At 66.2% G+C, this 57671-nt stretch carries 54 protein-coding genes (1 of these 54 running past the window's edge); 12 read left to right on the plus strand and 42 right to left on the minus strand.

The window, feature by feature from the left end; all coding sequences use genetic code 11:
• Nucleotides 1-125: 125 nt before the first annotated feature.
• From ACWDOP_RS30620 to glf, 10 genes are all read right to left on the minus strand, one after another.
• The gene (locus ACWDOP_RS30620) at nt 126-1130 is read right to left on the minus strand and encodes an alpha/beta hydrolase (RefSeq protein ID WP_454201012.1); all 1005 of its coding nucleotides are present in this window, start codon (nt 1128-1130) and stop codon (nt 126-128) included.
• A 288-nt stretch (nt 1131-1418) separates the two neighbouring features.
• A complete protein-coding gene (locus ACWDOP_RS30625) occupies nt 1419-2390 on the minus strand; it encodes an alpha/beta hydrolase (protein ID WP_454200669.1) in 972 nt (323 codons plus the stop codon).
• Nucleotides 2391-2585: 195 nt separating this feature from the next.
• Complete coding sequence (locus ACWDOP_RS30630) at nt 2586-3632, minus strand: alpha/beta hydrolase (protein ID WP_454200670.1); 1047 nt, start codon at nt 3630-3632, stop codon at nt 2586-2588.
• Between the two features lie 239 nt (nt 3633-3871).
• Nucleotides 3872-5002, minus strand: coding sequence for an alpha/beta hydrolase (locus ACWDOP_RS30635; RefSeq protein ID WP_454200671.1), 1131 nt, complete (start codon nt 5000-5002; stop codon nt 3872-3874).
• A gap of 317 nt (nt 5003-5319) precedes the next feature.
• Entirely contained in the window at nt 5320-6405 is a 1086-nt protein-coding gene (locus ACWDOP_RS30640; protein ID WP_456347829.1) for an alpha/beta hydrolase, read from the minus strand.
• 245 nt (nt 6406-6650) lie between these two features.
• The gene (gene zomB / locus ACWDOP_RS30645; protein ID WP_456347878.1) at nt 6651-8582 is read right to left on the minus strand and encodes a flagellar motor control protein ZomB; all 1932 of its coding nucleotides are present in this window, start codon (nt 8580-8582) and stop codon (nt 6651-6653) included.
• A 46-nt stretch (nt 8583-8628) separates the two neighbouring features.
• Entirely contained in the window at nt 8629-9576 is a 948-nt protein-coding gene (locus ACWDOP_RS30650; protein WP_454200673.1) for a decaprenyl-phosphate phosphoribosyltransferase, read from the minus strand.
• 26 nt (nt 9577-9602) lie between these two features.
• On the minus strand, nt 9603-10187 hold the full coding sequence (locus ACWDOP_RS30655; protein ID WP_454200674.1) for a phosphatase PAP2 family protein: 585 nt from the start codon (nt 10185-10187) through the stop codon (nt 9603-9605).
• A complete protein-coding gene (locus ACWDOP_RS30660; protein WP_456347830.1) occupies nt 10184-12130 on the minus strand; it encodes a glycosyltransferase in 1947 nt (648 codons plus the stop codon). The genes ACWDOP_RS30655 and ACWDOP_RS30660 overlap by 4 nt, the downstream gene beginning before the upstream one ends.
• Nucleotides 12127-13323 (minus strand): UDP-galactopyranose mutase, encoded by a 1197-nt coding sequence (gene glf, locus ACWDOP_RS30665; RefSeq protein ID WP_454200676.1) that lies wholly within the window; start codon nt 13321-13323, stop codon nt 12127-12129. The genes ACWDOP_RS30660 and glf overlap by 4 nt, the downstream gene beginning before the upstream one ends.
• 270 nt (nt 13324-13593) lie before the next feature.
• On the opposite strand from glf, the gene ACWDOP_RS30670 reads away from it, so the two are divergent.
• A complete protein-coding gene (locus ACWDOP_RS30670; RefSeq protein ID WP_456347831.1) occupies nt 13594-14853 on the plus strand; it encodes a hypothetical protein in 1260 nt (419 codons plus the stop codon).
• A gap of 70 nt (nt 14854-14923) precedes the next feature.
• On the opposite strand, the gene ACWDOP_RS30675 is transcribed toward ACWDOP_RS30670, so the two are convergent.
• Both ACWDOP_RS30675 and ACWDOP_RS30680 read right to left on the minus strand, forming a co-directional pair.
• A complete protein-coding gene (locus ACWDOP_RS30675) occupies nt 14924-15496 on the minus strand; it encodes a hypothetical protein (RefSeq protein WP_456347832.1) in 573 nt (190 codons plus the stop codon).
• 146 nt (nt 15497-15642) lie between these two features.
• Entirely contained in the window at nt 15643-16395 is a 753-nt protein-coding gene (locus ACWDOP_RS30680) for a MerR family transcriptional regulator (RefSeq protein ID WP_454200679.1), read from the minus strand.
• Nucleotides 16396-16632: 237 nt separating this feature from the next.
• Here ACWDOP_RS30680 and ACWDOP_RS30685 point away from each other — a divergent pair, with 237 nt between their 5' ends.
• Nucleotides 16633-17364 (plus strand): S1 family peptidase, encoded by a 732-nt coding sequence (locus ACWDOP_RS30685; protein WP_454200680.1) that lies wholly within the window; start codon nt 16633-16635, stop codon nt 17362-17364.
• A 66-nt stretch (nt 17365-17430) separates the two neighbouring features.
• On the opposite strand, the gene ACWDOP_RS30690 is transcribed toward ACWDOP_RS30685, so the two are convergent.
• Nucleotides 17431-18069: an NAD(P)-dependent oxidoreductase gene (locus ACWDOP_RS30690; protein ID WP_456347833.1), complete on the minus strand. Its 639-nt coding sequence runs from the start codon at nt 18067-18069 to the stop codon at nt 17431-17433.
• A 79-nt stretch (nt 18070-18148) separates the two neighbouring features.
• Nucleotides 18149-19078: an EamA family transporter gene (locus ACWDOP_RS30695; RefSeq protein WP_456347834.1), complete on the minus strand. Its 930-nt coding sequence runs from the start codon at nt 19076-19078 to the stop codon at nt 18149-18151.
• A gap of 102 nt (nt 19079-19180) precedes the next feature.
• On the opposite strand from ACWDOP_RS30695, the gene ACWDOP_RS30700 reads away from it, so the two are divergent.
• Nucleotides 19181-19681 (plus strand): MarR family winged helix-turn-helix transcriptional regulator, encoded by a 501-nt coding sequence (locus ACWDOP_RS30700; protein ID WP_456347835.1) that lies wholly within the window; start codon nt 19181-19183, stop codon nt 19679-19681.
• 292 nt (nt 19682-19973) lie between these two features.
• Here ACWDOP_RS30700 and ACWDOP_RS30705 read toward each other — a convergent pair whose 3' ends face one another.
• Nucleotides 19974-20381, minus strand: coding sequence for a hypothetical protein (locus ACWDOP_RS30705; protein ID WP_379007949.1), 408 nt, complete (start codon nt 20379-20381; stop codon nt 19974-19976).
• A 933-nt stretch (nt 20382-21314) separates the two neighbouring features.
• Here ACWDOP_RS30705 and ACWDOP_RS30710 point away from each other — a divergent pair.
• On the plus strand, nt 21315-22058 hold the full coding sequence (locus ACWDOP_RS30710; RefSeq protein WP_456347836.1) for a helix-turn-helix domain-containing protein: 744 nt from the start codon (nt 21315-21317) through the stop codon (nt 22056-22058).
• A gap of 149 nt (nt 22059-22207) precedes the next feature.
• Here ACWDOP_RS30710 and ACWDOP_RS30715 read toward each other — a convergent pair whose 3' ends face one another.
• From ACWDOP_RS30715 to ACWDOP_RS30820, 22 genes are all read right to left on the minus strand, one after another.
• Nucleotides 22208-22393, minus strand: a complete 186-nt coding sequence (locus tag ACWDOP_RS30715) for a hypothetical protein (RefSeq protein WP_456347837.1) — start codon at nt 22391-22393, stop codon at nt 22208-22210.
• Between the two features lie 8 nt (nt 22394-22401).
• Nucleotides 22402-23160 (minus strand): peptidoglycan recognition protein family protein, encoded by a 759-nt coding sequence (locus tag ACWDOP_RS30720; RefSeq protein WP_456347838.1) that lies wholly within the window; start codon nt 23158-23160, stop codon nt 22402-22404.
• 11 nt (nt 23161-23171) lie between these two features.
• Complete coding sequence (locus ACWDOP_RS30725) at nt 23172-23612, minus strand: hypothetical protein (RefSeq protein ID WP_456347839.1); 441 nt, start codon at nt 23610-23612, stop codon at nt 23172-23174.
• The gene (locus ACWDOP_RS30730) at nt 23612-24904 is read right to left on the minus strand and encodes a hypothetical protein (RefSeq protein WP_456347840.1); all 1293 of its coding nucleotides are present in this window, start codon (nt 24902-24904) and stop codon (nt 23612-23614) included. The genes ACWDOP_RS30725 and ACWDOP_RS30730 overlap by 1 nt, the downstream gene beginning before the upstream one ends.
• A 157-nt stretch (nt 24905-25061) precedes the next feature.
• A complete protein-coding gene (locus tag ACWDOP_RS30735; RefSeq protein WP_456347841.1) occupies nt 25062-26105 on the minus strand; it encodes a hypothetical protein in 1044 nt (347 codons plus the stop codon).
• A 13-nt stretch (nt 26106-26118) separates the two neighbouring features.
• On the minus strand, nt 26119-27195 hold the full coding sequence (locus ACWDOP_RS30740) for a hypothetical protein (RefSeq protein WP_456347842.1): 1077 nt from the start codon (nt 27193-27195) through the stop codon (nt 26119-26121).
• Between the two features lie 10 nt (nt 27196-27205).
• Nucleotides 27206-28231 carry a hypothetical protein gene (locus ACWDOP_RS30745; protein ID WP_456347843.1) on the minus strand — a complete coding sequence of 342 codons (1026 nt, stop codon included), beginning with the start codon at nt 28229-28231 and terminating at the stop codon, nt 27206-27208.
• Between the two features lie 20 nt (nt 28232-28251).
• Nucleotides 28252-29871, minus strand: coding sequence for a Gp37-like protein (locus ACWDOP_RS30750; protein ID WP_454200693.1), 1620 nt, complete (start codon nt 29869-29871; stop codon nt 28252-28254).
• Nucleotides 29871-30764 (minus strand): phage tail protein, encoded by an 894-nt coding sequence (locus tag ACWDOP_RS30755; RefSeq protein WP_456347844.1) that lies wholly within the window; start codon nt 30762-30764, stop codon nt 29871-29873. The genes ACWDOP_RS30750 and ACWDOP_RS30755 overlap by 1 nt, the downstream gene beginning before the upstream one ends.
• On the minus strand, nt 30761-33172 hold the full coding sequence (locus ACWDOP_RS30760) for a hypothetical protein (RefSeq protein ID WP_456347845.1): 2412 nt from the start codon (nt 33170-33172) through the stop codon (nt 30761-30763). The genes ACWDOP_RS30755 and ACWDOP_RS30760 overlap by 4 nt, the downstream gene beginning before the upstream one ends.
• Nucleotides 33173-33288: 116 nt before the next feature.
• Nucleotides 33289-33477 (minus strand): DUF5361 domain-containing protein, encoded by a 189-nt coding sequence (locus ACWDOP_RS30765; protein WP_354986452.1) that lies wholly within the window; start codon nt 33475-33477, stop codon nt 33289-33291.
• 185 nt (nt 33478-33662) lie between these two features.
• Complete coding sequence (locus tag ACWDOP_RS30770) at nt 33663-33953, minus strand: hypothetical protein (protein WP_456347846.1); 291 nt, start codon at nt 33951-33953, stop codon at nt 33663-33665.
• Between the two features lie 233 nt (nt 33954-34186).
• Nucleotides 34187-34774, minus strand: a complete 588-nt coding sequence (locus ACWDOP_RS30775; RefSeq protein ID WP_456347847.1) for a phage tail tube protein — start codon at nt 34772-34774, stop codon at nt 34187-34189.
• A gap of 77 nt (nt 34775-34851) precedes the next feature.
• Nucleotides 34852-35289 (minus strand): hypothetical protein, encoded by a 438-nt coding sequence (locus tag ACWDOP_RS30780; RefSeq protein ID WP_456347848.1) that lies wholly within the window; start codon nt 35287-35289, stop codon nt 34852-34854.
• 52 nt (nt 35290-35341) lie between these two features.
• Nucleotides 35342-35650, minus strand: a complete 309-nt coding sequence (locus tag ACWDOP_RS30785; protein ID WP_456347849.1) for a hypothetical protein — start codon at nt 35648-35650, stop codon at nt 35342-35344.
• 10 nt (nt 35651-35660) lie between these two features.
• Entirely contained in the window at nt 35661-38387 is a 2727-nt protein-coding gene (locus ACWDOP_RS30790) for a hypothetical protein (protein ID WP_456347850.1), read from the minus strand.
• 2 nt (nt 38388-38389) lie between these two features.
• Entirely contained in the window at nt 38390-39007 is a 618-nt protein-coding gene (locus ACWDOP_RS30795; protein WP_456347851.1) for a hypothetical protein, read from the minus strand.
• Nucleotides 39008-39277: 270 nt separating this feature from the next.
• On the minus strand, nt 39278-39574 hold the full coding sequence (locus ACWDOP_RS30800) for a hypothetical protein (RefSeq protein ID WP_456347852.1): 297 nt from the start codon (nt 39572-39574) through the stop codon (nt 39278-39280).
• A complete protein-coding gene (locus tag ACWDOP_RS30805; protein WP_354986444.1) occupies nt 39575-39784 on the minus strand; it encodes a hypothetical protein in 210 nt (69 codons plus the stop codon).
• A 551-nt stretch (nt 39785-40335) separates the two neighbouring features.
• Nucleotides 40336-41067 carry a hypothetical protein gene (locus ACWDOP_RS30810; RefSeq protein ID WP_456347853.1) on the minus strand — a complete coding sequence of 244 codons (732 nt, stop codon included), beginning with the start codon at nt 41065-41067 and terminating at the stop codon, nt 40336-40338.
• Nucleotides 41067-41786, minus strand: a complete 720-nt coding sequence (locus ACWDOP_RS30815; protein ID WP_456347854.1) for a PE-PPE domain-containing protein — start codon at nt 41784-41786, stop codon at nt 41067-41069. Before ACWDOP_RS30815 ends, ACWDOP_RS30810 begins: the two co-directional genes overlap by 1 nt.
• The gene (locus ACWDOP_RS30820) at nt 41783-42028 is read right to left on the minus strand and encodes a hypothetical protein (RefSeq protein ID WP_454200705.1); all 246 of its coding nucleotides are present in this window, start codon (nt 42026-42028) and stop codon (nt 41783-41785) included. The genes ACWDOP_RS30815 and ACWDOP_RS30820 overlap by 4 nt, the downstream gene beginning before the upstream one ends.
• A 140-nt stretch (nt 42029-42168) precedes the next feature.
• On the opposite strand from ACWDOP_RS30820, the gene ACWDOP_RS30825 reads away from it, so the two are divergent.
• Entirely contained in the window at nt 42169-42423 is a 255-nt protein-coding gene (locus ACWDOP_RS30825) for a helix-turn-helix domain-containing protein (RefSeq protein WP_454200706.1), read from the plus strand.
• A gap of 1047 nt (nt 42424-43470) precedes the next feature.
• Here the strand turns inward: ACWDOP_RS30825 and ACWDOP_RS30830 are convergent.
• From ACWDOP_RS30830 to ACWDOP_RS30840, 3 genes are all read right to left on the minus strand, one after another.
• Entirely contained in the window at nt 43471-43821 is a 351-nt protein-coding gene (locus ACWDOP_RS30830) for a hypothetical protein (RefSeq protein WP_456347855.1), read from the minus strand.
• A gap of 20 nt (nt 43822-43841) precedes the next feature.
• The gene (locus tag ACWDOP_RS30835; RefSeq protein ID WP_456347856.1) at nt 43842-43982 is read right to left on the minus strand and encodes a hypothetical protein; all 141 of its coding nucleotides are present in this window, start codon (nt 43980-43982) and stop codon (nt 43842-43844) included.
• Nucleotides 43983-44298: 316 nt separating this feature from the next.
• Nucleotides 44299-45480 carry a SpoIID/LytB domain-containing protein gene (locus ACWDOP_RS30840; protein ID WP_456347857.1) on the minus strand — a complete coding sequence of 394 codons (1182 nt, stop codon included), beginning with the start codon at nt 45478-45480 and terminating at the stop codon, nt 44299-44301.
• 216 nt (nt 45481-45696) lie between these two features.
• On the opposite strand from ACWDOP_RS30840, the gene ACWDOP_RS30845 reads away from it, so the two are divergent.
• On the plus strand, nt 45697-48099 hold the full coding sequence (locus ACWDOP_RS30845) for an N-acetylmuramoyl-L-alanine amidase (protein WP_456347858.1): 2403 nt from the start codon (nt 45697-45699) through the stop codon (nt 48097-48099).
• A gap of 923 nt (nt 48100-49022) precedes the next feature.
• Here the strand turns inward: ACWDOP_RS30845 and ACWDOP_RS30850 are convergent.
• Both ACWDOP_RS30850 and ACWDOP_RS30855 read right to left on the minus strand, forming a co-directional pair.
• Nucleotides 49023-50519 (minus strand): DUF222 domain-containing protein, encoded by a 1497-nt coding sequence (locus ACWDOP_RS30850; protein WP_456347859.1) that lies wholly within the window; start codon nt 50517-50519, stop codon nt 49023-49025.
• A 283-nt stretch (nt 50520-50802) separates the two neighbouring features.
• Nucleotides 50803-51843 carry a hypothetical protein gene (locus ACWDOP_RS30855; protein ID WP_456347860.1) on the minus strand — a complete coding sequence of 347 codons (1041 nt, stop codon included), beginning with the start codon at nt 51841-51843 and terminating at the stop codon, nt 50803-50805.
• A 77-nt stretch (nt 51844-51920) separates the two neighbouring features.
• Here ACWDOP_RS30855 and ACWDOP_RS30860 point away from each other — a divergent pair, with 77 nt between their 5' ends.
• From ACWDOP_RS30860 to ACWDOP_RS30885, 6 genes are all read left to right on the plus strand, one after another.
• A complete protein-coding gene (locus ACWDOP_RS30860; RefSeq protein WP_456347861.1) occupies nt 51921-52919 on the plus strand; it encodes a YdcF family protein in 999 nt (332 codons plus the stop codon).
• A gap of 438 nt (nt 52920-53357) precedes the next feature.
• Nucleotides 53358-54518, plus strand: a complete 1161-nt coding sequence (locus ACWDOP_RS30865; protein ID WP_456347862.1) for a helix-turn-helix domain-containing protein — start codon at nt 53358-53360, stop codon at nt 54516-54518.
• Nucleotides 54519-54725: 207 nt separating this feature from the next.
• On the plus strand, nt 54726-54884 hold the full coding sequence (locus tag ACWDOP_RS30870; RefSeq protein ID WP_454200714.1) for a hypothetical protein: 159 nt from the start codon (nt 54726-54728) through the stop codon (nt 54882-54884).
• A gap of 80 nt (nt 54885-54964) precedes the next feature.
• Nucleotides 54965-55222 (plus strand): hypothetical protein, encoded by a 258-nt coding sequence (locus ACWDOP_RS30875; RefSeq protein ID WP_456347863.1) that lies wholly within the window; start codon nt 54965-54967, stop codon nt 55220-55222.
• A 312-nt stretch (nt 55223-55534) separates the two neighbouring features.
• Nucleotides 55535-57076: an arylsulfatase gene (locus tag ACWDOP_RS30880; protein ID WP_456347864.1), complete on the plus strand. Its 1542-nt coding sequence runs from the start codon at nt 55535-55537 to the stop codon at nt 57074-57076.
• Nucleotides 57077-57078: 2 nt separating this feature from the next.
• On the plus strand, nt 57079-57671 hold the 5' portion of the coding sequence (locus tag ACWDOP_RS30885) for an HAD family hydrolase (protein WP_456347865.1). Its footprint extends 331 nt past the window's final position; only the first 593 of its 924 coding nucleotides appear in the window; it begins with the start codon at nt 57079-57081; its stop codon lies off the right edge, out of view.

Genomic DNA, 57671 nt, shown 5'->3' on the forward strand with positions numbered 1-57671 from the left:
GCGGCGATCACGATCGAACTCGGCGACTTCCTGCGTCAAGCGCTGCGCCCCGCGCCTACCAGGCGACAAAAGAACCGGCCGCCCTCTCCGGGGAGAGGACGGCCGGTTCTCGGTGGTGCGAGGGCTCAGGAGTTCAGCGACTGCAGGATCAGCGGACGCGCCTTCCAGAGCTCGGCTTCCCAGTTCTTCCAGGTGTGCGTACCCGCCGCCGGGAAGTCGTAGGTCGCCTGGATACCCAGCGAGTTCAGCCGCTGCTGGAACAGGCGGGTGGTGACCATCGAGATCGCCTCGATGCCCATGGCGTTGGCGGTGTTGAACGCGCCGATCGCCGAGTTCGGCGCCTCGGTCGGGAGACCACTGGCGGCCGAGATGTACATCGGCAGACCCTTGAGCTGCGGCGCGAACACCGCGGGGTCCATGCGCAGCCACGCGGGGCTCCACGGGGCGGCGAGCGAGTCCACGTTGAAGCGGCCCGCGTCCAGCATCATGATGCGAATCGCTTCGCGCATGCCGGGAGCGTTCCAGTTCAGCGGACCGGAGAACGAGGACGCGTGCTTGAACTGACCGCGGTTGAACGCGGCCAGGCGCAGCGCGGCCGGGCCGGACATCGACAGACCGACAACCGCGTTGTTGGTCTTCGAAACGCCGTATCCGGCAAGGAAGTTCGGGAGCTCCTTGGTGAGGAAGGTCTCCCACTTGTAGGTGTACTTCTGGCCGTTCGTGTTGCTCGCCGACGTCCAGTCCGCGTACCAGCTGGACTGACCGCCGACCGGCATCACCAGGGTCACATCGTCGTTCTCGAACTGCTGCATGGCGTTCGTCTCGAACGACCAGGCGTTCTTGTCGTCACGCGCGCGCAGACCGTCCAGAAGGTAGATGGCCGAGGAACCACCGTTGCGAGCCCACTGCACCTGAACCTTGACCGGCCCCATGCTGGAGGGAACCATCAGTTCTTCGAAGCCGCCCGCGGGGGTGCGGTGCATGGGACCGAAAGCGGGGGCGGCCAGGGCGACAGCCGGAGTCGCCACTGCCGCGGCGGTCGGGATTGCCAGTGCCGCGGCGCCCGCAGCCAGAAGTCGTGCGCCCCAACCACGATGAGCACCCCGTCCTGACCGGACTCCACCCGGCATGGCGGACCTGCCGAAACGCATGGATACTGCTCCTTCTCTACTGCTGTAGTTCAGTTGTTTCGCACACGCGCATGGCGAAGCCAAGTAGATGTGTACGATCAGCGCCCACTACGAATCCCGACGCTTCGAGTGGGCCCAGCGCTACCACGGTCCGGTAACTTGCGCTCGCTGGAGGGTATTCGACATTCCGAGCCCTTGGCAAGGTGATGCTAATTCCGGCCGTAATCGTGCGGTGACCTTATCGCGAATCGGACGTGATGTCGCGGCAACCGGGAAATCCCCTATGCCTCAGCCGATGTTCGCGCTCATGTCGGGCAGCATCTTGAAGACCTGGTCCTGCCAGTAGTGCCAGGAGTGCACGCCGTCCGGGGTGTAGTCGAACACCGCGTTGGTCGGGCCGAGGGACTCCATACGGGCTTGGAATGCACGGGTATTCGCCAGTGCGATGCTCTCCAGGCCGGCGGCATTGGTGACATTGAAGGCGTCCAGCGGCGAGCGCACCGCGTCGCGCGGGCCGGGCACGCCGTTGCCGCTGGAGATCCAGAGCCGGGTGCCATTGTCGCGCAGGCGCGAGGCGAAGACGAAAGGATCATGGCGCAGCCACAATTCGCTCCACGGCGGTCCCCACATGGAATCGATGTTGTAGCCGCCCGCGTCCAGCAGGGCCAGGCGCAGGGCTTCTCGCATACCGGGCGCGGAAATGTTCAGGTAGCCGGAATACGATGCGGCGTACCGGAATTGCTCGGGATGGTAGGCGGCCAGCACGAGGGCGGCGCTGCCTCCCATGGAGAGGCCGAAGACCCCGTTGCCGCTCGGGTTGAAGCCCAGGCGGGCCGCGAGCGCGTTGCGCAGATCGCGGGTCAGGAAGGTCTCCCAGGCGTAGGGAGCGGACTGGCCGTTCGTATTGCTGGCCGAGATCCAGTCGGAGTAGAAACTGGACTGGCCGCCGATCGGCATCACCACGTTGATGTTCCAGGCGGGCAGCACCTTCGAGATGTCGGTGTCGATCTCCCAGCCGGAGAGGTCGTTTCTGGCTCTCAACCCGTCCAGCGCGTAGACCACGCGCTGGGTGTTGCCATCGTGCGCTCGGAAGATACGGGATTTGATCGGCCCCATGCTGGAGTCGACCCAGAAATCCTGCCCGGCGGGGTCGAAGGCGGCGGCCGCGGGTGCGGCTCCCCCGCTCAGCGCTGTCGCCCACGGTAGGACCAGGGCCACAGCGAGACCCGCCACCACATTGCGTATCCGAACAGACCGCATCCACTCGCCTTTCAGGCATCGATGACCATGACGAATTGCAGAAGCTCTGTGCCGCTCCGGCTTCTCTATAGGCGCATATTCGGAGCCGAGGACCGGGGAAACGCACCCGGATGCGGAATCGTGATCCGCCCGGGATCGAGTACGGCGAAGGCCCTCACCCTCCAGGGGGCGGGGGCCTTCGCACACGTGCGATCGCTAACCGATATTCGCCGAGAGATCCGGAATCATCCGGTATGCCTCTTCCTGCCAATTCGTCCAGGCGTGCAGACCCTGGGGCGGGAAGGAATAGACGACATTTCGGGCGCCGAGGAAGTTCATCTGCGCCTGGAATGCCCGAGTATTGGCCAGCGCCAGCACTTCCAGGGGCGACCCCCGCACCAGCCGATCGGCGGCGGCCCCGAGTGGGATGGCCAGATCCGCGTCCATCGGCGTGCCACTGCCCGCTGCGATCCACAACCGGGTGTTGTTGGCGATGAGGGTGGGGGCGAAGACGAACGGGTCCATATGGAGCCACTGGGGGCCCCAGGGCGGGGCCATCGAGTCGACGTTGTACCCGCCGGCATCGATCATGGCGACGCGGATGAGTTCACGCATGGCCGGGGCCGAGATGTTGAGATAGCCGGAGAACGCGCCGGCGAAGCTGAATTGATCGGGGTGATAGGCCGCGAGCGTCAGGGCCGCGGAGCCACCCATGGAGAGTCCGAAAACACCGTTTCTATTGGGATTGAACCCGAGCCGATCCCGCAGCGCCCATCTCAGCTGATTGGTCAGGAAGGTTTCCCAGTCGTATCTGTAGCTCTTGCCCGGTCCCGCGCCCAGTGCCTCGGTCGCGCCCGATCCGGTATTCGCGGCCGAGGAGCCCGCGCCCGCCGGCACTCCGAAGAAGGAACTCGGGGCGGCCCAGTCCGCGTAGAAACTCGACTGCCCACCCACCGGCATCACGACATTGATGTTCCAACTGGTCAGCACCTGGGCGACATTGGTGTCGTTCTCCCAGCCGCTGATGGTCTCCGGGGCTCTCTGGCCGTCGAGCGCGTAGACCACCCTGTTGGTATTGCCGTCCGCCGCTCTGAAAATGCGCGACTTGATCGGTCCCATGACCGGCGAATCGACCCAGAAGTCGAATCCGGCGGGGTCGAAAGCCGCGGTGGCGGGCGCGGTTCCGATCACCGTCACCCCCAGTGGCAGGAGCAGCGCTGTCGCTATCCCCAGCACCAACCTTCTTACGCCCGTACTTCGCATCGACCTAGCCCTCTCGTTGGAGCAGAACCGTGCTTTCTACGACTGATCTTCTTCGATACACGGCACTTATCGGGCGATCGACTCGGCGTGTTAGATCGGAGTCGTGCGCTGGAATCGAACCGAGACCGGCGACCTGGGACAAATCCGAAACGGCGGGCGCGAAAAGACGGCGGGCACGAGAACGGCGGAGGCCCCCGCCGGAAAAGGGCGGGGGCCTCGAATGGCCGAGCGGGAACGAATCAGCCGATGTTGTTCGACAGGTCCGGAATCATCCGGTAGACCTCGGCCGACCAGTTGTTCCAGTTGTGCACACCGGTGGCCGGGAAGTCGTAGGTGACGTTGCCCGCGCCGATGGACGCCATCCGGACCTGGAACGCGCGGGTGTTGGCCAGCGCGAGGGCCTCGAGGGGCATGCCCTGGATGACCGACATGACGCCGGAGACGTCACCCGGGCCCGGGATGGCGCTCGCCGCGGAGATCCACAGGCGGGTGTTGTTGTCCTTGAGGCGCGGCGCGAAGACGAAGGGGTCCATGCGCAGCCAGGCCGGGCTCCACGGCAGCGCCATGGAGTCGATGTTGTAGCCGCCCGCGTCGATCATGGCCAGGCGCAGGGCCTCGCGCATGCCGGGCGCGGAGACGTTCAGGTAGCCGGAGAACGAGCCGGCGTAGCTGAACTGGTCCGGGTTGTAGGCGGCCAGGGTCAGCGCGGCCGAACCGCCCATGGACAGGCCGAAGACGCCGTTGCGGGTGGTGCTGAACCCGAGGCGATCACGCAGCGCGTTGCGCAGATCGCGGGTCAGGAAGGTCTCCCAGGTGTAGCGGTAGCTCTTGCCGGGGCCGCCGGCCATGAGCTGGAACGCGCCCGAACCCGAGGAGGAGCCGGCGCCCGAGCCGGTGCCCGAACCCGAGGAGGACAGCGAGCCGGAGCCGGTGCCGGCCTCGACACCAAGGAAGGTGCTCGGCGCGACCCAGTCGGCGTAGAAGCTGGATTCGCCGCCGACCGGCATGACCACGTTGATGTTCGCGGCGGTCAGCGCCCGCGCCACATCGGTGTCGATCTCCCAGCCGTTGAGGTCGGTGCGGGCCCGCATGCCGTCCAGCGCGTAGACCACGCGGGAGGTGTTGCCGTCGGCCGCACGGAAGATGCGGGACTTGATCGGACCCATTCCGGTGGAGGAGTCCACCCAGAAGTCGAAGGCGGAGGGGTCGAAGGCCGCGTTGGCCGCGCCCGCTCCCACACCTGCCACCGACACCCCGAACGGCAGCAGCAGTGCCATCGACACCCCGAGTACCGACTTCTTCACCCAACCGCCGCTCGATCTCCGACGTCTATCCTGCTCGCCTCGCATATTCCGTACGGCCTTTCGCATCTGTTCGTGTCCACGGCGTGCTTGTGACCGCGGTGGGCGTCTCGGGCACCCTATCGTGCTGCGGCTAACTGAGCGTTATCAGAATGAGACAACTGTGATGGGGGCCACGAATTAGCGCGGGTGTGGCCCGAAGCTGCTGGTCAATACAACGAAGAGAACAAAACCGTGATCTCGGAAACATGTTCACCACCGGCCACCGCCGCCACCGCACGCCCCGCGCACATCATCGGCTATCAGCCGGTTATGTGTGATGAGCATGGTGAAACCCCACGACCCGGAGGCCGTGGGCCGGTGTCGGTTTCGGCCGGGCAACCGACTCACCCGATATTCGCCGACAGGTCGGGAATCATGCGGGCGAGTTCGTTCTCCCAGTTCTTCCAGTTGTGCACGCCCACGGCCGGGTAGTCGTAGGTCGCGTTCTTGCCGCCCACACTGGCGAAACGGCTCTGGAATGCCTTGGTGCCCATCAGCGCGACGGCCTCGATGCCCATGCCCTGGATGGTGGACATGTTGATCACGTCGGTCGAGGTGGGCAGCCCGCTGCCCGCCGAGATCCACAGGCGGGTGTTGTTGGCCTTGAGTTTCGAGGCGTTGGTGTACGGATCGAGCCGGGTCCAGGACGAGTCCTTGGCGCCGCCCAGCGCGTCGATGTTGTACCCGCCGCAATCGAGCATGGCCAGGCGCACCGCGTTGCGCATGATCGGCGTGGACAGGTTCAGCGCGCCGGAAAGCGAACCGGCGTAGACGAACTGGTCCGGGTGGTGTGCGGCGATCGTGAGGGCCGCGCTGCCACTCATGGACAATCCGAAGATGCCGTTGCGGGTCACGTTGAAGCCCAGCCTGTCCCGCAGCGCGTTGCGCAGGTCCTTGGTCAGGAACGTTTCCCACTTGTAGGTGTAGGACTTGCCCGGGCCGCCGGAAAGCACCTGGGAGGCACCGGAACCGCTGCCCGCGGCCGACCCCGCGGGAATCCCGAGGAAGGTGCTCGGCGACTTCCAGTCCGCGTAGAAGCTGGACATGCCGCCGACCGGCATGACCACGTTGATGTTCGCGGCGGCCAGGGCGCGGGCGCCCTCGGTCTCGATTTCCCAGCCGTTCAGATCGTCGCGGGCGCGCTGCCCGTCCAGGGCGTAGACGACGCGGTCCGTATTGCCGTCCAGCGCACGGAAGATGCGCGATTTGATGGGGCCCATGCTGGAGTCGACGTAGAAGTCGAGGCCGTCGGGGTTGTAGGCCGCGTGCGCGGTGGCGGGCTCGAAGCCGGGCGCCGCGACCGAGACCCCGAAGGGCAGGACCGCGGCCAGCGCGAGGCCGAAGGCCGATCTGCGCGCCCAGGCTCGCGGCCGCGCACCAGCTCGTGCCCGCTCGCGCTGAAGCGCCCCATCCCCGTTGCAGCGTCGCATTGCCGCGCCCTTCATTCATGCGCGCGAGAGCCGTTCGGCGCCCCGCGCGGGTTATCACGACAACCGTTGCGGTGCATACGAGATGGTTCGGCCCGGTTGTTCTGTGGATGCTATCGCGGGAAGCCCCCCTCGGTGTTACCAAACCGAGATGCGAGTTTGTTAATCCTGTGCGAATCGGACAGAAACGGCGGCGGCCCATTCATAATGGACCGCCGCCGTGGGGTTTTCGAGAATTTTGCCGGGAGTTACCGGGGTGCGGGTTGTGTCGGATCGACCAGCTTGCACCGCTCGATTTCGTACTTGGGCACCCGGTCGATGCGATAGCTCGCGAACTCCAGCGCCTGCTGGATATTGTGCCGGAACCGATCCATGGTCAGCGGCGCCCGCGAGGAGGCCAGCAGATCCTGGGTCTGCGGGCAGGACAGGGCGGTCCGCGCCTGCGCGACCCACTTGTCGTCCATGAACCACGGCAGCCACGGCTTCTGATCCACCATGCCCGCGTCCACCACCACCCAGTCCGGGTAGAGGTTCTTGTCGTGCCCGATCCGGCCGTCGACGAGCCGTTCGGTATGCGCGGCAAGCGGATACGCCAGGCCCATCTGATCGATGACGCGCACGTCCAGCGGAACGTTCATGCTGGTCATACCGAGATTCAGGAAGAAGACGGTATGCCCGGACCCGCCCGCGGGGATCGGTTCCGGCGGCGGCGCGATGTACCAGAACATGAACGACGGCGAATTCAGCAGCAGACCGCCGTTGGGCGTATCGGCGATGTCGCGCACCATGGCGCGCATGCGCGGATAGTCCAGGTAGTCCTCGGCCCGGATCGGATGATCGTGACCGGTGTTGAGCACGTAGTACACGCGCTCGTCCACGATGCCGGTTGAGCTGATCTTGGTTCCGCTGGTGATCGCGGTGGTGTTCGCCGCGAACAGCGCCCACCCCGCCGTGCCGAGGAACGCGCCGAGCACGACCACGAACGCCCAGTCCAGGCGGCGTGATCCGTGCGCGGAGCCGCCGAGGAAGCCCTCCGGGATCCGCAGCGGCAGCACCGCGACCGGCAGCATCAGGCAGAACAGCTGCGGCAGCAGCACCCGCCCGTGCATGAAGTCGCCGCCGACGCGAGTCTGGTAGACCGCCAGCAGCAGTCCGCTGCCGACCATGAGCAGCACCACCGCGGCGGGACTGTGCAGCTTCGCGCTGAGCCGCTGAATTCGGTTGCCCGGGGCGGTGTCCGATTCGGTGTGCCCACCGGTCGGCGTCTCGGGCCGGCCGAGCAGCGCGGCGACCGTGCCGCCGACCGCGAGCAGCGCCAGCGGCACGAGCAGCCAGTAGGGGCCGATGAAGTTCCACAGGTAGACGAAACCCTGCTCCCACTTGGCGCCGCCGGCGTCCTTGGCGACCGCCGTGTTCGGGTAGGGCAGACCGTAGTAGCCCATGCGCCAGACCTGGTACGCGATCGGCACCAGACCCGCCACCGCGATGATCGCGACGCGGAAGAACAGCGGCCGCAACCGGGTGCGCGGCACCGGCGCGCAGAAGAGCAGCAGCAGCGCCAGCGCGCCGACCAGCGTCATCTCCGGGCGGATGAGCGGGGCCAGACCGGCGAAGAACACGAGCCCGAAATAGCCGGGCAGGCGCGGATTCTCGGTCTGGGACCAGCGAATCAGCCACCACCACAGCACGGCGAGCCAGCAGATGACCAGGCTGGTCTCGAGGCCGGAGGTGACGTAGTCGCGAGCCGGGGGCACCGCGATGTAGACCAGGGCGCCCGCGGGCAGCAGCAGCGCGGAACTCGTTCCGCCCCACAGCCGCGCCGCGCCGAGCATGGCGAACACGATCGCCAGCACCGAGAGCACGAGCGCGATGCCGAGCACCACGTATTCGAGCCTGCCCTGGGTGAGCCAGCTGAAGAACCAGACGATGTAGGTCCAGGCGGTACTGGTGTTCGCCTCGACGCGTTCGCCCGCGTTGAAGACCGGGCCGTTGCCCGCGAGCAGATTGCGCACGGTGCGCAGCACGATCAGGCCGTCGTCGGCGATCCAGCGCCGCTGCCAGCCGCCGGCCGCGAACAGCGTCGCGGTCAGCGTGATCCCACCGATGAGGATGGCGCGGGACAGCAGCGAGTAGCGACCGCCGGGCCCACCGGCACGACGACGGGCGCCGCCGAGCGGCAACTGTGCCGTCGGGGCGCCTGTCTCCCGCTCGTGTCCCTCTACCACGTCAGGTGAGATAGACAGCGACACCTACCGCTCCGATCCAGGCTATTGCGAGGAACTGGAGGATACGGTCCCCCAGGGCGATCTCTTCGGGCTCACCGGCTTCGCCGCCGTCGACGTCGACGGCGTAGCGCAGGATGGCGATGGTGAACGGGATCATCGAGATCGCGAACCAGTCGGTGTCCTTGACCCGGCCCTGTTCGAAGGCCCACAGGCCGTAGAACACCACGACCGCGGTGGCCGAGAGCATCCACACGAAACGCAGGTAGGTCGGCGTGTAGTACTGCAGGGACTTGCGGATCTTCGCGCCGGTGTCGAGCGCGATCTTCAACTCCGCGTAGCGCTTTCCGGCCGCCATGAACAGCGAGCCGAAGGCCATGATCAGCAGGAACCACTGCGACAGCTTGATGTCCGCGGCCGCGCCGCCGGCGATCGCGCGCAGCAGGAAGCCCGAGGACACGATGCAGATGTCGAGCACGGCCTGGTGCTTGAGGCCGAAGCAGTAGGCGAGCTGGATGCCGATGTAGACGGCCATCACCACGGCCAGGTGCCAGGACGCGACGAAGGACACCGCGATGGAACCCACCAGCAGCGCCACCGACAGCATGTAGGCCAGGTTCACCGGCACCACACCGGCCGCGATGGGCCGGAAACGCTTGGTGGGGTGGGCCCGGTCGGCCTCGACGTCGAGGGCGTCGTTCACCAGGTAGATGCCCGAGGCCGCCATGCAGAACACCAGGAAGGCGATGCCGACATGTCCGATGACCGTCCAGTCGCCGACCACCAGATCACCGGCCGCGGTCTTGCCCGCGGCCAGCGGCGCGGCCAGCACCAGCACGTTCTTGACCCACTGGCGCGGGCGCATGGCCTTGATCAGGCCGCCGGCGAGGGTCTTGGGCGGGCCCTTGACGACCCCCTCGGCTAGGTCGGTCCCGGTCGGCTCTTCGCTCATGTCAACAAGCGCTCTTTCCTGTGCGGTCACTTGGCGAGTCTCTTTTCGGCGGCAAGCACAACGGCGGCTGATGCGGCGCCCAGCGCGGAACCGGCGAGTACGTCGGAGGGGTAGTGCACCCCGAGTACGACTCGGGACAGCAGCATCGGCGGGACGAGCACCGCAGGCAAGGGTAGCCCGGTGAGTCTGCCGAGCAACACAGCCGCTGCCGTGGTGGAGGTGGCGTGCGACGACGGGAAGCTGAGCTTGCTCGGCGTCGACACGTTGACCTGCACGGACGGGTGATTCGGGCGGGGGCGGCGCACGATTCGCTTGATCACCACGGACGCAGCGTGCGCGCCGAACGCGCCGACCGCGGCCCCGGCCCACTGCCGCCGGCGCGGCTTGTCGACCAGCGCGCCGACCGCGGCGAGGCCGATCCAGCCCAGCGAATGCTCACCGAAGTGGGACATGCCGCGCGCGGCCTTGACCACGGCCGGGTTCTGGCCGATGGTCCCCTGCACCGCGTTGAGGATCTTCACCTCGAACGGCGAGTCCCCCGCGGCGGCGGGCGCGTCGGGAACGGCGTGCAACCCGCGGTCCGCCAGGGCGGCCGAATCTGCTGCTGTCATTTGCTCTCGTTCCCTGCGTCGATGCCGAAGATGTTCTCCCACGCCGCCTTGCTCGTGAGATGCGAATGCGCCGCACGATACTGCTCGCGCACCACGGGGAAGCGCTCGGCCAGTTCCTTGCGCAGGCGCATCGACTCCTTGAAGAGTTCCGCGGCCTGGCGCGGGTCGCGCTTGCGGTAGACCACGCCGCGCCCGTCGGCGGTGGTGACGGTGACGCCGTCCACCTGGGACAGCAGGAACCAGCGCGCGTCCAGCGTGGGCACGTTCAGCTGCGGGGTCTCGTGGTGGCGGGTGTCCGCCTTACGGAAGTTGTGCAGCACGCCCTTGCCCAGGCGGGCGATCTTGGCGATCGGGTTGCCCGGTTCGCCGACCGCGCCGACCCCGGCCCGGCTGGCCATGGGCAGTTCGGTGGAGGACGGCACCACGACCGCGTCCGGGAATTGCTTGCGCATCGCGTGGATCTTGCCCAGTGCGCTGGGCAGCAGGTCGAACAGTTTGTCCGGACCGGCGAGGTAGTCGCGGATGGCCTCGTTCTGAATGGCCACCGTCGAATACTCCAGGCACAGCAGGTGTTTCAGCGTGGCCTTGACGGTGTTGACGACCATGGGGCGGCCGTCGTTGGGCAGGTGCAGCGAGGCCACGACGAGGCGGTTGCGCAGGTGGAAGTACGCCTGCCAGTCGATGGCGTCGTCCTTGTCGCTCCACGCCATGTGCCACACGGCCGCACCCGGCAGGGTAACGGTCGGGTAGCCGTGTTCCCGTGCGCGCAAACCGTATTCGGCGTCGTCCCACTTCAGGAACAACGGGAGCGGCTGCCCGATCTCCTCGGCCACCTGACGCGGGATGACGCAGGTCCACCAGCCGTTGAAGTCGACGTCGATGCGCCGGTGCAGCAGCTTGGAGTTGTCGCGGTCGCGCAGCGGGTACTTCGAGAAGTCGTGGTCGTACTCGACGTTCGGGGCCGCGGTCCACATGAAGATGGAGCGGTCCACGACCTCGCCCATGGTGTGCAGGTGCGAGCGTTCCTGCAGGTTGAGCATCTGGCCGCCGGTCAGGATGGGCGACTTGGCGAAGCGGGAGAAGGCGAGCGCGCGCAGGATGCAGTCGGGCTCGATCTCGATGTCGTCGTCCATGTAGACGATGTACTCGGCGTCGGTGGTCTTCAGCGCCTCGTACATGACCCGGCTGTAGCCGCCGGACCCACCCAGATTGGGCTGATCGTGAATGGCGAGCCGATCACCCAGCGGCAGTGCGGCTTCGGCGAAACCGGGCTCGTCCACGACCTTGCGAGTGCCCTGGTCCGGGATGATGACGGCCTTGATCTTCTCCAGCACCAGCGGGTCGTTGCCCAGCGCGGCAATGGTTTTCACCGCGTCGGTGGGCCGGTTGAAGGTGGGCATGCCGACGGCGATGCTGCCCTCACCCGGCGCCTCGACGGGCGCGTACCAGCCGCCGGTGCGCAGTTCGACCGCGCTGTCGGTGGTGATGTCGAACCAGATCCAGCCGCCGTCCTCGAACGGGGCCAGATCGACCTCGAATTCCACCGGGGCGGCGCCCGGCTGGCCGGCGTGCTCGCCGTCCGAGCCGAACTCGTTGCCCTGCACGTGGATTCGCGAGCCGTCCGCCTTGGAGCGGTAGACGTCGACGCGGCCGTGCCCGGACAGTTCCAGGCGCAGCACCACGGACTTCAGCACGCTCCAGCGCCGCCAGTAGCTGGCCGGGACCGCGTTGAAGTAGGTGCAGAATGACACCTCGGACTCCGCGCCGATGGACAGCGAGGTGCGGGTGGGTGCGTGCGCGCGGCGCGCGTTGGTCGCCGATTCCTCCAGGTAGAGGGTGCGCACGTCGAGCGGTTCACCCGGCCGGGGCAGGATGACGCGCTGCAGCAGTGAGATGGCCCGAGTCTGCGTGGTCATGGCTTCCAGGGTGGCTTGTGCGGTCATTCGGCGGTGTCCACCAGCGGGGCGTCCGACTCGAGGTGCGGGCGCAGCACGTTGTCGAACATGCTGAGCGCGGCGCCGATGGCCATGTGCATGTCGAGGTACTGGTAGGTGCCCAGGCGACCACCGAAGAGCACCTTGTTCTTCGCGGTTTCGGCCTTGGCGAGCTCGCGGTAGGCGAGCAGCTTGGCGCGGTCGTCGGGGGTGTTGATCGGGTAGTACGGTTCGTCGCCGGTCTGGGCGAAGCGCGAGAATTCGCGCATGATGACCGTCTTGTCGGTCGGGTAGTCGCGCTCGGGGTGGAAGTGGCGCGGCTCGATGATGCGGGTGTAGGGGACATCCGCGTCGTTGTAGTTCATGACCGAGGTGCCCTGGTAGTCACCGGTTTCGACGACCTCGGTCTCGAAATCGATGGTGCGCCAGCCGAGTTCGCCCTCGGCGTAGTCGAAGTAGGCGTCCAGCGGGCCGGTGTAGACGACGGGGGCGTCCGGGCTCGCGGCGCGGATCTCGTCGCGGACGTCGGCCCACTCGGTGTCCAGGCGGACCTCGATGAGGTCGTTCTCGGCCATCTTGGCCAGCCACGCGGTGTACCCGTTCTTGGGCAGGCCCTCGTAGGCGTCGTTGAAGTAGCGGTTGTCGAAGTTGTAGCGCACCGGCAGGCGGGTGATGTTTCCGGCGGGCAGTTCCTTGGGATCGGTCTGCCACTGCTTGGCGGTGTAATCGCGCACGAACGCCTCGTAGAGCGGGCGGCCGATCAGGGAGATGGCCTTCTCTTCGAGATTGGCCGCGTCCTTGGTGTCGATTTCGGCGGACTGCTCGGCGATGAGGGCGCGCGCTTCCTCGGGGGTGAAGTAGCGGCCGTAGAACTGCGAGATCAGGCCGAGTCCCATGGGGAATTGGTAGGACTGGCCCTTGTGCATCGCGAAGACGCGGTGCTGGTAGTTGGTGAATTCGGTGAACTGATTCACGTAGTCCCACACCCGCTTGTTGGAGGTGTGGAAAAGGTGGGCGCCGTACTTGTGGATTTCGATACCGGTTTCGGGGTCCGCCTCCGAATACGCGTTGCCACCCAGGTGATAGCGGCGTTCCACGACCAGTACCCGCTTACCCAGCAGGTTGGCGGTGCGTTCGGCGATGGTCAGCCCGAAGAAACCAGAGCCGACAACAATGAGATCGAAGGGGGGTGCGACGGTCACGAGGGCCCAGCGTAGTGGAAGACGGTACGGGCGCGCGTTGGCTCCGGCGGGCCGGGTTCCGACGCGCTCGGCGATGCGGTCGCGAGCTGCGCGCGTCATCCCGGCCATCGGGATCCGGCAGCGGGATGTTTGCCCGCTATTCACCAAAGTGGGCACGGGCGCTTCATGAGAGCTGTATTACATACGCACATGAGCTGAACATCCGTCCAGTTCGTTGCCGTGCGCAGTACGCGGCCGTGCCCCTCGCCCGACCGGAAGACATCCATCACCATGCGGTTCCCCCGTCTCGCCCCGCGCAGAATCCCCCGTCCCGCCCCCTCCCGCCGCGCCGCGCTCGCGGGCGCCCTCACCCTCGCGGCCCTGCTGAGCACCGTGGCCCTGGTCCCGAAGGCCGCACCCGCTCGCGCCGCCGACGAGACCCTCGCGGGGGTCGCGGTCGCCGAGGCCGACGGCCTGTGCGGACGGGGCGCGGCCACGGTCGACGACGTCGTCACCGCCGCCGCCACCGCCGTGCGCACCGCGGTCCCGGCGCATCAGCTGTCCGACTACGACCGGCAGGTGAACGAGTTCCGGCACTCCATCGCGGCCCTGCGGGTGCACCGGGCGACGCTGCCCGTCCACTCCGGTGAGTTCGGCGGGCGGCTGGAGTACCTGGACGACCCGATCGTTACGCACCTGGTCAACAGCCTTGACGCGGCCCGGACCGGCCGGCTGCACCAGACCGTCGCGGTCTCGGCGCTGTCGGTGAACGACGTGGTCGAGGTGTTCATCCTGGCCACCCGGATCGTGAAGATCCCGGCGCAGTTCGGCGCGAGCCTGGTGCCGACCGTCGGCTTCGTGCTCAAGCCGATCGTCGGGGCCCTGTTCAACGGCGTGAAGTCGCTGGCCCGCTCGGTGCAGGCGCAACTCGCGCTGGGCTGCAACACTTCCGGGGCCTACGAGAAGCTGCATCTCGAGCTGTCGGAGTCCCGGGTGGAGGTCCCGCAGCCGCTGCTGGACCTGGCGAACCAGCTCACCCTCGCCGACGGCGCGTGCACCCCGCTGGCCGAATTGAAGACCTCGGACCTGGTCGAGCGCACCCGGACCTTCCTGGCCGCACATCCCGGCTTGGGCGTCGACGCGGCGACCGTGCACGCCAATGCCGATGCGCTGCAGGGCTTCCTGCGCGAGAACCGGGTGGCGGACGTGCTGACGCTGCGCCGCACCGAGGAACTGGGCCCCGCGGTCGCCGCCCTGGACTACGGCCCCCTGACGTTCCTGGCGAACCTCGGCTTCGACATCTACGAGGGCAAGGCCCTGAACACGGTGCCGCTGGGCGACGTGAGCGTGGAGAACGCCTTCGACCTGGTGACCCTGGCCCTGGACACCACGAGTCTGCTGCTGACACTGGGCAATACGGTGGCCGGCTGGACCGGCGTGGCCTCGACGGTCCTGACTCCCCTGTCGATGGCCCAGACCCTGGCGTTCGCCCCGACGACCTACGGCGCCCCGATCCTGAAGGGCGTCATGCAGTCGATGTGCGCGGCCTGATCCACGCGTACCGACGACAGCGGCCCGGGCGAATATCGCCCGGGCCGTTCGGATTTCGGTGCGTGGAGAATCAGTAGTAGGGGTACGGGGCGTAGCCGGCGGGCGGGACCGGGCGTTTACCCGCCGCGATCCAGCGGCCGGTGGCGGGCACCAGGCACAGGATGAGGATCAGGAGGCTGATGCCGAGGCCGAAGATCGGGCCGCTGTACTCGCCGAGGGTCAGTTGGCCCAGGCCGCCGAGGAGGCCGAGGCCGGAGGCGATGATCAGCATGACGCGGCCGGCGGTTTTCCGCGCGAACAGCAGGAGCGCGCCGATGAACCAGAACGCGCCGATGAGGATCACCAGCACGCCCATGCCGATCAGCAGCGATTCCAGATCGTTGGCACTGCTACGGCCGTATTTCTCGCGTTCCGAACTCAGCGCCGCGGCGGCGCCGACCATCACGACGCCGCCGATTCCGGCGATGATGCCGACGATCAGGGCGATGACGCCCGCGGTGATCGCGGTGGCGCCGCTGGGCGGTAGCTGCGGGTACATCGGGTAGCCGGGCTGATATCCCGGTGGCGGATATGCGGGTTGCTGGTACCCCGGTTGCTGATAGCCGTAGCTGCCCGGATAGGGCTGTCCATACGGATTACTCATGGGTGAGTCCCCCCTCCTCGTTCCGGGCGAACCTTACCGGCCGGGAAGGACCTGGGCGACGGCGTATTTCGGGGCTGTGACCGGAACGGCAGCGGGTCCTTTCCGCGCATGAGCGCCGAAAGGACCCGCCGATTCCCGCTGTCGGATTACATCCGTTCGGCGAACACCCGCATGGCGTCGCGCACGTAGACCGCGGTGCCCTCGCCGTGCTTGTCGTAGTTGACCGCGAAACGCGGGTCCGCGACATACATTTCGCCGAGATTGACGAAATACTCCGGGGCCGGGCACTTCCCCTGCCAGCCGGTGGTCACCCAGTCGTAGTGCCGGCGCACGATGGCCTGCACCCGATCGCTCTCGACCGGGACGCCGTCCGCGTGCGCGCGGCCGTAGTCCGCGGCGATATCGATGTGGGTCTGGAAGTGCGCCTTCTTGTCGGCCTCGCTCATGGCGCTCCACCAGCGATCACCGCTCTCCCAGGCGTCCTTTCCCCAGCGGTCGATGACCTCGTCCTTGTACTTTGTGTTGTCGAATCCGTCGAATACTTCCTCGGCCATGAGTGGCTCACCCGCTTCCGTTTTGCGCAATGTGGTGGTCACCGAGGCGATTTGGCGCGCGATCCGATCCTGTTCCTGCCGCAGCAATTCCAGATGGGTGCGCAGGGCTCCGGCGGTGTCCCGCTCGCCCGCGAGTACCTCGGCTATGGCCGGCAGGCCGAGCCCGAGTTCGCGCAGCAGCAGAATCCGCTGGAGCCGGACGAGGGATTCCTGGTCGTAATAGCGATAACCGTTGGCGCCGATCCGGCTCGGCTCGAGCACCCCGATCTCACCGTAGTGCCGCAGCGTGCGGCTGGTGGTCCCGGCGGCCCTGGCCAGTTCCTGAATGGACCATTCGATTGCCACTTCTCGTCCTTTCCGCCCTCGTTCACCTCGACCGATTCAGGATGCAAGTTGACGTAACGTGAAGGTCAAGCCCGATTCAGTATGCGCGGGCCATGATCGTGAATGGGGCAGGCAATCGGTCATCTCCCGAAGTGACTTGCCCCCGTGTCACAGCCCGTGAAACGATTCGACGGCGCGCTGGCGAAAACCGGTTTCCACGCGCCTCGTTCGTCTTCCGGGGATGGGGAAGTTCTCACAATGCTCTCTGCGGGCCGTGCCCGAATCCTGCGCTGGGCGGTTGTCGCCGCTACCGCGCTCAGTTCCACCCTGCTGATCACCGGTACCGCGGACGCGGCGCCGTTCGTGGTGCTCGGCGGCGGCTCCGGCGTGCACGTCGAACAGATCGACGAGACCGGCGGCACCGCCGACTGCACGCTGACCGCCGTCGGTTACGACAGCGCCGACCGCCTGGTCGCCCTGACCGCGGGCCACTGTGGACAGGTCGGCTCGCGCATCGCCGCCGAATACACCCGCAGCGGCGGCATCGGGGTCATCGCCGAGAAGAGCGAGGGCAACGACTGGGCCGTCATCCTGCTCGATCCCGAACGGGTGAGCCCCACCCGCCAGGTCGGGCCGACCTCGATCAACGGTCTGGGCGCCCCGCCGCGCCTGGGTGACATGGCCTGCAAGAACGGCCGTACCACCGGCTACACCTGCGGCCTGGTCTGGGAGACGCACAACTCGTACTTCCGCAGCCAGGTATGCGCGAACCACGGTGATTCCGGCGCTCCGGTGCTGGTCGGCGATCGCCTGGTCGGGATGGTCGTGGCGGGCCAGGACTTCGAACTCGGGCCCATCACCGTCGATCTCGCGCCGTGCAAGGGCGCGGGCGACATCCTGCACCAGCCGGAGATCTCGACCACCATCGCCATGGTGCTGGCCGACATCGACCGCCGCGGCGGCGTCGGCGCGGGGTTCCGCGTCTTCTGACGGGTGTGATCATCGAGGGCCCCGGGTGCGAATGCGCCCGGGGCCCTCGGGCTTTCACGCGCCGCGTCAGTACCCCACGGTGAACCGGACGCGGTGATGCTTGGGCCGTTCGGCCTCGTCGAGCAGCGCCACCGCGAGGTCCTCCATCGAAATCGCGGAATTGCCTTCGGAATCGGAGATCAGGTCGTCCGCGCCGAGCCGGTAGGAGCCGGTGCGGACGCCGGGCTCCAGCAGCGCCGAAGGGCTCAGGTAGCTCCAGTCGACGGCGCCCGCGTGGTCCCGGAAGACCGCCAGCTGCCGATCGCAGCCCTCGGCGATCGGCCGCAGGTCCGCCGGGAAGTCCGGCTGCTCGGCCAGGGTCAGCCCGGTCCCCGGCACCGTGAGGCTGCCCGCGCCGCCGACCACCAACAGCCGAGTCTCGGTGCCGCCCAAGCCTTCCAGCAGCGCGGCGGCGACCCGGGCGAGCTCGTGTTCGCGACCGGGAACCGGGCGGGTCGCGCTGATCACCACATCGCTGTCCGCGCCGAGATCGGCGACCTGTTCGGGATCGGCTGCGTCACCGGCCCGCAGTTCCACCGCCACCGGCAGGGCGCTCAGGCGCTGCGGATTCCGCGACACCGCGACGACCTCGTGGCCGCGGCTCAGGGCTTCGGCGACGACCCGGGCGCCGACTCCACCGGCGGCTCCGAAAACGGTGATACGCATGACTTCTCTCCTTGGACTCAGGTTCGCGGGGTGGCTGTGCTCGTTCGAATTAGCTGTGCCGGTATGTGATTCCGGCCTGTCAGGCCGCGACGCGCTCCGGTGCCTTCTCCTCGACGGCGGCGACGACCGCCTTCGGCGCGGTGGCGAGCTGACCGAGCAGGGTGCCGCCCAGCGCGATCACGATGCCGAGGATCTGCAGCGGCGCGAGCGACTGGCCGAGCGCGACCCAGCCGATGACGGCGGCCGAGAGCGGGCTGAGCAGACCGAGGAAGGTGACCGAGGTGGCATTCGCCTTGGCCAGCCCGCGGAACCAGATCGCGTAGGCAGCGGCGGTTCCCACCAGTCCGAGGAACAGGTAGCCCGCGATGTTGCGGCCGTCCAGGGCCGGCGGGGCGCCTTCGATCAGCAGTGCCAGCGGCAGCAGCATGATGCCGCCCGCGGTGAGCTGCCATCCGGTCATCGCAAGGGGCCCAACGCCTTCGGGCCGACCCCAGCGCTTGGTCATGATCATGCCGGTCGCCATGGACGCCGCCCCGGCGAGACCGGCGATCACACCCACGGTGTCGAGTGCGGCCGAGGAGCGCAGCACCACCATGCCGACGCCGGTCATGCCGATCACCGCCGCGAGAATCTTTCTGGCGGTGAGCCGTTCGTCGAGAACGACGGCCGCCAGGCCGAGCGCGAACAGCGGTGCGGCCGCGCCGAGGACCGCGGCGACGCCGCCGGGCAGGCGGTAGGCGGCCAGGAACAGCAGCGGGAAGAACGCGCCGATGTTCAGCATGCCGAGCACGCCGGCCCGCCAGATCCAGCCGCCGTGCGGGAGCGTGCGGGTGATGGCGAGCAGCAGCAGACCGGCGGGCAGGGCCCGCATGAGGCCGGTGAACAGCGGGCGGTCCGCGGGCAGGAACTCGGTGGTCAGCGCGTAGGTGGAGCCCCACACGAGCGGTGCGAGGCCGGTGAGGGCCAGGGTTCCGGCGTAGGAAGCGACTCCGGTGCGGTTGCTCGTCATCTTTAGCTCCTCATTGATAATCTCAACGTTGAGATAAAAGCACCCACATGCTTCAGCGTCAAGTATCTGAACGTTGAACTATCTGACTCGAGAGGAGCGGTCGTGCCCGACGCCGTTGATCTGATCACCGACTCGTGGCGGGAAGTGCGCCCCGACGTGGACGTTTCCCCCATGCAGGTGTTCGGCAGGCTGACCCGCCTGTCACGCATCCTGGATCAGGAGTTCCGCACGTTCTTCGCCACGCACGGGATGGAGTTTTGGGAGTTCGACGTGCTGGCGACCCTGCGCCGCGCGGGTTCGGACACCGGCCTCACGGCGGGCGCGCTCAACCGGGCGGCGATGGTCACCTCCGGCGCGATCACCAACCGGATCGACCGCATGGCAGCCAAGGGTCTGGTCGAACGGCTCCCCGACGCGGTCGATCGCCGCGCGATCCGAGTTCACCTGACGCCCAAGGGGGTTGCCCTGGTCGACGAGCTGCTCCCCCTGCACGTGGCCAACGAGGCCCGCCTGCTCGCCGAGCTCGTCCCCACGGACCGCGATCAGCTGGCGGCGCTGCTGCGCACCCTCGCCGAATCCTGGGGCGACACCTCGCTGTCCTGAATTCGGGAATTCGGATTCATCCCCAGGGTTCACAGGTCCCCTCGGGAGAACTCCCCCGGAAACGAAAAGAGCCCGGATTCCACGGAATCCGGGCTGCAAAGCAATACGCACGGCACTCCCCGTCGGAAGTTCCGATACGTATTGCCCGTGAGCGCAACGCGCGTTCGCTCCTCGTCAGTCGCGGCCGCACGCGGTGCTCAGAAATTCGAACGGACCTCGTCAGATTCGTTCGAACCGACCGAACCCCGTCGGGTTCGTATCGTTCAGGGTGAAACTCTCGATGCCCGATGTATCAGGGCAGGACCTGGGGCACGACCTGCGGCGCGAGCGCGCCGACCAGCAGGCCGAGCAGTGCGCCGTTCAGCGCGCCACCGACCGCGCAGGCCGGAGCGGCAACGGAACCGGCGCCCGGAACCAGCAGGCAGAGCACGGCGTGAATGATCGCGCCACCGGCAGCGCCGGTCGCGACGGCATTCGCCAGCGGATCCGAATTCTGCGCATTCGGATCGGTGGCAATGGGCGCCGCGGCGGCGGGCGCGACGGGCGCGACCTCGACGGCGACCTGCTGAACAACGGCCGGCTGTTCGGCCGCGTTGATACCGGCATTCGCGGAAGCCACACCGGCTCCGGCGAGAACAGCCCCCGCGGCCAGCGCACCCACGAGCACCTTGCGGCCGGCATTCTTGAACGAACGAATCATGATGATTGAACCCCGATCTCCCCGACCCCGCCGCGCCGAATGCGCGGCCTGTCAACGATTAACTTCTATCGGATTCCACCGACAGAAATCAAGTGAATCACAACATCTCCACAACTCCCCGCATTACCCGTAAGTAGCTCTCCCCCACCACAACTCGACCCGACCTGCACCGACTGGGTCGCAAATACCCGATGACCCCGGGATATTCCGATAGCGACCTAGTCATACCTATGGCGCACATCACGTTTGATCCGAAGCGGGTCGCCTCACCAGCGCCGAAACCCACCCACCCGGCCTCTCCACACCACTCCCCAGCCCCCCGGAATCCCCAGCGCCACTTATCCCCAACCCATCCCCAGCCCTCTCCCCAATTCATCAACAACACAAATGCCAAAGAGCGGCACCCCCATTCGGGAGTGCCGCTCTCGTCAATCAAACCCATCCACTACTTCGCGAGTGCGGCGCAATGCCGCTCCCGGACCTCGTTCCACCACAACTCCCACACACATCCCCCGCCGGCCCTCGAACACAGGGCAACAGCTCCACTACTCGCCTGTCCACCGCCGAGGCGACGAGGGCGAGTTCGTCGAGCCGGAACGAGGCGGGCGCTGCGAGCCGGGCGGCGAGGAGGTTCTCGGGAAGACCGGTCCGCGCGGCGAGCGTCCCACGCCCCACCCCCGCGGCGGCCATCGCCCACCCAACTCTGTCGCCAGTGCATTCGCCCATCCAGCCCACCGGACCGCCTCCCAATCGAGCCACGCCGGCAACCACGCCCTCACCACTGAAGACACGCTTACCGAATCGCTTATCGTTCGAACATATGTTCTAGTATTCAAGATCAGACGAGACGCGGTCAACGATCCCCGTCCACACAATCCGTGCGAGGACTCATAAACGAATAGCTCCCCATCCCCGGCAGACAGGTGAAAAACGTTGTCCGGCAACCCATTCGGTGCATTCATTCGCCACCAGCGAAGGGCGGCCGGCCTGACCCGCGAGCAACTCGCGAGCCGGGTGAACCTGTCGGTGTCGTTGATCGAGAAGATCGAACAGGGGACCAGGCCGACGACGCTGGCGAACCTGCGGATCCTGTTCGACGGGTTGAACGTGCCGCCACTGCAACGGCGGCACATCCTGAACCTGAGCCTGCCGGGGATGCTGACCACGGACGACGCGCCGACACCGGTGCCGACCCCCGCTGACCTGGACGACCTCGAAAGCCTGGGCCACCCGGCCGGCTTCTTCCTGATACCGGCGTTCACCGCCGTGGCGGTGAACCTGGCGTTCGAACACGCCTTCCCGGGCACCGGTCCAGGAACCAACCTGATCGAGTGGATCCTGCTGAATCCGGCGGCACCGGCGGTCGTCCCACAGTGGCGCCAGGAGGCCCACCGCCTGGTCTGCGCGTTCCGGACCCTGACGCCCGATCCGTCCACAGATGTCCACACCCTCGAATTGATCGAGAATTGCGGGAAATCCCCGGAGTGGGAACGGATGTGGGCGACCACGATTCCGGAGGCCGACCAATTTCGCGATCGAATCCTGGTCCGCGATCCCGCCGACAACGAGGTCCACCCGCTGCTCGTTCGCCTCTACAGCCCGGAGTTCCCAGACCGGCCGTGGTGGCTGCTGCGCCTGATTCCGGCCTGCCGAAGCCAACCCGAAGCAAGCGAGTAAGCGAACCACGTGGTTCTAGCGCCGCTCCCTTTGCCAGGACCAGGTTCCGTACACGGAATGGAAAAAGCGGAAGGGGAGTTGGGTGCACCGGACCGTCGAAGTTCGAGCTGCGCTGCCGGCTCGGCTTCGGAAGTGGCTGTCGAGCCGGCCTATTGCTTCGCGGCCCGCTTGATCGCGACGCCCTTGTTGACGCGCTGCACGCGCTGGAAGGTGGCCTGTTCGGCCATGTTGTTGAAGTTGTAGACGTTTCCGACGCGGCGGGCGCTACCGGTTTGGGAGGGCGTTCGGGGTGCCCCGGGCGTCCATGCCGAGACGGAACGTGAGCTCGCGGGCATGAATCCTCCTACTTCTCCAGGTGTTCCAGGCGGGTCAGGATGTCAGCGACCGCGTCCACGAGGGTGCGGTTGCCGAGCTGGGGCCAGCCGTCGAACTCGCCTGTGTCGCGCTGGGACTCGCCGCAGAGCTGCTCGCGGATGTCCTTCACGTCGGCGCCGATCGGGCCGCAGTACGCGGTGATGAACTCTTGAATCTGACTGACTTCGGCTGCGCTCATCGGCGCGTCCTCTCCGTCGATGAAGGCCTGCACATCGCGGCGGAACGAATCCATCTCGATGCCGGCGGGGTCGATTTTTCCTTCGCGGCTGTACTCGCGGTGGGCCACGCAGTCGTCAGCGGTGCGGCCGATGCGGGACAGGATCGCGGCGCAGCCACGCTTGTAGGCGTCGAGTTGCGCCGGGGTCCAATCGGATCCGTCGCCCCGGGAGACCGCCTCGATGCCGATCACGTGGTAGTTGGCGTTGTCGGTCGGCCAGCCGGGCCAGGAGCCCCGGCCCGCGTGCCAGCAGACACCCGCCGCGATCACGCGGTAGGTACCGTCGCGTTCCAGAACCAGCTGGGCCAGTGGGCCTTCCAGGTCCGGGCGGCCGTACTGGACGATGCGCCAGTCTTGGGTGCCGCCGCCCGCGGTGTGGTGGCACAGCACGCCGCGCAGGTCACGGAAGTCTCCGTGACCGCGCTCGCGCCAGCCGTCATGTTCGATGACCCGTAGTCCGGCTTCGCGGAGCACATCCGCGAGCCATGTCGGGTCTCCGGTCCAGGACATGGGTTACCGCCCTACGTGATTCGCACGTAAGTGCCGGTGCCTGCCGATATGGTGCTCTCCCAGTTCGTGAACTGCGCGGTGCACATGGCCTGCACCGTCACCACGTCGCCGTCGGCAAGAGTGACCCCGGTGGCCGTTGCGGTGAGCGTGCCCGAGTTCGCTGTCGGCACCTGCGGTCCGTTCACGAGGAAGACATTGTTGACCATGATCCGCGCCTGCTGCGTCGGAGCGTTCGTGCCGCCGGAGAACGGCAGGTTGACGGTGATCGTGGCATTGCCGTTGCCGCCCTGCACACGCACACCGTTGCCTGACAGATTCGAACCCGGGTACCCCGTGGTATCCGCCGTCCACGAAGCGACATCGGTCCAGGTCGCGCTCATCTTCAACGTACCGTTCTTGGTCATGCCGGACGGCATGAATCCTTCTCCGCCGGTGACGACGATGAATGCCATCAGGAAGTCACCCCCTTCAGGCTCACCTGCAGCCCCTTACCCGCCGGGCTGTCGGCGGTGGTGATGAACACGGTGAGCCGATCGCCCACGGCGAAGGCCCACGGCGTACCGGTGGTGACAACGGTGTCGGTCGCGTGCCCGGCCGCCGCGATGGTGGCGGCGGTACCGGGAACGGTGGTGCCGTTCTTGCGGAGTTCGGCGACCAGGTTGCCGGTGCCCGCGGTCTCGCCGCGATAGGTGATCGACGAGATGCTGATCGCCCGCTCGATGCGCAGACCCTCGGGCATCACATTGCCCGCGCCCACGGCGCGGGTTCCGGTGTGGGACTTGAACGCGATGTCGTAGATCTGCCCGGCGGCGGTCGGCACCCGCGCGTCGGTCAGTCTGGTGTCGGTGCTGGCGACCGCCGCGATCGCCGTGCGCGCGGCGGCTGCGTCCGCAGCGGTCACGACGGCCCGGCCGGTGGCGGTGGAGTCGGAGATCTGACTCGCCGGATGCGCGTGCGGCAGTGGGGTTCTGGCATCGTTCAACCGTGCGTCGTCACCGGCGACCGCGGTCGTCGCGGTCGCGCCGATGGTCGGCGCGAAGGTGGTCGGCTTGCCGGTGATGCCCGCCCACGCGGTGGTGCCCGCCGGGCCACGGATGACGATGCCCTGACCGTTCGGAGTCCACCCGCCCGCGGCCGCGTGGTACACGTACAGCAGCCCATCGGCGGTGACCACGTACTGCGTGCCCTCGGCCGGAGCGGCGGGCAGCTGGTTGTACGCGGCGACCTGACCGTCGATCTGCACCCCGGCGCCACGCTCACCGCGGACAACGGCATTGCCGGCGCTGGCGGGCACCGGAGCGGCCAGGGTTAGATCGACCAGACCCGAGGAGCCCTCATCCGGATTCTCCGGGTTCGACCCGGCCACGTACTCGCCGACCTCGAAATTGAATGCGTCCATGGGGATCTGACGGCCGTCGTAGTTCAGGTCGAACGAGACCCGCCACGTCCATTCCGTCGGATTGGTCGCCGCACCCGGCGCGACCAGGCGCACGCCGCGCTTGCCCCGCCAGGTGAGGTAGCCGAATTCGTCCAGCTGGCACACATAGTGTTCGGGCAGCTGCACGTAGGTAGCCGGTGCCGGCTGAGCGCCCGCGACGAGCACCTTCGGCGCGTCCGCGGTGAAGGTGACGCTGCCCGCCAGCGGCAGGAACTCCGGCAGATCGCCGAGATCGGGGCCGTCGGCGACATTGGCGAGGAAGCGTCCGATGACCTTGCCGTACTTCAGCGGAGGAAGATCAGCCATGAGATTGGTCCTTTCGAGAATGCGGGCACGCCGACGTCGGCGTGCCCGCGAAGCAAACAGAACGGCTCGTGGATGAACCGTGAGAGAAAGCGCTGTCTACGCGCCTCGCGCCGAGTTCGACGCCGGCGGCGCGTGATCGGGCCCGAACGGCCGCCGATCAGACAGGATCCGCGTAGACGATCAGCTGAGCCCCGGTGTTGTCGACCGCGAACGACCGATCGCCCTTGACCCGCTTCGCGATCACATACAACGTGATGGTCTGATTCGGCTGGATGACACCGAATCCGTTCGCCTGCGTTGGTGGAAAGTCGAACCGCGGGCCGATCAGTGCCCAGTCCCAGTTCTGAATGTCGTAGCCGTAGCCGTAGCCGACGAGGGCGCCGCTCGGGCCGCCGACTCGCACTTCGACATCGGCGCGGGTACCGAACCCGCCGCCCTCCGGGCGAACCCGTACCGAACCCTGCACGCGCGGCCGCCACGCGGTCGGTTGTCCGGGAATCGTGATGGCCGCAAGGACTTTGGGGTCGTTGAGGTTCGTGCCGCCGGAGAACTGATTCTTCGCGACCGCCCACGGACCACCCGGTCGCGGACTCGGGGTGGGGACGAACTTGCCGAGCGTGGTGTTCCACGCCAGCAGATAGTCCTGTCCGAGCGGGTGTTCCGCGTCGATGAGGACGTCGTCGGCGTCCTGGATGCGGCCTGCGGCTCCCGGATCCCCGGCGTCGCCGCGCTCACCGCGCGGGAAGGTGATCGAGAGGTGCTGGCCGGGTGCGGAACCCGTGATCTGCGCCGCCGCGCTCGAACCGGGCGCACCGGCGACAGCGGAACCCGTCAGGACGTTCGCAGGGCCCGGCTTGCCCTGCTGCCCGAACGCATCGGCGAAGGCGATGAACTCCAAGCCGGTCCAGTAGTAGATGGCGTTCTCCGAGACGACCCGCCACGCGGAACGTGCGTCGGCCGTCGTGAGATTCAGGGCCTGCAGCGCAGCGGGATTCGCGGCGTCGCCGCGCCACTGCCAGGGCCGGGCGGGGTCGCCCTCGGGGCCGAGGCCGCCGGCGGGACCTTCGCGCAGCTCGATCAGAGCCTCCCGATCGACCAGTTCGAGCGGGTTCACGGTGTACGGGAGTCCGATCGAATCGGAGACACCGTGCATGGTGATCATGATGTTGTCGTCGTAGACGATGTGCTGTTCGTTGGTCATTGTGCTCTCCGGCTCACGAGGCCGTGACAGGTCGCGCCCAGCAGAGAATCTGGGCACTGTCCTGCCGGTAGGAGTAGGTGGAGCCGCCCAGATTCCGCGCCAGCACGACGTACAACGTGATGGCCCGGCCCGCCTGGATCAGCCCGACGGGACTTTCCGGGGTCATGGATTGGGTGCCGAAGTGCGGCTGGAAGTAGCAGTAGCTGTCGGCGCCGAAGGGGAAGCCGGCGCCGAGCGCGACGATCTGGCCGTTCGCGGCATCGATGCGCACTTCGGCGTCGATACGCGTGTTGAAGTTGCCGATGGCTTCGGAGGTGTAGACCAGGACGCCGCCGGTGATCACCGGACGCCAATCCACATCCTGCGCGGGAATTTTCAGCTGTGCGACGGTGATCGGGGTGGCATTGGTGGTGGTGATGGACGGGGCGAACCCCGCACCGCCGTCCCAGGCCTGGGTACCCATGATCGACCAGGGTCCGCGCAGACCGGGGTGCGGACGCGGCTTCCATTTCTGGCCCGCGCCGTCCCATGCGGGAACCATGCGTGCGGCGTGCGTGCCGTTCGCGTAGTCCGGCGCCTGCCTGATCGGTCCGGGACCGCCCGGAACGCCCTTCTCACCCTTGACGCCCTGCGGCACGGTCAGATTCAGCACGAGGTTCGGCTTCGTCCCGGTGATCGTGACCGCCAGGTCCGAGCCGACGGGTCCGGTCTCGACCGTCCCGATGTCGAGCACACACGGCTGACCATCCGGGCCCGGCGCCCCGAACGCGTCCGCGAAGGAGTCGAAACTCGTTCCGTTCCAGTACATCAGGGTGTTGGTCGCCAGTACCCGCCAGGTCTTGCCGGCCTGCGCGGTCCCGAGCTTGGTCGCCAGCGCGGTCAGAGCGGCCTGATCGGCGATGTCGCCTTCCCAGCGGAAGGCCGCGCCGGGTTCGCCCTGCGGCCCGAGCGGCCCGGGTGTTCCCGTCATGAGTTCGAGTGCCCCGTCACGCGGGGTCCCGTGGAACGACTGCACGACCCCGGGGGAACCGATCCCCTCGTCGATGCCGCGCACCAGCGTCGAATCGAAATATTCACTTACGGTGGACATGTCACCTCCTTCAGAGGGGCTGAGCGTGGACGACCAGCGACGCTCCGCCGCGCGACCACCAGATTTTTCCGCTGCCATTGGGGAGCCGGGTCAGCTGCACCACGAACTTCGCGGGCTGACCGGCCGGAACGGTGGCGAAGGTGGACGTGGGCGAGAGCGTCTTGACCGTCTGGTCCTCGCGATAGGTCGGGAGCAGGGGCAGATACAGGTACCCGCCCTGACTCGGGCGGGTTGCCGCCAGCACTTCACCCGTCGGATAGTTCAGGCGCACCGTCACCTCCGTCGGGCTGGCGCCGCCGTAGTAGACGTGTCCCTGAACGAGTGGACGCCACGCGAACGACTGCGCCGGCACGGTGAAGTTTCCGACCGTCAATTCCGGGACGTCGGGTTCCTGATCACCGGCGAATTCGTTGCCGAACCAGGACCAGGGACCGGTGCCCAGCGGCGGCGGAGTCGGCCGGAACTGCTGCGACGCACGGTGATAGGCGAAGACGGACCCGGGTGCCGGACTGGTGGAATCGTCGTAGTCCGGCGAGCTGACGATGGCGCCTGATACCCCAGCCGGTCCCTTGGGTCCCTGAAGTCCCGCAGGCGCGGTCGCCTTCAACTGCTGATCGGCGCCTTTGCCGACGAGTTCCACAGCGGGAACCGTGAGCTTGGGATTGTGCACCGTCGGTGCGACGTCGATCGTATTGCGCGCGGCGACCGGCCCCTGCGGGCCGACGGCGTGCGGCGAATGCTGCCAGTGAGTCCCGTCCCAGACGTCCATGCCGTCGTCGTCGGTCCGATGCCACCACCTACCGCGATCGTCCACGCCCAGACCGGTGGGCCGGGCCGCGGCGTTGGCGATCGCTCCCATCTTCCGGAATGTGGTGCGTGGACGCCCTTTCGGCCCTCGCGGGCCGACGGGACCCGTGGGCAGCTCGAGCGCCGCCACCTCGTCCGAGACCGTGAATGTCGCGTTCAGAATCGGCAGCCCATCCACGTCCGGCTGACGATCCACGGTGAGATGGGCGGGAAAGCTGATGTCCGCCATGGTGTTTCCTCTCAGCGGGATTAGAAGATGAGCAGGTCGAGATCGGCGCCGACATCGGTGGACAGATCCTTGATGGCGGAGGCGAAGCGGCCCAGGCGCTGCCAGGCCTTGACCACCGAGTCCTCCTCGTCGGATCCGTCGCCGACCGTGATCTGCCAGACCGCCGCGGTTTCGCGGTTGTCGGTGAAGGTCAGCTCGGTGACATAGTCGGTGAACACGAGCTGACCCATGGCGAATCCGATCTGGTCGCCGAGGCCGAAGTCGCGGCCGAGCAGATAGGGTGCGTTGTCCTCGATGGTCACCTTGTGGCTGGTGTAGCCGCGGGTGAGGTGCAGGCCCTGACGTGCGGCGACCAGGCCGTCGAGGTTGAAGGCCTTGTCGCTGCCGGTGATGTACAGCTCGCGGAAGGCATAGGGCCCGGCGCGCCGGACGCGTTCGGAGTCCCGGTACACCATCCAGGCGAGGAAGACGTCGTTGAGCTGGCCGCGATAGAGGAAGTCCAGACCAATCAGCGACAGCAGGCCCTTGATCACGACTTCGATGCCGGCGTTCACCCAGCCGGGGGAACGCCCGCCGATGATGATGTCCGTGGCCGTCGGCTTGTGCAGTGCTACTTCGGAAGCGCCGATGCCCGAGTATTCGCCTTCGAAGTACCAGACCCAGGGGAAGTTCTTGGTGGTGCCGAATTTGCCCGGCTGGCCGTAGACGGCCTCGTACTCGGTGGTCGAATCGAACTTCGGATAGCGCTTCGGCGTGGTGCCGTCATCGGCGAATTCCTCGATCCACGACTTGATCCCGTCCAGCAGGGTGCCGGTATCGCCCGTCACGCCGGACTTGTCGACGGTCTCCAGGACCACGGTCGGCTTGTCCAGGAAGAACCACTGCGGCGCCGGCTGTTCATCCTCGCCCGGCAGGAAGAACCGGGCCGTGAGCATGACGCCGGAATCCTCGAGCATCGGCTGGAACAGCTTGTCCGCCATATCGAATCGTGCCGACGCGGCGCTCCAGCGGCTGGTGTCGTGCAGGGGATCGACCGGTACGACGGCGATGGGGAACAGCGAATCGCCGACACCTTCCCACATCGGCTTGCCGTCGGCGTTCGTCGGCGCCCAGCCCGGGGCCTGCAACCGCATCAGATTCATCGTCAGATACGTGGTGACCAGCGTGCGCACCGGGCCGAACAGAATGTGGTGCCGGGGGAACTGGGCCAGCACCGGGGCGAACGGCGAGGCCCAGCAGCAGATCGTCGCGATGTGATTCCAGGCGTGGATGGCTTCGATGTCGACCGTCTCGACGCCGTTGTCGTCACGGACGATGGAAGCCTTGGTGATATAGCCGTCCCACCGGAACCCCTTGGTGTTCACGGTGATCGGGATGGTCGCGTCTTCGCCGTCCTCGTTGTTGAACAGGTGATCGAAGTGCACCATGTCCCGGGGGCAGATCATCTTCAGGCCGCCCGCGGAATTGCGCGGGTAGGTGAATTCCAGGGAGAGGTAGCTGTGCTCCTCCCCCACCTCCTGCATGAACTTGTTCCAATAGCGCACCAGCACATCGGGATTGCGCGCCTGTTCCTGATCCGCCTGGAACGCCTCGTCCATCCGCCGCACTTCGGCGTGCGGATCCCAGGTGGCCGCGCTCATCAGAACGGCCTCGAGGATCGGGGCGTGACGGTCGCGACGATGCTGGAGGCGGTGGTACCGCCCTCCACCTTCACGGTGATGTCGGTGGTGCTCCACGGCTGCATGGGCTGCAGCCAGCGGCGGCCGGCGAGCTGGCCCCAGACATTGCGGCCCTTCGAGTTGCTACCGGTGTACACGAGCGCGGTCCGATGCCGCGGATGGGTGTCGATGCGCAGCGTCTCGCCGGCCTGCAGGGTCGGGGTCTGCACCATACGCAGCAGGTCGCCTTCGAACGGATCCAGAATCGACCAGCGCCCGGGTCCGCTCATGGTGTAGCGCGGCCACACGGGCTGGTCGGCCGCGTTGCGCAGCCGGACGATGCCCTCGTCCAGGCCGGAGGTGTTGGTCCACACCTGGTTCTCGTCGAAATGCCGCTCGAGCGGATCCATCGCCGTGGCCGACATCTTGTAGCCGGCCGTGGCGTTGCGCGCCGGATCGATGTCGCCGACCGGTTCCGGTGCGGAATCCAACTGCGCCTGCTGGAATCGCCAGCCCTGGTGGCGGGTGTAGTACCCGACGGTCACCGGCTTATCGGTGGACCAGCCCCGGAACCACGCGTCGTGCACGGCGTGGAAGTCCCGAATCGGGTCCGCGCCCGCGCCTTTCGCGTCGCCGGAGATGACGACCAGGAAGTCCCATTCCTTCTTCGCGCGTACCGAGCGGACGAAGGTCGCGCCGTCCTGGCGCGCGCCTTCCGAGATCAGCAGCTGCACGGGGGCGAACATGTATCCGGCCTGCTGCGACAGGCGCACGCCTTCGCGCCCGGCATTGGTGCCGGACAGATGCCACACCCGGCCGTTCACGTCCCACAGCACGACCTTCGTGCCGTGGGTTTCCAATAGTTGGTGGGTCATCGCCCCATGCCTCCTCCGCGTTGCTGCGCCACTGCCCGGCGCCGGCGCACCCGCTCCACCGCGATAGACGCGCTTTTGGGGTCTGTTCCGTTGAAGTTGTAGATATCGCCGCGGACGGTGTGGCCGCCCGGGCCGTCGGCCAGATCGGTGAGCCCGAAACCGGTTCCGACCAGCTCTTTGACCGCGTTTCCGGCCCATTCGATACGGCGGGTGAGCTGGCCGCCGAGCATGCCGCCGGCCATCGAGCCCAGGAACTGGCCGATGACGGGGCCGAGTGGGGCGGCCGGGCCGAGGAAGGGCGCGATGGCGGTGCCGATCGCGCCGCCGACCACGCTGCCCGCGGTGGAAGCCGCGCCGGAGATGGCTCCGGTCAGGCCGCCCAGCAGGCCGTGTTGCTGCAGGCCGGAGACAGCGGAAGTCAGTGCGTTGTAGCCGATCTGCTGTTCGTTGGTCATTTGGGTGGCGGTGCTCGAGCCGCCGGTGCCGGTTGGCTTCCACGGGACACCCGTCAGGTTGCTGATCCACTGGCCGAGCGTGTTCGTCCAGTTCTTGTCGGGATCGGCCGCGCTGTATGCCTCCCCGAGGGGCGTGAGCAGCGATTGCGCGAGATTGCCCAGGGCTTCCGGTGCTTGATCGCCCAAAATGGGCTTCAGCAGGTTGCCGACATTGGTTCCCCAGTCGTTGGCAGCCAGCTTGACCAGATCGGTGAAGTTTCCTTCGCTGGGGTTGTACCGGTGCCTTTCGTCTTTGAGCTCCTGGGCGTCTGAATTGCCGCCGAGAATCGAACTCAGGCTCTTGGTGCCACTCACCCAGCGAGTTGTGTCGGGCTGGTCCTCGATAAGTGCCGACAGCTGCATATCGCGGGGCAGACCGGTCCGGTCGACGTTCGGGATGGGGGTCAGGTACGCCCAACCGCCGTTGGTACTACCATCCGCGCTCGGCGGTATGTACTGCCAGCGAGCCGTGCTCGAATCCTCGGTTCCACCACCTGTCGTAGCGGACGGCCCGGCGCTGGTTACAACGGAATTGGGGTCGCCGCTGTCGCCGGAAGTGGGTTCCGGGCCAGAGCCCGTATCCACGGGTGTGCCGTCGGTGACCGACGGAATGCCTTCGCCACCAGTGGTTCCGGCGCCGAGTCCGCTACTCGATCCGAGGCTGGTGCCAGGCTGTCCGCCGAGCTCCGCGCGCAGGGTCATAGAGGTGTTCAGCTCACCGCCGAACCTCGAGCCGATCAGCTGGCCCAGCTGTTCGCCGATCTTCGGAGCCATCTCACCGGCGGGACCGAGCATCCGGCTGACGACCTCGCCGAGGGCCGCACCCACGCGACCACCGGCCACGGTCGCGGCGCTGGTGACGCCGGATCCGAGAGCTGCTCCGAGAGAGCCCAATTCGGTGGCATCGACACCGGCCGCGCCACCCGCTCCACCGGTCAAACCGGCGAGATTGCCGAGCATCCCGGAAGGTGTGGCCTGCATCGATGCCGTCAATGGCATCGGCGAATCAGTCGAGGACTGCGGGCTCTGCACCGACGGCGCGGAACCCGCGCCCGGCTGTGCGGCCAGCGGCCCACCGGGTGCGAACAGCGGCGACAGCGCCGAACCCACCGCGGATCCGGCCCACGCACCCGCGTCGATCGCGGCGTTGCCGAGGCTGCCCAGGGCGTCCGCGACCACGCCCTGGCCGAGCATGTCGCGCCACTGACCGGGATTCGCCGTGGCCGATGGATCGGCGGAGCCGACCCCGTTCAGCATTCCGGTCAGGAACTGCGCCGACGGCACCCAGCCGGAGTTCAGCAATTCCAGCAGCGGCAGCACGTTGTCCGCCGCCGCGGCATTGACCACGAACTCACCGGGTGACGCGGCCACCAGGACTTTGTCCTCGGTGGAGCCGCCCGACCCGGTGATCATGCCGCCGGGCAGCAGGGCCTGCTCTTCGCGATGGATGGGGCCGCCGTAGGCCCGGCGAATGGGGATCGGCGCATCGCCCGCCGAGTTCCCCTGCCCCAGAATCTCTTCGACGATGGTCTCGCCCGAGCCGGGCTTTCCGCTCCGCTTCCCCGGATTGAGCAGCGTGGTCTTGGAACTGATTTTGAGAATCCGGGTTTCGGTCTCGGTGTTCGCAGGTTCCGTTACGCCGCGCAATAGGTTGAGGGCTTCGGAGGCCATCCGATTCGTGAAGAAGCTCGGCACATGCCCGAGCACCTCCTCGAAGGCTCGGGTCAGTGCGCCGAAGGGGCCGGTGCGGCCGACGATGGCGTTCGGCGCGATCCCGCCGTCCTCGGAGACGAGAATCGGATCCTCGTCGGGCAGGGTGATGAGCGAGGTCCCCGGGGTGGGACCGCCCTCCCATACCGCGCCGCTGGGAAGTGCGATCTTCTTCCCCGACGGCGGCCGGCCGCTGGTTGTCATCGCAAGAATGTCCGGCAGGTTCATTGCCGGTGGGCGTTGCTTGTCCACAATTCACATCCACTTTCTGGGCTGACTGTTCGCGTGCCCGGCCACCGGCGATGGAGCCCATGGACTCTTCAGCCCCAGCCGAGGAACTCGTTCATCTGGTTGACGCCCATGGCGGTGCCGACCCGTTCGCGATTGGATTCGAGTCCCGGCCGCGCGATCTGCTCGGGCCGGTTGCGCCCGTTCCTGGCGTCATCGGTCTTGGACCACACCAGCCAGCGCAGGCAGTCGGCCATATCCGCGAGCAGATACTGGTCCAACTGCCAGCGATAGGCGTCCGGGTTGGCGGAGCGCTGGAACGCGGAATCCGTTGGCGTGCACCTGACTATGGCCCGCAGGTCACCCCAGGTCAGCGTTTCCTGGCCGAGCGTGCGGAGCCGGAGGCCGAGTGCGATCAGGTCGTATTCGATTGCCTCGGAATGCTCTTCGATCAGAGCATCGAGGCCTAGGATTCCCCCAGGCTGATACCCGAGTGCGCGCGCCAGGCCTCCAGCATTTCGTGGTAGGCGTCCGGATCCATATCGTCCAGGGCCGCAAGCGCTTCGGGGGTGACAGCCATTTCCAGCAGGGTGTACATCGCGTCCACATCGCCCAGGCGGCGAATGCGGCGCACCAGGCCCGGCTTCAGGTAGGACAGCGACGGCAGCTGGATCTCGACGCCGTTGACGCGGTAGAAGAAGTCGTCCTTCACCTTGGTCGGGGTGGCGATGGTGATGGGGGCTTTGGGGGAAGTCATTGTTACGCAGACCCTTTCGAGTTCGGATTGTGAAGGTCGTGACGGTGTTCAGAGCAAAAGGTCCCAACGGCGGCGGGCGGGCCTGCGCATAGGTTTGATAACCGCCGCCGTTGGGGGATTTTGGACAGCTGAGTGCCGTCAGCCGACAGGGCTCGATCCATACGGAATCGAGCCCTGTCAGGGAATGGCGGCTGATGCCGCCGGAATTGAGACGGTCGCTGGGACCGCCGGGATCAGACGGTCTTGATGCCGTCGTCCAGGTAGCGGTACGCCTTCACGCCCGAGTCGTCCTTGAACGCCTCGACGGTGATGGTGAAGCCGGCCAGTTCGGTGGACACGAACTTCTTCTCGGTGACCGCGGTGATCTTGGCGTTCGGCAGCACGATCCGCAGCTTCTTGTCCTCGTTGACCATGTCGAAGACCCACGAGCGACGCGGCAGCGGGGTACCGGTCTCCTTGACCGTGTACAGCGCACCGGTGGTGGCGGTGGCGGCGGTGGGCACGACATTGCTCGGGCCGAAGACCTCGCCCAGAACGTCCTTGTCCCACACGGCGTACAGGGTCAGACCGAAACGCACCGAGTGCTCGGTCTGCAGCTGCGCGATGATGTCGGCGTTCCAGTCCTTCACGGACTCGATACGACGCTCACCCAGCGATTCGATGCCGTCCTCGGACACATAGCCGAGCGCCTTGAACGCGGGATCGATGACGCCGGCCGCGCCGGTCGGCAGCGCGGAAGCCAGCGGAGCGACCAGAACACCACCGGTAACGGCGATGTTCGGGGTGCCGGCGCCGATGAACTTGCTGGAGGGCAGAGCCATTTTCTTATCTCCCTTGGGAATGTTGCGCAGGCCCTAGGGATGGGTATTCAGTTGTTACTCCCGCGTTTTCGGGGGAGTCACGCGAGGACTGTTCCCCGCACGATCAGGTCGGTGACGATTGTGTACCGCGGGGCGGCTGTCACCGGGTCGGTGTCGTTCTCCATGCCGGCGTCCTCGATGTGGTCGCACCACACGGGGCCGATGTAGCCGGGGGCTGCGGCGTTCACGATGCTGCGCACCAGCGCGGCCAGTTCGGCCGCGTTGCCGGCGTCGTCGGTGCATTCGAAGGCGATTCGGGGGCGGTCGAGGATTAGGTGAGCGCCACGACGCCCCACTCTGTCCTCGACATCCAACCGGGCCTTGCGATCATTCCGAGCCACCCTCACCACACGTCCAAGGCGCGGCTCGGAAACCGTCTTGACGACCGTGGCTCCCGCACCTGCCTCCGCGAGTTGAAATGCCAAGAAATCAACTACGACCCGTTCAATATCCGAAAATTGTATTCTCTCCACCATCTCTTACACACCTTTCGGCAAAGTTGCGAATCCTCGCACTCCACATGCAGCCCTATCCAAGTTCCGGATATGGCGGCTCGTCAAATTTTTCGATATCGAAAATATATTTATAAGATTTTTCCAAGAACTCATAGAGCGCATCCTCGTCACGAAACTGAACGCCCGTAATTTGAACATAGTCACGGACCGATAGGTATCTAGAATCAAGTAGTTCGCGATATTGGTTACGCAAACGAGATGGGAACTCCGGATTAAGTTCCAGAAACGGCGCATGGGCAATTTGAGCCTTCGCCGATTCGGACCAGTCATAAAGTCGTTCATGATGCATCGAGCCAATAATGTAATCCAACTCGTCTTTCATGAATTCTCCATCAGGGGTGTCTATTGGGGTGAGGATCGGCATACATAGTATACAGGTACGGGTCGCCGTTTTCGTCCAACTTGAACTCAGCGGAAATCTTTCCCCTTCGGAAGTCAATCGGAAGCGGACTATGTGGAGGATTCGGATCGAAATAGTATCCAATGAATGCCTTATGGCCGTCAGGGCCAAGTGCATCTTCAATAGAGAAGGGCCTCACCACAAGCCTCTGCGTGCGCCTATACTCCTCGAGAGCGTAGTCAGCCGCTCTAACAAACGCATCACCATCCGTGAACGAAGTAGCAAATGCGCCTACTGAATGTCTTCCACTCTTGTACATATCTTTATACTTGTCGCGCTCGAACTCCAACTTCTCCCTCTCCGTAGTCGGCCTCGGCCTAGCTGGATCGATATGATTGCGAGCATTCACAAATCCGTTACCTTTCAGTTCCGGATCAACACCAGGATTGTTGGGATCCCGCCAAACAGGCTCGCCGAGGCGCTCTATCAAATGCTGCGGAGGTATATTGAAATGACGTTGATAACCATGCGCCTTCGGGCCGCCATTTTTTATCTCATCCAATCTACGCGCAACATATTCCTGCCGCTCCTTCGCAATTTCTTCAGGTGTTCGCCGGTTGTTACTCGCCGAACGCGGAGTCCGGTCTTGGTTGTTGGGCCGGTTGCCTCTGCGGCGGCGCGGTGGCCGACGGCGCGTCTCACCATCATTCGATTCACGGCCAGACTGCGCCGAGCCTCCCGATCTAGATGTCCCACGATCTTCGAGATTGAATACCGCGTCGGTTTCGGCCGTGACAGGGTCCGATTTGGCGGGCGTTCCATCGCGATCACTGCTTAGTCGAATAGGCTCTGCATCGTCACTTCTGTCGGGTGTCGCTGCATCTCGATCAACCTTGTCCGGTGTTCGTCTGGGGACAGATGCACCGACGAGCGGGTCTTGTCTGAACGGTTTTTGAGCGAGACCGTTGGATGTCTTTTCGTAATCCAGCCTCCCGGTAAGACCGTTATGGTTTCCGGGCTGTTGAAGCAAGTTGCCGATTCCGTTGAACAAGTTCGGTTTGGGTGCGATGCTCGAATCCGGCGCGATGCTGGGTGAGTCGAGCGACGGTTCCTGCGAGGGGTTCAGGGAGGCGGGATTCGGGGAGGGTGAGGCGTCGACATCAGGTTGTGTTGAGCCTCCCTTGAGGTCGGGCTGGTTGTCATTGGGCTGCGGCGGCTGGTCTCCGACTGCACTGGGTCGATCGGCCTCAGGCTTATCGCCTGCCCTGATTGGCAAGTTAGGGAAAGCTATTCGATCCGGTTTATCCGGCGCATCGACTCTCACGTGGGGCGTGCTGGAACCGAGTTTGTCCAGCTTCAGGAAGGCCGCCGTACCTCCGCTGAAGAAGAGAGAGCCGACGTTGAAGGTGAGTTTGCCCAAGGCATAGGCGTAGTCACCGTTTGCCCAGTCGTCCCAGGCCAAGGTGTCCTTGCCGAGGGCCTTCCATGAATCCCACACCCCCGGACCACCTTCGGCACCGAGGCCGACGAGGGAACCCATGCCGTAGAAGGTGTCCAGCCACGCCTTCTTGACGCCGGGACCACCGATGCCAACCTTGGCGCCGAGATCCTTCACGGACTCGACCACCGGGTTGGCTAGACCCGCGCCGAAGGAAACGCCATGCTCCCACCAACGCTTTTCGACCTCTGGCGGGGCAACCTCTCGCCCGATCGCGTCGGACTCGTAGAGGAATTGGCCAGCGGCGTTCACTACGCCAAAGCCGAATGTTCCGTCGGGGCGCTGGATTTGAACTACCTCGGCCGGCGTCGGGTCGTTGAGCATCGCCGGTGCCGGAGCGGGGGAAGGCATGCGAATCTCGACCGGTCCGTCCGCACCGATACCGGTGTACGACGATGGACGATAGGGATCAGCGGGGAGAAGTCCCACCGCGTTCTCGTTGTACTTCTGCAGATCCGCCTGTTGGACAATCCGCTTGATCGACGGCGGCGCGGTCGTGAACGAATCTCCGGATGGGGCTTTCCAGACCATCGCGGTGCCTTCGGCATTCGTCTCCAGCGTGATACTGCTCGGCAGCGTTCGAGCGTTGCCCGGACCGGGTAGCCCACGAGCGCCGATGTCGACGACATCGAGAAGATCCAGCGGCTGTGGCGTTGGTTCAGGTGTCTTCGCCACCCCCAGGAGAACCGCCATTTCGGGGGTAATCCCCTCGGGTAGCGGCGTGATCTGCTCTACCGCAGGTTGGTTGGGCGGCGTAACCGGCCGGATATCTGCGCGGACGTCCGGCAGGTCGGGCGTCTTTCCATCAGCACCCGGTGACCCGGGGGGCACGCCTATCTTCGGCGGACTCTCGGTCTTGGGCGGAGTTGTAGCGCGCTCGTCCTCCGAGACGGGTACAGCGAGCTCCGCCAGAGGCTTGGGCGGACCGATGTCAGCGGGCGACGGACCCGGATCGATCAGCGCATCCAATGGGTCGGCGATAGGTTTCACCTGATTGCCGGCAGATCCCGACAGCAACTCCTGGACGTTTCGGGTACGTGCGTATTCCAGTGCGGCCGCCACTCCATCCCTGACAGAGACGTTGTGAACCCTTCCCCCGGTGGTCGCACCATCGGCTGGGCTCGACTGCGCAATGCCGTCAGCTGTCAGCAGGTTCCAAGCCGCCGACCGCTGGCCGACCCAGGGGGGCGGGCTAGCCGGCTCGTAGAGAGTGCTCGTCATGATCACTCCTCACGAGCGCGCCGAGCCTGTTCGATCCGCTGTCGAAGCTGGTCGACCATCGCGGCGTAGGCATCGGTTTTGGTGGGGGCCTCGGCGGAGAGGCCGCGGGGATGGGTCGCGGACCAGATGCCTTCCTCGGTCTGTTTGACCTGGATCTCTTCGAGGTCGTAGAAGGACTCGGGATCGGGAAGGGGCCACTCGCCGTTCTCATCGCGGGTGATGTGCATGCCGGTGTCGAAGGCGCCGGGCGGACCGAGGGGGGTGGGGGTCCAGCGAATCTCCTCGAGGTCGGGATGTACTCGGACACCGCGCTTTACGAGGTACTCGGCTACGCGGGTCGCCTGCTTGATGCTGGTCACCGTGGGGTCGGCGAGTTTTCGGCCCACCTCGCTGTACCACTCCGGCAGGTGGATGATCGAGAGTTCCTCGGCGAGCGCGCGAACCTGGGGATCCAGGGTCTCGTCGGGCTTGTGCTCGGCCAGCTTGCCGGTCAGGGTCTGCTGGAGGAAGGACAGGAACTCCGGCGTAACCAGTTGGCCGGTATCGGTTTCCACGTAGTCCGACGACGGCGGTGGCTGGTGGCCGAAGCTGACGGAACTAATTACTTCCTTGCCGGACATAGGGTTCGGTCCTTCCGATTCAGGGCATGACCGATTCCGCGCCCTTCCCCGGGCGCGGAATCGTGTGGATTGAGGTCCCGCCCCCGGGTGAGGGGACTACCCGGGGGCGGGACCTTGCGCCCCAGCGCCGCGTCCGTGTCTGCGACCGCGGACCACCTGCGGGAGACGGGCGCGCTGGGGAGCGGGCATGCGGCGAGGCTCTGAACCCGCTGTGTACCTACCGAGAGGCTTCGGGGGCCGGCCGCATGGGCTGGGCGACGGGGGAAACCGTCAGATCTCTTCTTCGAGCGTCGCGGGGATCTTGTAGTTCGCGGCCGGGGGCTCTTGGCCCGGGACGTGGAACGTGAAGAAGGCGAGCAGCTCGTCGATGTGGCGTTGCAGGGCGCGGATCAGGCGGATCGCGTCGCGGAAGCGACGCTGATCGCTGGCGGCCTGATCCTCCAGGGCCACAACGCGTTCGCGGAGTTTGGCGACCTCGCGGGCCTGCCAGGCGGTGACCGCGCCGATCACGGTGGCGATCGCCAGGCCGATCGCCTGGACGAAGTCGGGGTTGAGCCAGGTCTGCATTCAGTCCTCACCGCCCGGTGATCGCACCGGCGTCACGGCCGGGCGGATGAGCGCTCCCGCGATGACGGGGGTGAGCAGGCCATAGAGGGTGAGTGCGGATTCGATCCATTCGGTGCCGACCTGTCTGCCGAGCAGGTAGGCCGCGACACCGGTGATGGCGACGAGTACGGATCGCACCAGAGCGGGTTCGGGAACCCTGTTGATACGCATGATGTTTCCTTCCGACAGCGCCGCGGACCCCGTTTGCCGCTCTGGAAGCAGGGGACGCGGGGCGGATTACACGAGTAGCGGGACGATGATCGCGATCAGCTGCGCGATGTACGAGCCGACGGTGATCCACTGATCGATGGTGAGACCGAAAAGCATTGCGATTGCTCCTGATTCGAAGGCGCGAGGCAGGCCTCAACGACCGAACCCCCGATCCGGATGCGGATCGAGGGTTCGGGGTGAAGAGCTTGGGAGGCCGACGAGGTTGGAACCTCTTGCCAGAGAGTGTGTTTCCCGTGAGCTCGGGATGAAGGCGCAACTGTGGCGCTGCACATAGCTTCACTTAAGCGGATTCAAAAGTCAACACCCATCTTGAAGATTCATCGAAATCGCAGGTGGGATGGTGTTCCCGAGCAGCCTGGCGCGAGCACGAACCCTGGCTACACCTCCCGCCGCACCACGTTCGGCATCTCGGGACCTCTGCTCTCCGACAACGACGAAGTCCCAGTCCTCCTGGAGGACTGGGACTTCGGTGGATCACCACGGTGTCGGGCTCAGCCGGCGATCTTCTCCCGGATGTGCAGCAGCGGCCGGTGCGGCTCCGCCGCCTTGCTCCGGCGCTTACGCACGGGGTGCGCGAGGTGAGCTTCGAGCACCTCCCCCACCACGAACAGCTCGGGCCAGTCCGGCGCCCACGGCCCCGGCACCGGGCGAATCCTGCCGGCATCACGCAGGGTCTGAATCCTGCGAACGGTGACCGACTGGAATGCTTCGCCCATTTCCCTGGCGAGCGTCGCGATTCCATTGACGTTCAACCGGGCGCTGCGCGCGGCCTCGAGCTGCGCGGCATCCACCTCGATCCGGTAAGTCGGCGGGCAGATGACGTGCAGCGCCGCCTGGATCGCGGCGCGAATCTCACCGGGTGCGGTTTCCGCGCCCTCGGTCATGGCGAGGGCGATGACGTTGCGGTCCAGCCAGCGGGCCAGTCCGCCCGTCGACGTACCCCCGGAATAGTCGAGTCCGCGCTGCTCGCAGATCAGCCGCGCCCAGGACACCAGCACACCGTGCAGGTGATCGCGGGCCCGCGACGCGGCGGGGCTGAACGGCAGCGGCTGATCACCGGAGCGGGAACTCAGCCGCAGGTTCGGGTCGCCGAGGCGAGAGCGCCGGGTAACCGCATCCTCGAGATCCACCGCAAGTTCCGGGATCTCCCGCAGCATGCGCACGAGATCGTGCAGGGCGGCGCGATCCAGGTACAGGTGATTCGGATCAATCTCGCTGTGCATCAGGCGATCTCCCGGTTGATGGTTTCGGCGAGGCGAGCGGCGTGGCCGTGCCGCACATAGTCGACGGTGTGCCGGCCGTCGGTGAGATAGCCGCGGGCATAGGCCAGCGCCCCGCTCCAAGCGCTCCAGTTCCGGGGCGCCCACCAGCGCTGGATTCGGCGGTGCACGATGGTGTCGACCAGACTTCGCCCCCAGGTCAGGGCGGCCTCGGGGCTGTTCATACAGAAGTACTGTGAGAGATCGGCGACCAGGCGCAGGGCGTTGCCCGCGGGCAGAGCGGTGATGGGATCACCCGGCGCCGCGGCCCAGTACGTCGGCACATCCGTCACCCAGCGCTGACCGGCGATGCCGTAGCCGCCGGGATCCGTGCCGACGCATTCACCCGCCGGGCGCAAGGGGTCGGCGATGAGCGCGCAAGCGGCGACGTCGAGCCCGGGCCACAGGCCGCGGCCGATCTCTGCGGCCACATCGCCCGCGATTGCGGCGCCCTGCGAATACCCGGCTACGACAACACGATTCCGCGACTTCTCGATCGCTTCGAGTAGTGCGGCCTTCCCCGCCGCACTGCTCTCCGCGTAGGACATGCTGCCGCCGTACTCGGCCGGATACGGGATCATGCGCGGTGCGAAGCGACTCAGATCCAGCGCGCGCGAGAAGGTGTCGGTCACGCTCTCGCCATACGGGGCCCAGGTGCCACCGACGATCAGGACGTCGATCACGCGGACACCTCCGCCCGGTCCCGAGCATGTCCGGCGGTAGGGAGGAGACCGATCGGATCGCAGCCCAGCGCACTCCCGACCAGCAGCAATTCGTCGAGCTTGAACGAGCCGGCGGCACGAAGTCGCAGCGCGAGCACGGGCTCCGCGAGGCCGGTTCGGGCCGCGAGGGTGTGCGAATCCATACCGATCGCATCCATCGCATAGCTGACACGATCGGCGATTTGTCTGTCCATCAAGTCCATACGGAACACTGTAAGGTCCGTTCGGACTCTTCACAAGTCCGTACGGACCTGTCGCTGTGAACTTCCAGACACTTAGGTTTAAGCCTTGAGTTTCCGGGTGGTGTTTGCAACTACGCCGTTCGGACCTCAGAATGGTCCGTATGGAATTGCGGGACCTCGACGACCTCAACCGCGCCGTCGGTGACGAGCTCCGTGCCGCGCGCGCCCGCCGCGGGCTCACGCGCCCTCAGCTCGCGGCGACCTCGGGAGTTGCGGTGAGTACGATTCAACGTTTCGAGAACGGTGAACGCTCGCCGGATCTCACACAGCTGTATCAGCTATGCAGTGCACTCGACGTCTCTCCGCAGGAGATCGTCGCCAGATCCGTTCAGAAGGTCGACGGTTCCGGGAAGTAGGTCGAGGACGTTCCGACCCAGCACATCTGCCACCAAGCACAGATCCGCGACGGTGGGTCGCCCCTGGGCGACTCGCTCGGACAATTCGACACCCAATCGACCGGCGACTACCGACATCTCTTCATGATCTACAACCTGGCTGAACCACGCCACCAAAGACGCTGCATGCACGGCTTGAAACCCCTATGACTCGATCCGTCGACACGGACACCCGACTTCCGGCCCGATTGGAGCCGAAAGAAACCGCCGACGAGTCGATACCGGCTCCCTCCAGCCGAACTCCCCACATCGGACAGCAGCACAAATCCGCCACCCGGGCCCCCGGACAATCAAGGCGGCACTCCCACTCTTAACTCATCTCAACCCACCGTCCGTAATGCCCTGCGACACAACGTCACCGGACAATGTTGACGAGGCGGAGTATACACATGCGTGATCGTAATTCGTCACGCGAACGAGCGCGAGGCGGGCCTCGAAATATGTTGCACCGAACCAACTCTGCAGTAACAAGCTATCGAGTGACCGAGCACAGACAGAAGCGTCAGTTCGGAACATCTTGGCTGTTCACATCGCAATCTCTCTCTGCGCCAAGCCTTCTCCACAGACGCATATGCTCTGGCATACCGATTCACTTAGGACGCAGCGACATCCGGCGATCCTCGAATGCGGTATCCCGATCACCGAGTCAATCGCTACTCCAACTCGCGCGCGAATATCCATGGCAATTCCCTATTACTCGAGGTCGATTGCTATTCAGGGACACGGCGAACGGCGTCGTGCGTGAGTCCATTGCCGGTGAAAATGCCTATCGCAGCACACCACCCCGTGGAACAGAAGCGCCGAAGGAGCACGTCGACCGCATCTTTCGCGGTTCAACTGCTTTAATCTCAGATGCCTCGGGATCCTTCCACCGGGCTCACGTCCCCGAGCGACGACGCTATTCCGGCGCGACATGTCAATCGATCCCCCGCCGGCGCGTCGATTCGCGTCCATCACCCCGGGGGGCGATGCCCCCCGGTCAACTCGATCTCCGGATCCCGCGGTTGTCTACGACTCCGAAACCAGAGACCCGTAGTCCTCTTCGAGATACGACAGATGTTCGGCCGCATCGGCATTGAGGGATGACCTCGGAATCCTGGACAGCTCACCGAGTTCGGCGCGCCCGATCAGATCCGCGGTCCACAACTCGACGAGTGCGTTGAACTGCGCCTCGCGCGCGCAATCATCGCGCTCATCAACGGCGGCCTCGACCAGTGCCCGGCCCGCGGCGGCTCCCTGTTCCGGGCTCAGTGCCCGGATCCAGTCGACGACGGTCTCGCAGGCTTCGGTTCGCTCGTGGGGAGATCCATGCCCGAGCCGCCGAAGCACCTCGTCGAATCTCGATTCTTCCACGCTCATTGATGTAGAAACCTGTTGTCTCAGTCGAGTTCCGGGTACGGCGGCTCGTCGAACTCCTCGAGATCGAAGATGTACCTGAACGACTTTCCCAGGAAGTCGTAGAGGGCATCGTCATCGCGAAACTGAACGCCGGTGAGGTTGACGTAGTCGTAGGCGCTCACGAACCTCCGGTCGAGCAGGTCTTGGTACTGAGTGCGCAACTTCTCGGGAAAGTCGGTGGTTCAGCTTCAAGAACAGCGCATCTGACAACTGCGTTTTCACGTCTCTCGACCAGTCGTAGAGGACTTCGTGGTGCATCATTCCGATGATGTAGTCCAGCTCCTCATCCACGGCGGGCCCGCCTTCTCACTTGTTGTCGATTCCGTGGGACATCGCCGTGGTCCTGGCGAACGATCACTGTGCCTGCCCATTCCGAGTCGGTGGCCGAGGCAGCGATCGTACTGCGGCACAACGGGAGAGGTGGAGCCGGTGGAGTATTTATTCGCCGGCGTAACCACCCGTAGCAGCGTGTGGCGGGACGGCGGTCAGGGGCTCGGGAGTCGCGGGGGCGGGGACCCGGGGTTTGTTCGGGCCGAGCTCCACCTCCTGGGTTACCGGGGGGAATATCTGGCTCAGGAGGCTCGGGAGATCAAGAGGGACCGTGTATTCGGAATCGGTGGGGAGGGTCGGATCTGAATACGTCGGATCCTGGTACGTGGGGCCGTAGGCCGGATCCTGATAGGCCGGATCCTGGTACGTGGGGACCGTGGGATCGACCATCGTCGGCGCGGAAGGGAACTCGCTGATCGCGGGGCCCACGGTCAGGTTCTCGATGCTGGGGATACCGGAATCGGGGGCGGCGGAATACTCGGCGCGCAGGATATGGCCCTCGCGCACAAGCACTTTGCCCGCCGAGACCCGGACCGCCTCGGACGTGCGGGAATCCTCGCGCTCGGTGCCGGGGTACATCTGGCAATCCGTGCTGTCGCAGGTCTGGGCGTAGGTGTAGCGATCCTCGGCCAGCGCGTAGGAGCGCGCCGCGATCGCTTGCGCGCGCAGGGCTTCCGCGCCGCCCTTGTCGGCCCAGTTGGGGACCATCTCGGAGGGGACGACGCCCATCAGATAGTCCTCGATGTCGACCTCGTTCACGGTGCGATAGGCGCCGTCCTCGAGGGCAACGCCGAGCACGCCGCGATAGGCATTGCCGCCGCACAGGCGCAGGTGTTCCTCGGCGGGGCGATCGGAACCGTCCTCGACGGGATAGATGTACGGATCGTCGGTCGAGCCCTCCCACAGCACCTCACCGTCGCAGCCGGTGGTGATGACCACGTCGGCGCCGGTATCGGTGGGGGTCAGGTGCGCGGCCTGGCCGGGGATGACACGGCGGCCGGCGACGTACAGGCCGGACTCGGACTCCACGTCGAGGGTGCTGTCGTCCTGCTGCTGCAGGCGTACCCGAATGGGCGTGGAGGCGATGGTGTGCAGCTCGGCGCCCGGGTAGTAGTGGGCGAGAATCGCTTCGGCGGTATTGCCGTCCATGGCGCGATCGAAGGCGCCGTTCTGGCTCAGCCCGCGCCCGTGTCCGGGACTCGCGGTTACCCGGAATTCCCCGTCGGGCCAGGCCCAGAGCAGGCCGGCGGACGTGCCCGCCATGGTCGTGGCGGCGAGCGATAGGGCCAAGAGACGTCGGCGGCGACGAAGTGCGTGTAAGTGTCCGTTCGGCATGTCATACCCGTTCTCTTGTAAGCCGAAGCTACATTCGAGTTACCGCAGCTAATCCTCAACAACAGGTTCAGACTATGGGACAGTTGTGACTAGTGTGATCGTTGAGCCGTCAGGACGCAACCAAGGCATCCCGGCAAAGTTCGACGGGTTTACCTGGAATGGGAGCTACTCGTGCCATATCGCAGACCGAAAAACGCCTATGTCCTCCCGGTCGTCACCATCCTGGCCATGACCGCACCCTTCGGCATGCTCGGACTGAGCGATTCGCCGAAGATTCGGTCTGTCGACGAGAGCAATCTGGCAGCAATACCGGCGAACATGGCCGAGGTCGCGCTGGCCTCCGCGCCGGATCTGGTGCTGCCGCTGCGCGAGCTGACCGGGCTCGACCTACCGGACCTGCGCCTGTCCGACCTGCGGAACATTCCGCTGCCCGCGTCCATCAAGATTCCGGCCGGGCTGGAGCTACCGGGCGGGGTGCAGCTACCGGACGAGATCAGACTTCCGCGACTGGACAAGCCCGCCGATCCGAACGCACCCCGCTTCATCGCCGCACCCGGACCGCAGGATCCGAACGCGGCCCCACCCACCGCCGATGGCGAGCCCGGCAGCGCACCCGCGCCGGCGACTCCCGGCGCACCGGTGGATGAAAACCTCTCTGCCCCGGGCAATCCCGCTCCCGTCGAAGCTCCGGCTCCGGACGCGGCAACCCGCCCCGCCATCCCCGGCGATCTCAGCAGGCCCGCACTCGCGCCCGGCGCGGTGCCCGGTGATCTGGTGTCCAAGGTCGGCGCGCAGGTCAAGGAACTCACCCGCGACAAGCCGTTCAGCATGGTCGCGCTCACCGCGCAGGATATGGCCGGGATGACCGCCATGATTCGCGCGCAACTGCCCGATGGCGCCTGGGGGCCGTGGTATTCGGCCGAACCGGTCGACACGCCCGGGCGGACACGGTCGGGTACCGAACCGATCTATGTCGGCAGTACCAAGGCCGTGCAGATTCTGATGACGAAGAAGAATGTCGCCGCGCCGATCGATCCGGCGGGTGCGGGGTCCGAGGATGCGGCCGGTGCAGCGCCGGTTGATCCGGCCGTCGCGGACGAAGTGCCCGTCGATCCCGGCGCGCCCGTCGAGGCCGCGGCCCCCGAGGGCGAGGCGGCCCCGCTCGCGCCCGCGGAGCCCGCGCCCTTCGCCGATCACGGTGATCCCGCGCAGATCGACCTGGAGAAACTCGCCGCGATCCTCATCGATCCGGGCCGCGGCGCGGCGGACGAGAACCTCAACGAGGTGGCGGCCGCGCTGCCCGGCGGCGGGCCGAAGGTGATCACCCGCTCGCAGTGGGGCGCGGACGAGGACCTGCGCTGCGAGGAACCGACCTACGACGACGGCCTGGCCGCGATCACGGTGCACCACACCGCGGGTCGCAACGACTACAGCCGGTCGGAATCGGCGGGCATCGTGCGCGCCATCTACTCGTATCACGCGAAAACGCTGGGCTGGTGCGATATCGGCTACAACGCACTGGTCGACAAGTACGGGCAGATCTTCGAAGGCCGCTTCGGCGGACTGGATCGCCCGGTCGAAGGCGCGCATTCGGGTGGATTCAATATCAATACCGCCGGTGTGGCCCTGATGGGCAATTACGAGGAGGACAACCCGAGCGAAGTGTCGATGCAGGCGATGGGCAAGTTCATCGGCTGGCGCGCGCGAGTCGCCGGAATCGACCCCGAGGGCACGACCACGATGTACTCCGAGGGCAGCGACTACACGCGCTACGCGTACGGGCAGGCCGTCAAGCTGCCGACGATCTTCGCGCACCGCGATGTCGGCAACACCTCGTGCCCGGGCGACTCGGTGTACGACCGGATGGATCGCATTCGCGAGATCGCGGAGAAATTCGCCGGGCCGAGTCCGCTGGCGGACCCGCCGTCCACCACCAAACCCCCCACACCCCGATCTCCCGCGGAGCAGAACGCGAACTACCAGCCGCAGCCCGCGCCGAGCGCCGAGGATGACATCGCGACGCTGGCCGAGCTCACGACCACGCTGCTCGGATTGATCGACACGAACCCGGTGGCGAAGTACTGGAACGAGCAGGGTGGGCCGAACAGCGCACTGGGACAGCCGAAGTCGGCGCCGCAGCCGACCATGGACGGTGGGCAGTACGCCAGGTTCGTCAACGGCTATGTGTACTCGACGCCCAAGGGTCAGGTGTACGCGGTCCTGGGCAAGATCCTGGAGCGATTCGTGCAATTGGGCGGGGCGACAGGCATTCTGGGGCTGCCGACCAGCAACGAATACGCCGTCAAGGACGGGGTGCGCACCGACTTCCAATTCGGCTCACTGATTTTCAACAGGCTGACCGGAATCGTCACCACGATTCTGCAGCACTGGGGTGCGGTGCAGGATCCGGCGCCGTCGGTGAACCCGGGGCGGGCGAGTGAGTTGCCCGCTGTCGCGCCTATTCCCGATGCGAGTGGGCAGCAGCCTGCTGTGGCGGCGATACCGGATACGTCGGGGCAGCCGGCGGTGGCGGAGATTCCTCGGGTGATTCCGGGAATACCTGCACAGCAATAGCTTTCGAAGGGTTCGGTGGGCCGGCTGCCGTGCCCCTTACCAGAGAACCGGGGGTGCGCCCCCGGTTCTCGTCCATTTGTGGGGTGGGTTGGGAGCGTCGATCGTGGTTGGGAGCCCTGCCGAGAAGTCGGAGAGACAGCGGGACCGGCTGGGAGCCTCGGCGGCGGTTGGGTGCTCTACCGGGGGGCTTGGATAACGGAGTACCAGGGCGGACACGTTGGGTGCCTCGGCTGGGGGTGAGAGCCCTACCGCAGGAAAGACAACTAGAAACGGAGTACCGGCGGGGGCGGGTTGGGAGCCTCGGCTGCGGTTCGGAGCCCTGCCGCAGGAAAGAAGACAGGACAACGGAATACCAGCGGAGACACGTCGGGCGACTCGGCGGCGGTTGGGTGCCCTACCGGGGGAAGAACGCCTGGATAACGGAGTACCAGCCGGGGCCGGATTGGGTGCCTCGACGGCGGTTCCAGCCCTCCCGGTCCGATCAACGGGATCGAAGCCCTCGGATGCGTGGCCGAGTTCCGAACCGGGGACCGGCACGGCAATCACCGCCATAGACATCACCCCATTGTGCTGATGACGAATCCTTTCGGTAAGTCTCGAGAAGGTTCCCACGGCCAGTCGACCGGGCCGGAAGGGTGAACGCGCTCCCAGCCGGGGAGCCAGAAGTCGGGTACGGCAGGCGAAGTAACCAGCACTGCCGCATCTGCTTTGCCCGCTCTCCCGAACCCCGCTGGAAGATGCGAGCTGGGTGCGGGATCGGGCTACGTCGGCCACGGGCGTGAACACTGATGCGTTTGGTCGCACCAGCCGCACGGGGGGAAGGCCGGGCCAGGGCTCGAGCGCACGGGCAGCCCCTTCGGCGGCGAAGGCCGAAGAGGCAGCGTCGAATGCTGTGAGCGGGGAGCCGCGACCGGGCGAGGTGGCTAACAGCGCCATCGCGCCGGGATACCAGGCACTTGGGGGTGGTGGCGGAAGTTCACGCGTGGCCTGCGAGCGGGGTCGATGTGTGGTGGTGGGATCCATCCGGTCTTGCCCGGATTCTCCGAATCCTCACCCATCACAACCGTTTCCCACCCGTTCGGACCGGTGTTCACCTGTGCGTGGCAGGCATCGCACGCGAAGGTCAGATTCTCGATGTCCGTTTCACCGCCATCTGACCATTCCCGGATGTGGTGTACAGCGGAGCGGCTCGCTGGCGCGTCGCATCCGGGGCGCGTGCAGCCTCGCTCGGTAGCGGTGAGCGCCAGGCGTTGTGCCGGGTTGGCCAGGCGCTGCCCGCGGGACAGGTGCAGGGGTCGGCCGTTGCGGTCGAGCACCACCAGGTACGGGGTCGAATTCCTGGCCACCTGGAGGGCTTGGGTGATCGACATCGTGCCGCCGGTCGCGGTCGTCGCGACCCCTGCACGCTTCTCCAGGTCCTCGATGCTCATGGTGATGATGGTCGAGACCGGCAGCCCGCGATGCGATCCCAGTCGCGTGGGCCCCATGTCCGGGCGGAAGAACACCATCAGCGCGTCATGATTGCGCTGAGCGGCGGTACGGTGATCGCGTTTGGCGGCCGCACGCACCTTCGCGCGAACGACGGCACGAGCACGCTCGGCCGGAGTCAACGCAGGGTCGTCCACATCGACATCGTCGGTGGTGTCGCCGTCGAGTTCGGTATCGACACCCAGTTCAGCGGTGGTCCACGGGCTTTCGGGATCATCGGGGTTACACATGCCCGGGTGCCCGAATTTCTCGAACATCGGGATCATCACCGCCCCCAACTGCGGGGTCAGCAATCCCGAGATCGGGTACATGCCATCGATCCGCTGGTTCCCGATCGTAATGCCGCGTACCCGTTGCCGGTCTCGGTCTTCGATCAAACGGCCATCGGGATCGACATTGGCCAGGATCCGAACCCCGAGCGTGGTCACGCCTTTCGGATCACCTTGGCGGGCATACGCGGTCAGGTGTTGTTCGGCGCGGTCTTTCACTTCGGGACCGGCGGCATCGGGGATCTGCTTGAGCGCATCGTTGATCGCTTTGATGTGGTCGGCGGAAATCTCCCCGGCCCGCTGCGCTGCGGCCACATGCGGCAACACCGGCGGCCGGGTCATCGACCCCTCGGACACCTCCGACAGCAGGTCAGCGTTACGAACCCGGGCAGCAGCCTCGGCATAGGACAGTCGCAGTGTCTCCTGCAGAAACAGGACCAGGCTTTTCACACCGGCCCGAGCGGGCAATCCCTGTGCCGCGCACTCGAGTGCGAACCGTTGCTTGACCGCCTCGAACTTGCGCAAGCTCGTCTCGATGTCCTGCATCGCCTCGATGACACCGTCACCGGCCAACGGGAACATCGGCGCTTCGAGCAGGATATCCACCGCGGCCGCGAGTGCTTGCACACCCTGCGCGATTGTGGCTTCCCCTCCCGAATTCATACCCCTATTCTACTCCTCGATAGCGGATATGAATAGACCAAATCTATTGAGCCACAACACTATTCAGACAATTCGGATTTCGATCTAGATTCAATTCCGCCAATTCACCGAGCGAGCCAACAGGCCGATTCTCGACAGCTCCTCGGACAAAGCCGATGGACAGCAGGCAAGGCCCAACCGGTCCTCGATCGAGACCACCGCGCGCAATCACCCTCTCTCGAAATTCCAGTGCATCCACCAAACAGCTCCGCCCAACAAAAAGCGGGACCTCCATCACCACCGGTCAGTCGATCGTGATCGCGAGGGCGAAATCAGCCAGCGGCAACGGACTTCCGGACGTGGACAGGACAACCGCCGACTCGCGGCTGCCGAATTCGCCGGCCTTTCCCCCACTCGCCACCGGAATGCCCAGCCCGATGTGGTGCAGGCACACGACCGTTGCCGTCGCGGCGATGCGGAAGTAGTCGGATCCGGCGGGCCAGCGGCGCTCGGCGGTCTCGCCGTCGAGTTGGAATCCGTCGTGCGCGGTCAGGTAATCGCGGGTCGCGTCGGTGAGATCGACGGACAGGCGGATGGCATCCCATGACAATTCGAGGCGGGCGGCGGAACCATCCGCGACCGGAGCGAACTCCACCCGCAGGGGATCCGGGCCGGGCCCCAGGGCGCGCACGGCCAAGTGCACATCACGCAGCACGTCGGTGAGGACGCCGCGCAGGTGGCGCGGGGTGTAGATGCTCCAGACCTCGGCCGGGCCGCGCGCCGACCGCCGCCGCTCGTGGCCGGTCCAGGTGAAGGTCATCTCGTATTCGTCGGCCGAGGTCTCGGCCAGGTCGTTCTCGTCGAGGAGAACGCGGTCGTCCGGTCCGACGAAGTCGGGATAGTGGTGCCGGGTCTTCCACAGCCAGCGGTTCCGGTCCGCTTCGGCCTCGGCGAGATGCACGCCGGCCGCGCTCAGCGCCAGCTGGCGGATGGTGTCGTCGCCGGTCGCCCAGCAGGCGAACAGCTCGCCGTAGCCGCTGTACCAGGACGGTTCGCCCCAGACCGTGGCCGCCAGGCCGAGGTGGTGACGGAAACGTTCGGGATCGATCGTGGCGACGGGAACCGACAGCGACAGCCAGCGGCCGTCGCCCTTGTCGTACGGATCATCTTCTTCGAAAAGCCTTCCACCCGAATTCGTTTCGGGGATGTCGAGGTTCTGTCCGGTCACGGTCCAGCCGAGGTCGCGGCAGGCGGCGGGCACACGGTCACGATCACAGAACTCGGGAGCGTGCCGGGCCACTTCTTCGAGCAGAGTGGTGAACCGGCGGTCGGTCATGGCGCTCACGAGCGGGACGGTATCGGGCGGCACCGACAGCGCCCGGTGTGATCGGCGCGCGGACCGCCGACCCATACGATTGCTACATGTTTGCTCTCATGATCGGCATGGTGCTGCTCGGCTGGTTCGCGCTCCGGATGTACCGGGAGCCGCGCCGCATCGGCAACGGCGTGGTACTGGTGATCGCGGCCGCTTTCTGCGTGCTGGGGCTGGTCGCACTCGACAGCGAGAGCCCGATATCGATCATGGTCGTGCTGCTGCTGGCGGCCTCGCCGCTGCTGCTGATCATCCTCGCAGGATTGCTGATGGTGAACGGGCTGCAGATGTGGCGGCGGGAAGGGCGGCGGCTCGGCAACCTGCTCTCGTTCGGCCTCGGCCTGGCGATGCTGTTCCCGTACGTGTTGTTCGCCGTGGCGCTCGGTGTGGATTCACGGTGGCTGACAGCGTTTTTCGGCTCGATTCTGCTGGTCGAGTGCTATCTGGGATTCGTCCTGCTCGCGTTCCTGGCCTATTCGTGGGTGTATCTGCGGCTGCCTTATCGGCGGGGTATGAGCGCGATCGTCGTCCACGGATCCGGGCTGATCGGCGCGCGGGTGCCGCCGCTGCTGGCGGCCCGGCTGGATCGGGCGCTGGAGGTGTACGCGGCCGAGACGGCGGCGGGCCGCACCCCGGTCCTGGTGACCAGCGGTGGGAAGGGTTCCGACGAAGCCGTCGCCGAAGCGGATGCGATGGCCGACTACGTGATCACAGCCGGTCTCCCGCCCGCCGCGGTGCTCCGGGAGGACCGTTCCGCGACGACCCGCGAAAACCTGCTCTACACGGCCGGTCTCCTCGCCGCCCGCAACGTGGTGGGTCCGGTTGTGCTGGTAACCAGCAACTTCCACGCGCTGCGCACCGGAATCCTCGCCCGCCGACTGGGTGTGGACGCGACGGTAGTCGGTGCGAAGACCGCGTTCTACTATCTGCCCAGCGCGATCCTCCGCGAGTACGTCGCGATCCTCGACGAGCACCGGTGGACGAACGCGCTGATCTGCGCGGCGCTCTTCGCGCTGCCGCTGCTGACGGTGGTCGCGGTTCGGTATTGAGCGGAAGCCGCGTCGGCGTAGCGATCCGCTCGCGGTACGCCGTCGGCAGATCGGCCCGCACGGGCGTCGGTAGCGGCCGACTCGGTGCACGTCGCTCCCCAGATGTAGGTGGGCCCGGTGGGTCACGCGGAGGACTGACCGACACGATCAGCCGTGCGGAGCTGTGCCACCGATCAGGCGGCATGCGCGTCGACAGCCCGCATGCGCGCGGCCCGAAACCGCCGACCAGAGGCTGACGCCGAGCCACCGGGCGAACGCGCCGGTGCTGTCCTCTGTGCTCGGCAGCAACCGATGACATAGAGGGATTCCCGGCCGTTCGGGTGCAGCTCGGTCCGTTGGGGGCATCACTCGGCATCCGGGCGGCGTTCTACCGGACAACCGGTTACCCGCTGCGGCAACGCGATGCGCCGGCCCCCGAGCCGACCTAGCCTGGAGTGCGTGAGTGGGGATTTGGGGGACCGCCTCCAGTCTGTGCGCAAGCGGAAAGGACTGACGCAGCGGGAGCTCGCGGAGCGGTCCGGGGTCTCGCTGTCCTTCATTCGCAAGATCGAACAGGGCGAGCGGGACGACATCCGGCTGACCAAACTGCGGCGGCTCGCCGTGGCGCTGGACTGCCCGATGTCCGCGCTGATGGGGTCGAATCCACCACCGCCGCCGGGGCGCGACGAGGAGCTGTGGCACCCGACCAGGGACGCGATCACGACGCCGTGCGAAGCGGAGGCGCTCGATGCCGCCGAGGAGAGCGGGCTGGCGGAGGCGCTGTTCGCGGCCGTAAAGCTGTACCACCACAACGAATACGAGCGGCTCGCGCGGGTTCTGCCGGAACTGGTCGGCGAGGGGCAGGGCGCTTCGCCGCTGCTGCGATCCCGCATCCTGCAGTTGGCCGGATCGGTGATGGTGCAAACACGCCAGCTGGGCCCCGCCCGGGTGGCGCTGGAACGCTCGCTCGCCGAGGCCGAGGCGACCGGCGAGGTGCTGGACGCAGCCTCGGCGGTGATCACGCTGTGCTGGTTGCTGCTGGTGGAGCGGCGGTTCGACCAGGTTCGGACGCTGGCGACACGGTGGGCCGACCGGGTCGAGCCGCGGCTTTCGGTGGCCGGCGAACAAGAGATCTCGACGTGGGGCTGGCTGCTGTTGCGCGGGTCGGCCGCCGCGATTCGGGACAATCGCCCGGACGAAGCCGATGACATGATGCGGCTGGCACAGGCCGGAGCGACCGTGATCCGCCGCGAATCACCGGGTTACCAACGGTATTGGACGACCTTCGGGCCCGCCACGGTGGCCATGAAACGAGTGGAGAACGCGGTCGTGGACGAGCGGCCCGAGGAGGCATTGCGACTCGCGCTGGATGTGCCGCCCGGCCTGCGCCCCACCTCGGACAACCGGAATCGCCACCTGCTCGACGTCGCTTCCGCCCACTTCGACCTGCGCCGATACGACGACGCGTTCGGGATTCTGCACCAGCTCTCGCGCGAGGCCCGGCCGTGGCTGGCCGAACAAGCCTTCGCCCGCGACATTCTCGGCCGGATGATCGCCAAACGCCGAACCCTGACCGATGACATGCGCGAACTCGCGGACCTGATCAAACTCGAATACTGAACGCCCGAATGGCTTTCCCGCCATCCGGGGTTCGCCACGCCCATTCGGTGGCACTTTCCGGCGACACCTCTCGAAAGTGCCATTGAGGCGCATTCCCCCTGCGTACAAGCTGTTCTCACGGCGCAGAGCCGAGGTCAGTTGTCGATTCCCAGCCTCGGCACACGGTCGCCTTCGGATGAATTCGTAGACGAATCGGGAGGAATCGCAATGGAACTCATCTTCTTGTTCATGGCCGCGACCGTGTTCGCGGGGTTGCTCGCTCCCCTGCGCCCCTGCCACGGCGCACACCACCGGCGGCCGCTGACGGTCGCCGACATCGAGGCGCGGCTGGCGGCGGAGTTCGAGGGCGGGCGGGCCACGTGGTGAACGAGCCGGCGGCTATCGGGTTCCTGCGCAGTGACGTCTCGGGTGCGCAGCGGCAGTGGGATGTGGTTCGAATCCGCTGTGTGGCACGGCGTTTGGGCTACATCCTGAGCCGGACGGTGATGTTCGGGGCCTATACCGACGGGCCCGTGCGGCGGGTCATCGAGATCGCCCGAGCGCACCAGGCCGACGCGGTGATCGTGCCGGGGCTGGCACACCTGGGCGGGCGAGTACCTCCAGAGCTCGTGGCGGTGGCCGACCTGATCACCGTGGCGCCCGAGGAAACCTATGCGCGGTGGCTTGTTTCGCCCGATGCCCCGCTCGACATGGGGCGGTGGTGACGAACGGCGTCACGCGGCGGCACACGGGTGTCCATGTCGCCGTGAACAGACGGGCCACAGAATCGGGGGTGCGCCGCCGTGCTCGGCGATGTGGGTGCGGGCAGGCGGGTCCAGTACCGGGCTTCAACACCCGGACCCGAATGTAGCAAATAGCGAGCAATCTGAAGCTAGGCTTCGAAATCTGACCGGTTCTCCCGCTCGTGCACGTGTTCCGCTCGATGGAACACGGCACCGTGCGGCCCGGGAACCGTATTCGTCAGGGTTAGCAACTGGATCGTCAATGCCGGAATCTCCACCCAATGGAGGCGCGCTGTGCCGAACGGTAAACCCAACATCCTGGTCATCTGGGGCGACGACATCGGAATCACCAACCTCAGCTGCTACAGCGACGGCGTGATGGGGTATCGCACGCCGAACATCGACCGACTCGCCAAGGAGGGCATGAAGTTCACCGACTCCTACGGTGAGCAGAGCTGCACCGCCGGGCGGGCGGCGTTCATCAGTGGCCAGAGCGTGTACCGGACCGGCATGAGCAAGGTCGGGGCGCCGGGCGCGGACGTCGGATGGTCGGCGGACGATCCGACCATCGCCGAGCTGCTCAAACCGCACGGGTACGCGACGGGGCAGTTCGGGAAGAACCACTTCGGCGACCTGAACAAGTACCTGCCCACCGTGCACGGCTTCGACGAGTTCTACGGCAACCTCTACCACCTGAACGCCGAGGAAGAGCCCGAACAGTTCGACTACCCGCACAAGGACCAGTTCCCCAGGCTCTACGACCTGGCCAAACCGCGTGGCGTGCTGGACTGCAAGGCGCTCGATCACGTCTCCGACGAGCCGGACGACCCCAAGTTCGGGCCGGTCGGCAAGCAGTCCATCGTCAACACCGGCCCGCTGAACATCGAGCGGATGAAGGTGATCGACTACGACATCGCCGACCGCACAGTCGATTTCATCAAGCGGAAGCACGCGGAGGACGCGCCGTTCTTCATCTGGTGCAACTTCACCCACATGCACCTGTACACGCACGTCGAGGACGACAAGCGCGGACAGGCCGGCCTGTGGCAGTCGGAGTACCACGACACCATGATCGAGCACGACAAGAACGTCGGCACGGTCCTGAACGCGCTCGACGAGCTCGGCATCGCCGAGGACACCATCGTGATCTACTCCACCGACAACGGCCCGCATCGCAACAGCTGGCCCGACGGCGGCACCACGCCGTTCCGCAGCGAGAAGGACACCAACTGGGAGGGCGCCTTCCGCGTGCCCGAGCTCATCCGCTGGCCCGGGCACATCGAGGCGGGCTCGGTGTCCAACGACATCATCCAGCACCACGACTGGCTGCCGACGTTGCTGGCCGCCGTCGGCGACACCACCACGCCGGAGGAGCTGAAGACCGGAAAGACCATCGGCGACAAGACCTACCGGGTGCACATCGACGGCTTCAACCTGCTGCCGTACCTCACCGGCGAGGTCGAGGCCAGCCCGCGGCGCGGGTTCTTCTACTTCTCCGACGACGGCGATCTGATGGCCATGCGATTCGAGAACTGGAAAGCGGTGTTCATGGAGCAGCGCTGCCAGGGCACCCTGCGGGTCTGGGCCGAGCCGTTCACGAATTTGCGGGTTCCGAAGCTGTTCAACCTGCGCACCGACCCGTTCGAGTACGCGGACATCACATCGAACACCTATTACGACTGGTTCCTGCACCACGACTATTTCATCTTCTACATGACGGCGATGGCCACGGCGTTCCTCGAGACCTTCAAGGAATTCCCGCCGCGGCACGCACCGGCCAGCTTCACCATCGACCAGGCGGTGGAAAAGCTGCACGCCTACCTCGCGAAGGACTGAGCTTGAACGACACCGTCCTCGACGCGTGGCGGGACGCGCCAGCGAAGTCGGCCATCGTCGACTTCGTCGGGCGCGTCACCGGCGCGGGCCCCGACCACGTGCCGCCCCCGCAGCGGATCGCCGTGTTCGACAACGACGGCACGCTGTGGTGCGAGAAGCCCGCGTACGTGCAATTGGATTTCATCGTGCGAGCCCTGGCCCAGGCCGCGACGGCGGATCCGGGACTGCTCGACCGGGCGCCGTTCCGGGCCGCGCACGACGGTGATCTGGCATGGTTCGGCACCGCCGTCGAAAAGCATTACCAGGGCGACGACACCATGCTGCACGAGTTCGCCGCGGCGGCAATGCATCTCGCCGCCGAGGAGTCGACGGAGGACTACGTGGCGCGGGTCGGCGCGTTCTTCGACGCCGCTCGCCATCCCACGCTGGATCGGCCGTACCAGGCGTGCGGCTACGCGCCGATGGTCCAACTGCTGCGCTACCTCGAGGCGAACGGGTTCACCTGCTACATCGTGTCCGGTGGCGGCCGCGACTTCATGCGCGTGGTCACCGAGCAGATGTACGCGATTCCACCGGAGCGAGTGGTCGGCAGCTC

Source organism: Nocardia sp. NPDC003693 (assembly GCF_053981095.1).

What these genes read in the sequence shown, in the direction of transcription:
- ACWDOP_RS30620 (WP_454201012.1), bottom strand. Translation starts at nt 1,130, where the DNA reads ATGCCGGGTGGAGTCCGGTCAGGACGGGGTGCTCATCGTGGTTGGGGC.
- ACWDOP_RS30625 (WP_454200669.1), bottom strand. Translation starts at nt 2,390, where the DNA reads ATGCGGTCTGTTCGGATACGCAATGTGGTGGCGGGTCTCGCTGTGGCC.
- ACWDOP_RS30630 (WP_454200670.1), bottom strand. Translation starts at nt 3,632, where the DNA reads ATGCGAAGTACGGGCGTAAGAAGGTTGGTGCTGGGGATAGCGACAGCG.
- ACWDOP_RS30635 (WP_454200671.1), bottom strand. Translation starts at nt 5,002, where the DNA reads ATGCGAAAGGCCGTACGGAATATGCGAGGCGAGCAGGATAGACGTCGG.
- ACWDOP_RS30640 (WP_456347829.1), bottom strand. Translation starts at nt 6,405, where the DNA reads ATGCGACGCTGCAACGGGGATGGGGCGCTTCAGCGCGAGCGGGCACGA.
- ACWDOP_RS30650 (WP_454200673.1), bottom strand. Translation starts at nt 9,576, where the DNA reads ATGAGCGAAGAGCCGACCGGGACCGACCTAGCCGAGGGGGTCGTCAAG.
- ACWDOP_RS30655 (WP_454200674.1), bottom strand. Translation starts at nt 10,187, where the DNA reads ATGACAGCAGCAGATTCGGCCGCCCTGGCGGACCGCGGGTTGCACGCC.
- ACWDOP_RS30660 (WP_456347830.1), bottom strand. Translation starts at nt 12,130, where the DNA reads ATGACCGCACAAGCCACCCTGGAAGCCATGACCACGCAGACTCGGGCC.
- ACWDOP_RS30670 (WP_456347831.1), top strand. Translation starts at nt 13,594, where the DNA reads ATGCGGTTCCCCCGTCTCGCCCCGCGCAGAATCCCCCGTCCCGCCCCC.
- ACWDOP_RS30675 (WP_456347832.1), bottom strand. Translation starts at nt 15,496, where the DNA reads ATGAGTAATCCGTATGGACAGCCCTATCCGGGCAGCTACGGCTATCAG.
- ACWDOP_RS30685 (WP_454200680.1), top strand. Translation starts at nt 16,633, where the DNA reads ATGCTCTCTGCGGGCCGTGCCCGAATCCTGCGCTGGGCGGTTGTCGCC.
- ACWDOP_RS30690 (WP_456347833.1), bottom strand. Translation starts at nt 18,069, where the DNA reads ATGCGTATCACCGTTTTCGGAGCCGCCGGTGGAGTCGGCGCCCGGGTC.
- ACWDOP_RS30695 (WP_456347834.1), bottom strand. Translation starts at nt 19,078, where the DNA reads ATGACGAGCAACCGCACCGGAGTCGCTTCCTACGCCGGAACCCTGGCC.
- ACWDOP_RS30705 (WP_379007949.1), bottom strand. Translation starts at nt 20,381, where the DNA reads ATGATTCGTTCGTTCAAGAATGCCGGCCGCAAGGTGCTCGTGGGTGCG.
- ACWDOP_RS30715 (WP_456347837.1), bottom strand. Translation starts at nt 22,393, where the DNA reads ATGCCCGCGAGCTCACGTTCCGTCTCGGCATGGACGCCCGGGGCACCC.
- ACWDOP_RS30720 (WP_456347838.1), bottom strand. Translation starts at nt 23,160, where the DNA reads ATGTCCTGGACCGGAGACCCGACATGGCTCGCGGATGTGCTCCGCGAA.
- ACWDOP_RS30725 (WP_456347839.1), bottom strand. Translation starts at nt 23,612, where the DNA reads ATGGCATTCATCGTCGTCACCGGCGGAGAAGGATTCATGCCGTCCGGC.
- ACWDOP_RS30730 (WP_456347840.1), bottom strand. Translation starts at nt 24,904, where the DNA reads ATGGCTGATCTTCCTCCGCTGAAGTACGGCAAGGTCATCGGACGCTTC.
- ACWDOP_RS30735 (WP_456347841.1), bottom strand. Translation starts at nt 26,105, where the DNA reads ATGACCAACGAACAGCACATCGTCTACGACGACAACATCATGATCACC.
- ACWDOP_RS30740 (WP_456347842.1), bottom strand. Translation starts at nt 27,195, where the DNA reads ATGTCCACCGTAAGTGAATATTTCGATTCGACGCTGGTGCGCGGCATC.
- ACWDOP_RS30745 (WP_456347843.1), bottom strand. Translation starts at nt 28,231, where the DNA reads ATGGCGGACATCAGCTTTCCCGCCCATCTCACCGTGGATCGTCAGCCG.
- ACWDOP_RS30750 (WP_454200693.1), bottom strand. Translation starts at nt 29,871, where the DNA reads ATGAGCGCGGCCACCTGGGATCCGCACGCCGAAGTGCGGCGGATGGAC.
- ACWDOP_RS30755 (WP_456347844.1), bottom strand. Translation starts at nt 30,764, where the DNA reads ATGACCCACCAACTATTGGAAACCCACGGCACGAAGGTCGTGCTGTGG.
- ACWDOP_RS30760 (WP_456347845.1), bottom strand. Translation starts at nt 33,172, where the DNA reads ATGACAACCAGCGGCCGGCCGCCGTCGGGGAAGAAGATCGCACTTCCC.
- ACWDOP_RS30770 (WP_456347846.1), bottom strand. Translation starts at nt 33,953, where the DNA reads ATGACTTCCCCCAAAGCCCCCATCACCATCGCCACCCCGACCAAGGTG.
- ACWDOP_RS30775 (WP_456347847.1), bottom strand. Translation starts at nt 34,774, where the DNA reads ATGGCTCTGCCCTCCAGCAAGTTCATCGGCGCCGGCACCCCGAACATC.
- ACWDOP_RS30780 (WP_456347848.1), bottom strand. Translation starts at nt 35,289, where the DNA reads ATGGTGGAGAGAATACAATTTTCGGATATTGAACGGGTCGTAGTTGAT.
- ACWDOP_RS30785 (WP_456347849.1), bottom strand. Translation starts at nt 35,650, where the DNA reads ATGAAAGACGAGTTGGATTACATTATTGGCTCGATGCATCATGAACGA.
- ACWDOP_RS30790 (WP_456347850.1), bottom strand. Translation starts at nt 38,387, where the DNA reads ATGACGAGCACTCTCTACGAGCCGGCTAGCCCGCCCCCCTGGGTCGGC.
- ACWDOP_RS30795 (WP_456347851.1), bottom strand. Translation starts at nt 39,007, where the DNA reads ATGTCCGGCAAGGAAGTAATTAGTTCCGTCAGCTTCGGCCACCAGCCA.
- ACWDOP_RS30800 (WP_456347852.1), bottom strand. Translation starts at nt 39,574, where the DNA reads ATGCAGACCTGGCTCAACCCCGACTTCGTCCAGGCGATCGGCCTGGCG.
- ACWDOP_RS30805 (WP_354986444.1), bottom strand. Translation starts at nt 39,784, where the DNA reads ATGCGTATCAACAGGGTTCCCGAACCCGCTCTGGTGCGATCCGTACTC.
- ACWDOP_RS30810 (WP_456347853.1), bottom strand. Translation starts at nt 41,067, where the DNA reads ATGCACAGCGAGATTGATCCGAATCACCTGTACCTGGATCGCGCCGCC.
- ACWDOP_RS30820 (WP_454200705.1), bottom strand. Translation starts at nt 42,028, where the DNA reads ATGGACTTGATGGACAGACAAATCGCCGATCGTGTCAGCTATGCGATG.
- ACWDOP_RS30825 (WP_454200706.1), top strand. Translation starts at nt 42,169, where the DNA reads ATGGAATTGCGGGACCTCGACGACCTCAACCGCGCCGTCGGTGACGAG.
- ACWDOP_RS30830 (WP_456347855.1), bottom strand. Translation starts at nt 43,821, where the DNA reads ATGAGCGTGGAAGAATCGAGATTCGACGAGGTGCTTCGGCGGCTCGGG.
- ACWDOP_RS30850 (WP_456347859.1), bottom strand. Translation starts at nt 50,519, where the DNA reads ATGAATTCGGGAGGGGAAGCCACAATCGCGCAGGGTGTGCAAGCACTC.
- ACWDOP_RS30860 (WP_456347861.1), top strand. Translation starts at nt 51,921, where the DNA reads ATGTTTGCTCTCATGATCGGCATGGTGCTGCTCGGCTGGTTCGCGCTC.
- ACWDOP_RS30870 (WP_454200714.1), top strand. Translation starts at nt 54,726, where the DNA reads ATGGAACTCATCTTCTTGTTCATGGCCGCGACCGTGTTCGCGGGGTTG.